47 protein-coding genes (1 of these 47 running past the window's edge) are annotated in these 56960 nt (G+C 69.3%); 23 read left to right on the top strand and 24 right to left on the bottom strand.

Annotated features, from left to right (window positions below; all coding sequences use genetic code 11):
- Together ACN469_RS16495 and ACN469_RS16500 are read right to left on the bottom strand one after the other, a co-directional pair.
- The coding region (locus ACN469_RS16495) for a ChbG/HpnK family deacetylase (protein WP_498768973.1) at positions 1-487 on the bottom strand (487 nt) is incomplete at its 3' end.
- Between the two features lie 9 nt (positions 488-496).
- Positions 497-1285, bottom strand: a complete 789-nt coding sequence (locus tag ACN469_RS16500) for a glycosyltransferase family 2 protein (protein ID WP_498768975.1) — start codon at positions 1283-1285, stop codon at positions 497-499.
- Between the two features lie 130 nt (positions 1286-1415).
- On the opposite strand from ACN469_RS16500, the gene ACN469_RS16505 reads away from it, so the two are divergent.
- The 3 genes from ACN469_RS16505 to ACN469_RS16515 all read left to right on the top strand — a co-directional run bounded on the left by ACN469_RS16505 (position 1416) and on the right by ACN469_RS16515 (position 5578).
- The gene (locus tag ACN469_RS16505) at positions 1416-2366 is read left to right on the top strand and encodes a diguanylate cyclase (RefSeq protein WP_498768977.1); all 951 of its coding nucleotides are present in this window, start codon (positions 1416-1418) and stop codon (positions 2364-2366) included.
- 168 nt (positions 2367-2534) lie between these two features.
- Positions 2535-4115 (top strand): ATP-binding protein, encoded by a 1581-nt coding sequence (locus ACN469_RS16510; RefSeq protein WP_498768979.1) that lies wholly within the window; start codon positions 2535-2537, stop codon positions 4113-4115.
- Positions 4112-5578, top strand: a complete 1467-nt coding sequence (locus tag ACN469_RS16515; RefSeq protein ID WP_498768981.1) for a sigma-54-dependent transcriptional regulator — start codon at positions 4112-4114, stop codon at positions 5576-5578. The genes ACN469_RS16510 and ACN469_RS16515 overlap by 4 nt, the downstream gene beginning before the upstream one ends.
- Position 5579: 1 nt before the next feature.
- Here the strand turns inward: ACN469_RS16515 and ACN469_RS16520 are convergent, their stop codons facing one another.
- Positions 5580-6911, bottom strand: coding sequence for a replication-associated recombination protein A (locus tag ACN469_RS16520; RefSeq protein ID WP_498768983.1), 1332 nt, complete (start codon positions 6909-6911; stop codon positions 5580-5582).
- 117 nt (positions 6912-7028) lie between these two features.
- On the opposite strand from ACN469_RS16520, the gene ACN469_RS16525 reads away from it, so the two are divergent.
- On the top strand, positions 7029-7874 hold the full coding sequence (locus tag ACN469_RS16525) for an NAD(+)/NADH kinase (protein WP_498768985.1): 846 nt from the start codon (positions 7029-7031) through the stop codon (positions 7872-7874).
- Between the two features lie 16 nt (positions 7875-7890).
- Positions 7891-8667, top strand: a complete 777-nt coding sequence (locus tag ACN469_RS16530; RefSeq protein ID WP_498768987.1) for a YdcF family protein — start codon at positions 7891-7893, stop codon at positions 8665-8667.
- Here the strand turns inward: ACN469_RS16530 and ACN469_RS16535 are convergent, their stop codons facing one another.
- Both ACN469_RS16535 and ACN469_RS16540 read right to left on the bottom strand, forming a co-directional pair.
- Positions 8668-9756, bottom strand: a complete 1089-nt coding sequence (locus tag ACN469_RS16535) for a 2-oxoglutarate and iron-dependent oxygenase domain-containing protein (RefSeq protein ID WP_498768988.1) — start codon at positions 9754-9756, stop codon at positions 8668-8670.
- Positions 9757-9953: 197 nt separating this feature from the next.
- Positions 9954-11573, bottom strand: coding sequence for a bifunctional metallophosphatase/5'-nucleotidase (locus ACN469_RS16540; protein WP_498768990.1), 1620 nt, complete (start codon positions 11571-11573; stop codon positions 9954-9956).
- A gap of 241 nt (positions 11574-11814) precedes the next feature.
- Here ACN469_RS16540 and ACN469_RS16545 point away from each other — a divergent pair, with 241 nt between their 5' ends.
- Positions 11815-13710: an alpha-amylase family glycosyl hydrolase gene (locus ACN469_RS16545; protein WP_498768992.1), complete on the top strand. Its 1896-nt coding sequence runs from the start codon at positions 11815-11817 to the stop codon at positions 13708-13710.
- Positions 13711-13765: 55 nt separating this feature from the next.
- On the opposite strand, the gene ACN469_RS16550 is transcribed toward ACN469_RS16545, so the two are convergent.
- From ACN469_RS16550 to ACN469_RS16580, 7 genes are all read right to left on the bottom strand, one after another.
- Complete coding sequence (locus ACN469_RS16550; protein WP_498768993.1) at positions 13766-14512, bottom strand: MBL fold metallo-hydrolase; 747 nt, start codon at positions 14510-14512, stop codon at positions 13766-13768.
- On the bottom strand, positions 14509-15006 hold the full coding sequence (gene coaD / locus ACN469_RS16555) for a pantetheine-phosphate adenylyltransferase (RefSeq protein WP_498768995.1): 498 nt from the start codon (positions 15004-15006) through the stop codon (positions 14509-14511). Before coaD ends, ACN469_RS16550 begins: the two co-directional genes overlap by 4 nt.
- A complete protein-coding gene (locus tag ACN469_RS16560) occupies positions 15003-16214 on the bottom strand; it encodes an MFS transporter (RefSeq protein ID WP_498768997.1) in 1212 nt (403 codons plus the stop codon). The genes coaD and ACN469_RS16560 overlap by 4 nt, the downstream gene beginning before the upstream one ends.
- Positions 16215-16320: 106 nt before the next feature.
- Positions 16321-16929 (bottom strand): TetR/AcrR family transcriptional regulator, encoded by a 609-nt coding sequence (locus tag ACN469_RS16565; protein WP_498768999.1) that lies wholly within the window; start codon positions 16927-16929, stop codon positions 16321-16323.
- Positions 16930-17015: 86 nt separating this feature from the next.
- A complete protein-coding gene (locus ACN469_RS16570; RefSeq protein WP_498769001.1) occupies positions 17016-17858 on the bottom strand; it encodes an alpha/beta fold hydrolase in 843 nt (280 codons plus the stop codon).
- A gap of 117 nt (positions 17859-17975) precedes the next feature.
- A complete protein-coding gene (locus tag ACN469_RS16575; protein ID WP_498769003.1) occupies positions 17976-18530 on the bottom strand; it encodes an adenine phosphoribosyltransferase in 555 nt (184 codons plus the stop codon).
- Positions 18527-19513, bottom strand: coding sequence for a 2-hydroxyacid dehydrogenase (locus ACN469_RS16580; RefSeq protein WP_498769005.1), 987 nt, complete (start codon positions 19511-19513; stop codon positions 18527-18529). Before ACN469_RS16580 ends, ACN469_RS16575 begins: the two co-directional genes overlap by 4 nt.
- Before the next feature lie 135 nt (positions 19514-19648).
- On the opposite strand from ACN469_RS16580, the gene ACN469_RS16585 reads away from it, so the two are divergent.
- The 4 genes from ACN469_RS16585 to ACN469_RS16600 all read left to right on the top strand — a co-directional run bounded on the left by ACN469_RS16585 (position 19649) and on the right by ACN469_RS16600 (position 26785).
- Positions 19649-22915, top strand: a complete 3267-nt coding sequence (locus ACN469_RS16585) for a DEAD/DEAH box helicase (protein ID WP_498769006.1) — start codon at positions 19649-19651, stop codon at positions 22913-22915.
- Positions 22916-23063: 148 nt separating this feature from the next.
- Entirely contained in the window at positions 23064-24803 is a 1740-nt protein-coding gene (gene recN, locus ACN469_RS16590) for a DNA repair protein RecN (RefSeq protein ID WP_498769008.1), read from the top strand.
- Positions 24804-24863: 60 nt separating this feature from the next.
- The gene (locus ACN469_RS16595) at positions 24864-25661 is read left to right on the top strand and encodes a Stp1/IreP family PP2C-type Ser/Thr phosphatase (RefSeq protein ID WP_498769010.1); all 798 of its coding nucleotides are present in this window, start codon (positions 24864-24866) and stop codon (positions 25659-25661) included.
- Between the two features lie 215 nt (positions 25662-25876).
- Complete coding sequence (locus ACN469_RS16600; RefSeq protein ID WP_498769012.1) at positions 25877-26785, top strand: M23 family metallopeptidase; 909 nt, start codon at positions 25877-25879, stop codon at positions 26783-26785.
- 102 nt (positions 26786-26887) lie between these two features.
- Here ACN469_RS16600 and ACN469_RS16605 read toward each other — a convergent pair whose 3' ends face one another.
- Positions 26888-27598: a nucleotidyl cyclase domain-containing protein gene (locus ACN469_RS16605; protein ID WP_498769014.1), complete on the bottom strand. Its 711-nt coding sequence runs from the start codon at positions 27596-27598 to the stop codon at positions 26888-26890.
- Positions 27599-27647: 49 nt separating this feature from the next.
- On the bottom strand, positions 27648-28670 hold the full coding sequence (gene rlmM, locus ACN469_RS16610) for a 23S rRNA (cytidine(2498)-2'-O)-methyltransferase RlmM (protein ID WP_498769016.1): 1023 nt from the start codon (positions 28668-28670) through the stop codon (positions 27648-27650).
- A gap of 355 nt (positions 28671-29025) precedes the next feature.
- Here rlmM and secA point away from each other — a divergent pair, with 355 nt between their 5' ends.
- From secA to ACN469_RS16640, 6 genes are all read left to right on the top strand, one after another.
- Positions 29026-31869, top strand: a complete 2844-nt coding sequence (secA, locus tag ACN469_RS16615) for a preprotein translocase subunit SecA (protein ID WP_498769018.1) — start codon at positions 29026-29028, stop codon at positions 31867-31869.
- Between the two features lie 436 nt (positions 31870-32305).
- Positions 32306-33244 carry a 30S ribosomal protein S2 gene (gene rpsB, locus ACN469_RS16620; RefSeq protein ID WP_498769178.1) on the top strand — a complete coding sequence of 313 codons (939 nt, stop codon included), beginning with the start codon at positions 32306-32308 and terminating at the stop codon, positions 33242-33244.
- A gap of 160 nt (positions 33245-33404) precedes the next feature.
- Entirely contained in the window at positions 33405-34058 is a 654-nt protein-coding gene (gene tsf, locus ACN469_RS16625) for a translation elongation factor Ts (protein WP_498769020.1), read from the top strand.
- A 210-nt stretch (positions 34059-34268) separates the two neighbouring features.
- Positions 34269-35021 carry a UMP kinase gene (gene pyrH / locus ACN469_RS16630; protein ID WP_498769022.1) on the top strand — a complete coding sequence of 251 codons (753 nt, stop codon included), beginning with the start codon at positions 34269-34271 and terminating at the stop codon, positions 35019-35021.
- Between the two features lie 43 nt (positions 35022-35064).
- Positions 35065-35622 (top strand): ribosome recycling factor, encoded by a 558-nt coding sequence (gene frr / locus ACN469_RS16635; RefSeq protein WP_498769024.1) that lies wholly within the window; start codon positions 35065-35067, stop codon positions 35620-35622.
- Entirely contained in the window at positions 35622-36614 is a 993-nt protein-coding gene (locus tag ACN469_RS16640) for a diguanylate cyclase (RefSeq protein ID WP_498769026.1), read from the top strand. Before frr ends, ACN469_RS16640 begins: the two co-directional genes overlap by 1 nt.
- On the opposite strand, the gene cyaY is transcribed toward ACN469_RS16640, so the two are convergent.
- Together cyaY and ACN469_RS16650 are read right to left on the bottom strand one after the other, a co-directional pair.
- Positions 36602-36934 carry an iron donor protein CyaY gene (gene cyaY, locus ACN469_RS16645; RefSeq protein WP_498769027.1) on the bottom strand — a complete coding sequence of 111 codons (333 nt, stop codon included), beginning with the start codon at positions 36932-36934 and terminating at the stop codon, positions 36602-36604. The genes ACN469_RS16640 and cyaY overlap by 13 nt on opposite strands.
- 13 nt (positions 36935-36947) lie before the next feature.
- Positions 36948-37445 carry a SixA phosphatase family protein gene (locus ACN469_RS16650; RefSeq protein ID WP_498769029.1) on the bottom strand — a complete coding sequence of 166 codons (498 nt, stop codon included), beginning with the start codon at positions 37443-37445 and terminating at the stop codon, positions 36948-36950.
- 193 nt (positions 37446-37638) lie between these two features.
- Between ACN469_RS16650 and ACN469_RS16655 the strand changes: the two genes are divergently transcribed.
- Positions 37639-38310, top strand: a complete 672-nt coding sequence (locus ACN469_RS16655) for a hypothetical protein (protein WP_498769031.1) — start codon at positions 37639-37641, stop codon at positions 38308-38310.
- A gap of 22 nt (positions 38311-38332) precedes the next feature.
- Here ACN469_RS16655 and ACN469_RS16660 read toward each other — a convergent pair whose 3' ends face one another.
- From ACN469_RS16660 to ACN469_RS16675, 4 genes are all read right to left on the bottom strand, one after another.
- Positions 38333-42112 (bottom strand): FAD-dependent oxidoreductase, encoded by a 3780-nt coding sequence (locus ACN469_RS16660; RefSeq protein ID WP_498769033.1) that lies wholly within the window; start codon positions 42110-42112, stop codon positions 38333-38335.
- Positions 42113-42490: 378 nt separating this feature from the next.
- Positions 42491-43333 carry a glycosyltransferase gene (locus tag ACN469_RS16665; RefSeq protein ID WP_498769035.1) on the bottom strand — a complete coding sequence of 281 codons (843 nt, stop codon included), beginning with the start codon at positions 43331-43333 and terminating at the stop codon, positions 42491-42493.
- A 150-nt stretch (positions 43334-43483) separates the two neighbouring features.
- The gene (locus tag ACN469_RS16670) at positions 43484-44209 is read right to left on the bottom strand and encodes a hypothetical protein (protein WP_498769037.1); all 726 of its coding nucleotides are present in this window, start codon (positions 44207-44209) and stop codon (positions 43484-43486) included.
- On the bottom strand, positions 44206-46440 hold the full coding sequence (locus ACN469_RS16675; protein ID WP_498769039.1) for a glycosyltransferase family 4 protein: 2235 nt from the start codon (positions 46438-46440) through the stop codon (positions 44206-44208). Before ACN469_RS16675 ends, ACN469_RS16670 begins: the two co-directional genes overlap by 4 nt.
- A gap of 29 nt (positions 46441-46469) precedes the next feature.
- Between ACN469_RS16675 and ACN469_RS16680 the strand changes: the two genes are divergently transcribed.
- From ACN469_RS16680 to ACN469_RS16690, 3 genes are read left to right on the top strand one after another with little or no spacing between them, the layout of a single operon-like run.
- The gene (locus ACN469_RS16680; protein WP_498769041.1) at positions 46470-47573 is read left to right on the top strand and encodes a glycosyltransferase family 4 protein; all 1104 of its coding nucleotides are present in this window, start codon (positions 46470-46472) and stop codon (positions 47571-47573) included.
- A 55-nt stretch (positions 47574-47628) separates the two neighbouring features.
- Positions 47629-48153 carry a hypothetical protein gene (locus ACN469_RS16685; protein ID WP_498769043.1) on the top strand — a complete coding sequence of 175 codons (525 nt, stop codon included), beginning with the start codon at positions 47629-47631 and terminating at the stop codon, positions 48151-48153.
- Positions 48154-48178: 25 nt separating this feature from the next.
- Positions 48179-48904 (top strand): hypothetical protein, encoded by a 726-nt coding sequence (locus tag ACN469_RS16690; RefSeq protein WP_498769045.1) that lies wholly within the window; start codon positions 48179-48181, stop codon positions 48902-48904.
- On the opposite strand, the gene ybiA is transcribed toward ACN469_RS16690, so the two are convergent.
- From ybiA to gmd, 3 genes are all read right to left on the bottom strand, one after another.
- Positions 48855-49415: a riboflavin biosynthesis intermediates N-glycosidase gene (ybiA, locus tag ACN469_RS16695; RefSeq protein ID WP_498769047.1), complete on the bottom strand. Its 561-nt coding sequence runs from the start codon at positions 49413-49415 to the stop codon at positions 48855-48857. The genes ACN469_RS16690 and ybiA overlap by 50 nt on opposite strands.
- A 134-nt stretch (positions 49416-49549) precedes the next feature.
- Positions 49550-50488 carry a GDP-mannose 4,6-dehydratase gene (locus ACN469_RS16700; protein WP_498769049.1) on the bottom strand — a complete coding sequence of 313 codons (939 nt, stop codon included), beginning with the start codon at positions 50486-50488 and terminating at the stop codon, positions 49550-49552.
- Entirely contained in the window at positions 50489-51463 is a 975-nt protein-coding gene (gene gmd / locus ACN469_RS16705) for a GDP-mannose 4,6-dehydratase (RefSeq protein WP_498769051.1), read from the bottom strand.
- Positions 51464-51606: 143 nt separating this feature from the next.
- On the opposite strand from gmd, the gene ACN469_RS16710 reads away from it, so the two are divergent.
- The 3 genes from ACN469_RS16710 (at position 51607) to ACN469_RS16720 (ending at position 55379) form a co-directional block, all read left to right on the top strand.
- Positions 51607-52929, top strand: coding sequence for a myxosortase-dependent phytase-like phosphatase (locus ACN469_RS16710; RefSeq protein ID WP_498769053.1), 1323 nt, complete (start codon positions 51607-51609; stop codon positions 52927-52929).
- Positions 52930-52974: 45 nt separating this feature from the next.
- Positions 52975-54768 (top strand): bifunctional metallophosphatase/5'-nucleotidase, encoded by a 1794-nt coding sequence (locus ACN469_RS16715; RefSeq protein ID WP_498769055.1) that lies wholly within the window; start codon positions 52975-52977, stop codon positions 54766-54768.
- A gap of 224 nt (positions 54769-54992) precedes the next feature.
- A complete protein-coding gene (locus tag ACN469_RS16720; RefSeq protein WP_498769057.1) occupies positions 54993-55379 on the top strand; it encodes a hypothetical protein in 387 nt (128 codons plus the stop codon).
- Between the two features lie 78 nt (positions 55380-55457).
- Here ACN469_RS16720 and ACN469_RS16725 read toward each other — a convergent pair whose 3' ends face one another.
- Positions 55458-56960: the 3' portion of an Hsp70 family protein gene (locus ACN469_RS16725; RefSeq protein ID WP_498769059.1), read on the bottom strand. The gene runs 1275 nt beyond the window's last position; 1503 of the gene's 2778 nt are visible here — the last part of the coding sequence; its start codon lies beyond the right edge, outside the window; it ends in the stop codon at positions 55458-55460.

Genomic DNA, 56960 nt, shown 5'->3' on the forward strand with positions numbered 1-56960 from the left:
CTGCATCCGGCCAGCGCACAGGCAGCTTCTCGCGAGCGGCCAGGGCCTCCACCAGGGGCCTGATGCCCGGAAGCACATGCAGATGCTGGTGCCCGTCCAGGTGGTCCACCGCCACGCCCAGCGCGCGCGCTCGCCGCAGCTGCGCGTCCAGCTCCAGCGCCACCTCCTCGCGCCGCACCTTCCCCATCAACCAGTCCCGCGCGAAGTCCGCCCAGCTCCCACGCAGCCTCCCGCCCGGCGCCACGGTGCTCACCGCCTGCACGGGCGCGGCCGGAGTCAGCCGCGTGGACAGCGCCAGATGCAGCCCCACCGCGAGCCCCTGCTCCCGCGCGCGGCCCGCCGCCTCCGCGGCCGTGGGTCCCATCGCCAGCAGCGTGGCGCTGGTGACGATGCCCTCGCGGTGCGCACGGAGGATGCCCGCGTCCAGCGACGGGTGCAGCCCCAGGTCGTCCGCATTCACCACGAGGCGCGTGGGGCGTGAAGTCACGGCGGGCTCTCAGCCCCGCGCCGAACGGCCGGACACCGTCCGCAGCGGCTGCACCGACGGCGGCAGGCGCACCGGCTGCGTCGGCGGCGCGGGCGTGCGCGTCTCCGGGTACAGCTTCACCAGCTCCTTCACCATCTTCACGATGACGGAAGGCGAGGCCAGCGTGGACACGCCACGGGTGCGCGGGAAGTAGTCCACGCCCATCTGGAACACGCGGAAGCCCTTGCGGATGGCCTTCACCACCAGCTCCGCGTCGATGAACGAGCCCTGGCTCTTGAGCTCCATCGACTCCAGCACCCGGCGGTGCATCACCTTGAAGCTGAAGTTGACGTCCTTGATCTGGATGTCGAACAGCGCCCGGATGAGCATGTTGTAGACGAACGAGTAGACGATGCGCTTGGGCCCCTCGCTCGTGCGGTCGAACCGGAAGGCGCAAATCATGTCCGCCTCCAGGTACTCCATCAGATGCAGCGAGCGCTCCAGCTCCCGCAAGTCCCACGGCAGGTCGATGTCCGAGTAGACGACGATGTCCTTCGTCGACGCCGCCAGCCCCGTGCGCATCGCCCCACCCAACTTCAGGTTCACCGGATGGTTGATGACTCGCAGCTGCGGAATCCGCTGCGTCATGGCCTCCGCCAACTCCTGCGTGCGGTCCGTCGACGCGTCATTGACGACGATGATTTCAAAGTCGTCCGTCAACTGGGTGAGCGCCTCCACCGCGCGCCCCACCGCCCGCTCCACGTAGTCCTCCTCGTTCCAGGCGGGAAGGAAGAGGCTGATGCTGGGGTACTTGGCCACGGAGGACCTCGGGGTACGGGGGGACTGCTTGGGCGGCTCGGTACCAAGCCCCGGGTCCTAAATCAATCATGGGGCTCCCACCCGAGATCACCTGTGTGGTACCGTGGAGTCACCATTTTCCGGGGATACTGTGACCATCAGGCCCTGCACCTTGTTGGTGGTGGACGAAGCGGAATCAACCCTGGCCCGGCTGGCGCGGGCGCTCGGACCGGAAGGCTTCTGCCTCCGGTTGGTCTCTCCCGGGCCGGAGGTGGGCCGGCTGGCGCGAGAGGCCGACCTGGTGGTGTGGGTCGCCCGCCCGCCTGGGGACCCGACAGCCCAGCACTGGCTCGACAAGCTGCTGGCCTTGGAAGGACCGCCAGCTCCCCCGGTGCTGGTCCTGGCAGAGAGGGAAAACCGGGCCGTTTGGGTGGGTGCGCTGGCCCAGGGAGCCGAGGTCGTCTTTGACCCATGGGATGCGGAAGAACTGCGGTCGCGGGTGGCCCGCAGCCTGAAGACCCAGGCCCGGTTGACCCTGCTATCCAACCAGGTGGGTGAGCTGCAGCGGTTGTCCTCGACGGACGGTCTGACGGGGGTCCACAACCACCGCCATTTCCAGGAACGGCTGCGTGAGGAGTTCCGCCGGGCGCAGCGCTATGACGACCCGCTGGCGCTCATCCTGTTGGACCTGGACCACTTCAAGCAGGTGAACGACCGGCACGGGCACACCACGGGGGACGGAGTGCTCCGCGAGGTGGCCGCCACCCTCCAGGGCAGCGTGCGCGAGACCGACCTGGTGGCTCGCTACGGAGGGGAGGAGTTCGCCGTCCTGCTGCCTCGCACCCACCTGACGGGGGCGCTCTCCGTGGCGGAGCGTGTGCGGCGGGATTTGGCGACCCTACGGGTAGGGCCGGATGGAGCACTTCAAGTCACGGCCTCCCTGGGCGTCTCCAGTTTTCCCCACCGGACCGTCCTCAGCCCCGAGCAGCTCCTGCTCACCGCCGACGAAGCCCTCTACCGGGCCAAGGATGAGGGGCGAGATCGCATCTGTCTTCACTCTCAAACACCCCTCTTGCCGCCCCCTCCCTCGCAGGGAGAGTGACCTGGGTCAAAGACCCTGGGTTGGTATTGACCCATGAATAGGGGATGAGTCTATGATGACCCCGGCCCTCGATTGTCGGGGAGTCGAATCATCTCGTGATTCCATGGGTTTGCAGTGCCCCACCGGCTGGCAAACGCATTGCAAATGTCATGGGACGGAAAGAATCCCATGGGCCCCCTCGCCGCACAGCTCCCGAAGGTCGAAGCCGCCCCGCGCGGCCGGCTGCTGCTCGTGGACGACGAGGAGAACATCCTCAAGTCCATCCGGCGGGTGCTGCGCCGGGGTGACTGGGATATCGAAACCGCGACGGACGCCGAGCAGGCGCTGAGGACGGTGGAGGAGTTCCGTCCCGAGGTCGTCATCTCCGACTTCCGCATGCCCGGCATGAACGGGGTGGAGTTCCTGACGCGGGTGAAGCAGCAGGAGCCGCGCGCCCAGCGCATCATGCTCACGGGGCAGGCGGACCAGCAGGCCATCGAAGAGGCCATCAACCGCTCCGAAATCTTCCGCTTCATCTCCAAGCCCTGGAACGACAGCCACCTGGTGCTGACGGTGAAGAGCGCGTTCGAGCAGTACGCGCTGCAGGCGGAGAACGAGCGGCTGTACCGGGTGACGACAGCGCAGAACGCGGAGCTGAAGCTGCTCAACGCGGACCTGGAAGAGCGCGTCGCGCAGCGCACGCGGATGCTCAGCCAGGCCAAGCGCGAGTGGGAGCTGTCGTTCGACTGCATGGAGACGCCGCTGTGTGTCGTCCGCGGTCGCGACTTCGCGGTGCGGCGGGCGAACCTGGCGTACGCGCACGTGGCCGGGCGCTCCATCGAACAGATTCCGTCGGACGTCGCCTGCTATCGCTACCTCTTCGGCCGCAACGAGCCGTGCACGGGTTGCCCGCTGCCGGCGGCGATGGAGAGTGGCAAGGGCGCGCGGGGTGAGGTGCAGCAGGGGGGCAGGACGTACGTGGTGGCCGCGTACCCCATGGCGGGGGATGAGCGGGTGGTGTGCACCTATCGCGACGTCACCGAGGAGCAGGCGATGACGCGCCGGCTCATCGAGACGGAGAAGATGGCGGCGGTGGGGCAGCTGGCGGGGGGCGTGGCGCATGAAATCAACAATCCGCTGGGCGGCATCCTGGCGTTCGCGCAGCTCATGTCGCGCGACGCGGGCCGCGACGACGCGGACCTGGAATCGCTGGGACTGATTGAAGAGAGCGCGCTGCGCTGCAAGCGCATCGTCGAGAGCCTGCTGAAGTTCAGCCGGCACAGCCGCGTGGAAGACCGGCGGCTGTTCGACGTGTCGCGCTGCGTGGAAGACGCGGCGGTGCTCTTCCGCGCGCAAATCAAGGCGACGCCTCGCGCGGTGCTGTCCCTGGGTTTGAAGGAAGGGCTCCCCAAGGTGTACGGGGACCCCGGCACGCTCGCGCAGGTGGTGCTCAACCTGCTCCAGAATGGCCTTCAGGCGCTGCCCAAGCGCGAAGGCAAGCTGACGCTGGAGACGGGCCGCGAGGGAGACCGCTGCTTCTTCGCGGTGTCCGACACCGGCTGCGGAATCGAGGAGCGGCACCTGCCGCGCATCTTCGAGCCCTCCTTCACCACCAAACCCCCCGGTGAGGGCACCGGGCTGGGTCTGTCCATCGCGTACCGCATCGTTCAGGACCACGGGGGCAGCTTCCACGTCGACACCCAGGTGGGCGCCGGCTCCCGTTTCACCGTCTTCCTGCCCATTCCCCTGCAGCTCGAGAGGTTGCCGTGAACCAAGTCAAGCGCGCCAAAGTCCTCGTCGTGGATGACGACTCCGTCGTCCTCAAGGCCGTGACGCAGATTCTCCAGCGCGAGGGCCACCCGGTGGTGGCCATTGATGACGCGGTGGAAGGTCTGACGGCGGCCAAGGACCCCTCCATCGACGTCGTCGTCCTCGACATCAAGATGCCGAACCTGTCCGGCATGGACCTGCTCCGCGGAATCAAGGCGGACCGTCCGGATGTGGAGGTCATCATGATGACGGCCTTCGCCACCGTGGAGACGGCGGTGGAGGCGGTGAAGGCGGGGGCGTACGACTACCTCACCAAGCCCTTCGAGAACATCGACGAGGTGAGCCTCACGGTGGCCAAGGCGGCCGAGCGCAAGGCGCTCAAGGACCGCACCCGCGCGCTGGAAGAGGCGCTCACCGTGCGCAGCCAGTTCGAGGACCTCATCGGCCAGTCGCCGCAGATGCGCTCGGTCTTCAAGCTGGTGGAGACCGTCAGCCACTCCACGGCCACGGTGCTCATCCAGGGTGAGAGCGGCACGGGCAAGGAGCTGGTGGCGCGCGCCATCCACTACCGCAGCTCGCGCAAGGACAAGCCCTTCGTCGCCGTCAACTGCTCGGCGCTCACGGAGACGCTGCTGGAGAGCGAGCTGTTCGGCCACATCAAGGGCAGCTTCACCGGCGCCACGGGCAACAAGAAGGGCCTGTTCGAAGCGGCCGACGGCGGCACCATCTTCCTGGACGAGATTGGCGATGTGCCTCCCGCCACCCAGGTGCGCCTGCTGCGCGTCCTCCAGGAGGGTGAGGTCAAGCGCGTGGGCGCCAACGAGCCCGTCAAGGTGGACGTGCGAGTCATCGCCGCCACGCACGTGGACCTGTCCCGCGCCAAGGAGCAGGGCAAGTTCCGCGAGGACCTCTTCTACCGCCTCAACGTCATCACCATCGACCTGCCGCCCCTTCGCGACAGGCCGCAGGACGTGCCGCTGCTCGCGCACCACTTCCTGAAGCTGTACGCATCCAAGGCGGACAAGAAGGTCGCGGGCATCTCTCCGCGCGCCATGGAGGCCCTCACCTGCAACCGGTGGACGGGCAACGTGCGCGAGCTGGAGAACGTCATCGAGCGCGCGGTGGTGCTCACCAGCAACGAGGTCATCGACGTGGAGGACCTGCCGCCCGGCTTCCAGTCGGCGCCGCAGGCCGACTCGGCGGTGGAGGTGTTCTCGCTGGCGCACCTGCCGTACGCCCAGGCCAAGCGCCTGGCGATGCGCGCCTTCGAGCGCCGCTACCTGTCCGCGCTCCTGGAGAAGAACAACCAGAACGTCTCCAGCGCCGCGCGCGCCGCGGGCGTGGACCGCTCCAACTTCCGTCGCCTCCTCAAGCAGTACGAGGTGGCCGGCCGCTCCATGAAGCCGCGCGCCCTCAAGGACGACGACGTCGACGGAGTCGAGCCATTGGAAGCCGCGTCCTAGTTCAACCCTCCTCGCCAGGCTCGCGGACCCGCTCCGCGAGCTGGCGTTGAATCGTCTCGTAGCGCTCGGCCAGCTCCGCCTCGTGCCCGTTCCGGGTCGGGGTGTAGAAGCGCCGGGCGCGCAGGGCCTCCGGCAGGTAGTCCTCCGGGACGTAGTTGCCCTCGAAGTTGTGGGGGTACTTGTAGCCGCCCCCGTACCCCAGCGACTTCATCAGCCTGGTGGGCGCGTTGCGCAGGTGCAGCGGCACCGGCAGCGCGCCTTCCTTCGTCACGGCCTCGCGCACGGCGGTGTACGCGGCGATGACCGCGTTCGACTTGGGCGCGAGGGCCAGGTACGTCACGGCCTGGGTGAGGGGCAGGGTGCCCTCCGGCAGCCCCACGAGCTGGAAGGCGCGCAGCGCGTCCACCGCCACGCTCAGCGCGCGCGGGTCCGCGTTGCCGATATCCTCTGAAGCGAAGATGACCATGCGCCGGAGGACGAAGATGGGGTCCTCGCCCGCCTCCAGCATGCGCACCATCCAGTACAGCGCGCCGTCCACGTCGCTGCCGCGCATGGATTTGATGAAGGCGCTGATGACGTTGTAGTGCTCCTCGCCGCCCTTGTCGTACAGCAGCGTCTTCTGCTGGAGCGCCTCCTCCGCGACCTGGCGGTCCACCTTCTCGCCGCCGTGGGCCGCGGCCACCTCCAGGCCGGTGAGGGCCTTGCGCGCGTCACCGCCGGCCGTGCTCGCGAGGAAGCTCAGCGCGTCGTCCTCCACCACCACCTTGCCGCCCAGGCCGCGCGCGTCGGCGACGGCCCGGCGCAACAGCGGCACCAGCTCCTCCTCCTCCAGCCCGCGCAGGGTGACGACGCGGCAGCGGGACAGGAGCGCGGCGTTGACTTCGAACGACGGGTTCTCCGTGGTGGCGCCGATGAGCGTCACGGTGCCCTTCTCCACGTGGGGCAGGAGGGCGTCCTGCTGTGACTTGTTGAAGCGGTGGATTTCGTCGATGAACAGGAAGGTGCGCTGGCGATGCAGGTTCCACCGCTCCTGGGCGCGGGCCACCGTCTCGCGGATGTCCTTCACGCCAGCGAGGACGGCGGACACCGAGTCGAAGGCGGCGCCGGTGGAGCGGGCCACCAGCCCCGCGAGCGTCGTCTTGCCCGTGCCCGGAGGCCCCCAGAGGATGAGGCTGGGGACCTGGTCGCTCTCGATGGCCCGGCGCAGGAAGCGGCCCTCGCCGGTGATGTGCTCCTGGCCGACGAACTCGTCGAGGGCCCGGGGACGCATCCGCTCCGCGAGCGGCGCCCGACGGGCCTGCTCCTTCTGGCCGGCATGTTCGAAGAGGTCCATGGGAGCCTCAAACCTAGCGCCTCGAAGGCCGCCTCGCCGGGGCGTCTGTCCGATGGGAAGGCCCTTGCGCAAATCAGGGGAGCGCCCGGGTGCCCGCCTGGATTAAAAAGCCCCCGCGTGCAGACCCTCGTCATCGTCGCGAAGAAGGACAACCCGGAGGCGGTGGCGCTGGCGGGCCGTATCCGCGAGACCTATCCGCACCTCACCGTGCTGGGGGACCGTTCCCTGGCCCATGTCCTGGGGTGGCCTCGGATAGAAGACCGGGAGCTGGCGGCCCGGGCGGACCTGACGGTGGTGCTGGGAGGTGACGGCACCCTCATCTACGCGGCGCGCCTGCTGGGCGGACGCGGCGTGCCCATCCTCGGCGTCAACCTGGGCAGCCTGGGCTTCATGACGGAGATTCCCGTGGAGGAGCTGTTCTCCACGCTGGAGGAGGTGCAGTCCGGCCGCTTCCAGGTGGACTCGCGCATGAAGCTGACGTGCCGGCTCATCCGCAACGGCAGCGTGCTCATCGAGGACGAAATCCTCAACGACGTGGTCATCAACAAGGGCGCGCTGGCGCGCATCGCCGACCACGAGACGTCCATCGATGGGGTGCCCATCACCACGTACAAGGCGGACGGCGTCATCCTCGCCACGCCCACGGGCTCCACGGCCTACTCGCTGTCGGCCGGCGGCCCCATCGTCCACCCGTCGGTGGACTGCACGGTGCTGTCGCCCATCTGCTCGCACGCGCTCACCCAGCGCTCCATCGTCGTGCCGGCGGACCGGGTCATCCGAATCACGCTGCGCAGCGAGACGGCGGACACGTACCTCACGCTGGACGGACAGACGGGCCACGGCCTGCAGGGCGGCGACTGCATCGAGGTGGTGCGCTCCGCCAACCGCGTCAACCTGGTGCGCAACCCCCGCGTGGCCTACTTCTCCATCCTTCGCCAGAAGCTCCACTGGGGCGAGCGCTGAAGGGCCTTCGCGTCCCGTGTTCCTGATTCTCTCGAAGGTGCTGGACCTCTTCCTGGCACCCCTGACGTGGGCGCTGCTGCTGCTCGTCGTCGGTGCCTTGGTTCTTCGCCGCAAGCCCCGGCTCTCCCGAGGGCTGACGGGCGCGGGCCTGCTGGTGCTCTACCTCTTCTCCACCGACGCGGTGTCCACGCTGCTGACGTACCTGGCGGAGTCGGGCGCGCGGGACACGTCCACGCCGGGCGTGACGTACGACGCCGTCATCGTGCTGGGCGGAGGGTTGGACCCATCCGCCACGGAGCGCTCGGGGCGCGTCGAGTTCAACGGCGCGTCGGAGCGCGTGCTGAAGGGCTTCGAGCTGGTGCGTGAGGGGCGCGCGAAGCACGTCTTCATCTCGGGCGGCTCGTTGGACCCGCGTCCCCAGGCGGTGGTGGAGGCGGACGTGCTGTCGCGCCTGCTTCAAGACTGGGGTGTGCCCGCGGAGCGCATCGTCACCGAGGGCCGGAGCCGGAACACGCGGGAGAACGCGCTGGAGTCCGAGCGCATCATCCGCGAGCGGGGCTGGAAGCGACTGCTCCTGGTGACGAGCGCGGCGCACATGCCTCGCGCCGCGGGCTGCTTCGCCGCGGTGGGGCTGCGGCCGGACACGTTGCCGGTGGACGCGCGGATGCCCGCCACGCGCCCGGGGCGACTGAGCTGGGTGCCCCGGGCGTCCTCCCTGTCGCAGAGCACGGACGTCCTGCGCGAGCTGGCGGGGCGCGTCGTGTATCGGCTCCGGGGCTGGACGACGCCGTGATCAGCTCGCGGCGCGGCGCAGGGGCACCTCCACCTCCTCCAGGGGCGCGGTGTGCTGGATGGCCTCCTGTCGCATCCAGGCCAGCGTCGTCAGCCGGTCCTCGTCGAGGATGCGCTGGGTGGTGACGCGGTCCGGGTAGCAGCGCATGAACATGTTGGTGAAGTGCGAGCCGTAGTGGATGTACTCGTCACGCTTGGGCGCTTGCAGCGGCCGGACGCACGCCTCGAAGTGGGGCTCGTGGAAGTAGGCCATCGCGAAGCGCTCGCGCGTGTTGAGGGCGACCTTGTGCGGCGTCGACAGGAGATACCCCCGCGTGAGGAACTGGAGGATGTCTCCGGGAAACACGGTCAGGACGTCGGGCACGGGCGTCACGAAGGTCCACGGCTCCTCGTGCTCGTACAGGCCCGCGGAGCTCTCACCCGGCAGCCAGTTGCGGTGGCGTTTCTCGCCCTCCACGGGGGGGCGGATGTAGAGGCCTCCCACGTCGTCCTGCGCGGCGATGACCAGCATCCCGTAGTCGGTGTGCGCGCCGATTCCCCGCGTCGCCATGGGGGAGCGGGCCGGGAAGCGCAGCACGCGCATGTGGTGCCACCCATCCCGCGTCAGCGCGGTGAGCGTGTCCACCTCCAGGCCCAGGCCCAGCGCCACCAGGCGCAGCAGCCGCTCTCCCGCGGAGCCCAGCTCGTCGGTGTGTTCCTTCATGTCGTGGCGGTACGTCTCGTCCGGCCAGGGCGCGGGGCCGTGGCAGGGCCAGCGCGCCTGCACGCGCGCGTCCGTGAGGGGCACGTCCTTGCAGACGGTGAAGACCTCCGAGTAGTCCGCCTCGCCCGCCGTCAGCTCCTCGCCGGAGGCGACGTAGCCGCTGTACGTCAAATCACTCACGCAGCGGGACTTGGCGTCGAGCGTCTGGCGGAAGAAGCGGCGGCTCGACTCGAAGGCGCGCCGGGCCTTCTCCGCCTGGGTGGGGCTCATCCCGAGCTGGAAGATGCCGTCGCGCCTCCAGGCTCGAATCATGGCGAGCCCGAGTGCGACGTCGGACTCGCTTCCACTCACGGATTGCGGCAACTGAAACGTCTCGAGCTCGGCCATGGGAACTCCCGCGTGGGGGTGGTGGGGAGCTCGCCCGGGCCGGGTTTGTCGCGTCACAGAAGAGGGGGTGCTCCGCCGGCGCGGCAGTGGAGCAATCCCTCGCGTTCATTGCCAGACACGGGGCAAAAGGCACCCAGGTTTCAAGGGGTCCGAGTGTCTGGAACTGAATGTGAGGGGCGGGTCAATTCCAGCCAGGGCTACTTCATGGGCGGTGCGGGTCGGCGCGCGTCAGGGGCCAGCGTGCTTCCGCCCAGTCGGATGATGCGGCCTTCGGGCTTCGCGCGCGGCGCGGGCTTGCCCGACTTGAACGTGTCGGCGAGCACGTCCAGCGGCGAGCGTCCGTCCTTCAGCGCGGGCGTGGTGGGCAGGCCCTTGAGCACGTCGTAGCCGTCCTTGCCGCTGGTGAGGAAGTTCAGCGTGGCGAGCCGGTACGTGGCCTCGGTGTCGAGCGGCTTGCCGTGGACCTTCACGTCCACCACGCGCGCTCCGGCGGGCTTGCGCGGGTCGAACGTGAAGCGCAGGCCGGACACCTGGAGGAAGCGGCCGGGCCGGGCGTCCTCGCGAGCCAGGCTGACGCCGTTCTCCAGGGCCGCGCGCAGCGTGGCGCCCTTCACCTCCGCCACCACCAGCTCGTCCGTGTACGGCATCAGCGAGTGCAAATCCCTGCGCGTCATCACCCCGGCGGGCAGCACGCTGTCCGCGCGCAGCGCTCCCCCGTTGACGATGGCCACGTCCGCGCCCGCGGCCTCACGGAAGGCATCCGCGACGAGCGAGCCCAGGTTCGTCTCCCGCGTGCGCACGTGCGCGGTGCGAGCATCCAGCGCCACCGGCGTGCGGCCCACGGGCTCCGCCAGTCGGGCGAACAGCGGGTTATAGGCCTTCATGGCCTCGTTGAACTCCGCGTCCTCCGGCACCTTCTTCGTGACGGGAATGCGCGTCCAGGACGTCTTGCGCACGGTGCCCGTCGCCGGGTCCACGTCCAGCGAGAGCCGGCCCAGCTCCAGCGCGTCCGAGGGCACCTTGAAGATGGGGGTGCCCGTGGTGCGGTCCGCCGCGCCCACGTGGTCATGCCCACCCAGAATCACGTCGACCTTCACGCACTTCGCCAGCTGCCGGTCCTGCTCCAGCGGCAGGTGCGTCAGGCCCACCACCACCTTGGCCCCGGCCTCGCGCAGCTTCGCCACCGCGTCCTTCGCCGCCGCGCAGATGTCACCGAACTGGGTGTCCGGCCCCGCCTTCGTCGAGGTCTTGGTCTCGGTCAGCACCACGCCGAACAGGCCGACGGGAATGCCGCCCACCTCGCGGACCTCGTAGGCCTTCACGCCCTCGAACAGCGCGCCCGTCTTCGAGTCCGTCACGTTGGCGCCCAGCCACGTGAAGCGCGACTGACGGATGCGCTCGCGCAGCGCCTCGTCGCCGAAGTCGAACTCGTGGTTGCCCAGCACCGCGACATCCAGGCCCAGCGCGTTCCACGCGTCCACCATGTGCCGGCCCTTGAGCTGCTGGCCGTCCACGTCCAGCAGCGACTCCACCGACGGCGACAGGGTGTCGCCTCCCATCAGCGTCAGCACGTGCGGGGCAGGCGTCTCCTTCAGCACCTGCTTGCGCAGCGTGGACACCCGCGCGAGCCCGCCCCGGTCGCCATGCTCCTGCGGCTGCACCTGGTACACGTCCGCCAGGTGGAGGAACGTCAGTCGCGTCGTACCCTTGGGCGCGGCGGGGACGGCGGCCCTCGAGTGGCTCGGAGTCAGTGCCAGGAACAGCGCGAGCGGCAGGAGCAGGACCCCACGTCGGGCCAGCGCTGTCGAGGTCATCATCGCGAGTCGTTCTCCAGGGGCGCCCGCACGGCGCCGGGGCTCGCGGGAGTAGCGCACTCACGCGGGGAAGGCGAGCACCCCCACCTTCACGGCCCGTCTTGAGGCGAGGTCAGCTCTGGAAAACGTGAATCGCTGCTGCGCCGTGTCATGACTGAAAGTTACAGGAATCACACGTAGGCGGTTTGCTCGCACTTCACTGCCGTTGCTAGGACCCGCCTTGACCCAAGAGGAGGTTGTCACCATGCGACACAACGTGTTGAGCGCGTTGCTGCTGGCCGGTTTGTTCGGCTGCGGCGAGGCGACGCTCGAGAAGCAACAGGGCTCCGTTCAGGAGACAGCGCAGGTCGTCCAGCAGCTCACGTCATCGACGCGGCCGGGCATGGGCGCCACCATCTATTCGGGTGGCACGACGTTCCGCACCTGGGCGCCGCTGGCCAGTCGCGTCTTCGTGGCGGGCGACTTCAGCGGCTGGGGCTGGGTGGAGCTGGGCAACGAGTTCAACGGCAACTTCTCCGCCGACGTCGCGGGCGCGGTGAAGGGGCAGAAGTACAAGTTCGTCACGCGCAACCAGTGGGGCACCGACGCCTGGCGCGCGGACCCGCGCTCGGCGTGGCAGGAGAACTCCACGGGCGCCAGCATCATCTATGACCACGGCGAGTACTTCTGGAACGCCCAGCAGTTCAGCACGCCGGGCTTCAACGACATGGTCATCTACGAGATGCACGTGGGGACCTTCAACGACTCGCCGGGCTTCGGGCCGGGCAACTGGACCAGCGCCATCGCCAAGCTCGACTACCTGCGAGACCTGGGCATCAACATGGTCAAGGTGATGCCGGCGTATGAGTTCGCCGGGGACTTCTCCTGGGGCTACAACGCGGCCTTCCCGTTCGCGCCGGAGAGCGCCTACGGCTCGCCCAACGACATGAAGCGCTTCGTGGACGAGGCGCATTACCGGGGCATCGGCGTCATCTTCGACGTGGTGCACAACCACTACGGCCCCAGTGATTTGCCCATGTGGTGCTTCAGCGGTGACTGCCTGGGCAACGGCGGCGAGTACTTCTTCACCGACAGCCGCAAGGTGACGCCGTGGGGCGACACGCGCCCGGACTACGGCCGTCCCGAGGTGCGTGCGTACATCCGCGACTCGATGATGAACCTGCTGGACAACTTCCGCGCGGACGGGCTGCGCTGGGATGCCACGAAGTACATGCGCACGATTGACGGCTCGGGTGACATCCCGTCGGCGTGGCAGGTGTTCCGCTCCATCAACCGCGAAATCAACGCGAACAAGCCCTGGAAGATCTCCATCGCCGAGGACTTCGGCGGCGGTGACTCCATCACCAACGACGCGACCTCCGACTTCGCGGGCGGCGCGGGCTTCGACGCGCAGTGGACGGCGGAGTTCGTGCACCCCGTGCGCACGGCGGTCATCGAGCAGAACGACGCCAACCGGAACATGTTCGCGGTGCGTGACGCGATTACCCAGCGCTTCAGCGGCCGCTCCCACGCGCGCGTCATCTACACGGAGAGCCACGACGAGGTGGCCAACGGCCATGCCCGCGTGCCGGAGGAGATCTGGCCGGGCAACGCGGGGAGCTGGGCGGCGAAGAAGCGCTCCACGCTGGCCGCGGGAATCACGTTCACCTCGCCGGGCATCCCGATGATGTTCCAGGGCCAGGAGTTCCTGGAGGATGGCTTCTTCGCGGACGGTGACCCGCTGGACTGGGGCAAGCTGACCCCCTACGGCGGCATCAAGACGCTGTACCGCGACCTCATCCGTCAGCGCCGCAACTGGAACAACAACACGCGCGGCCTGCGCGGTGGCAACGTCAACGTCCACCACGTCAACAACACCAACAAGCTGCTCGCGTATCACCGCTGGGACAGCGGCGGCGCGGGGGACGACGTCATCATCGTCGCCAACTTCAGCGGCACCTACTACTCCAGCTACAACATCGGCTTCCCGCGCACGGGCACGTGGCACCTGCGCTTCAACAGCGACTGGAACGGGTACTCGTCGGACTTCGGCAACACCACGTCGGCGACCACCACGGCCTATAGCGGCGCCAAGGACGGCATGAGCAACAACGCGTCCTTCGCCATCGGGCCCTACTCGCTGCTCATCTTCTCGCAGTAGCGCGAAGCCCCAGGACGTGGGCGCCCGTTGCCTCGCGGGGCGGGCGCCTGCGTCCTCAGACGGTGTAGCGACGGCCTTGCTGGAGCGGCTCGATGACGCTGGCCGCGGTGTCGAAGTCGTCGGGGTAGTGGATGAGGCGCATGCGGGCGCGCAGTCCTTCGGGCAGCGCGGCGAGCTTCTCGTAGGGCGTGTGCACGCCGTAGTTCGTCTCGTGGATGACCAGGTCCGCGCGCGACAGCCAGTCGATGAGGCCCTCGTCGTAGGCGGTGTCCGCGCTGTAGCCCAGGCACCGGCCTCCCGCGTGGATGCGCAGCGCGGTGGTGGGCACGTGGTGGTACGTCATCCGGGCCTCGATGAGGAAGGGCCCGTGCCGCACGGCCGACTCGGTGGAGAGCGGCGTGTGGTCGAAGTAGTCGTCGAAGTGCTTCGGGTTGGGAGGCTCGCCCTTCTTCTCGATGAGGCACTCCATGCCGGCGGCTAGGTGGCCCTCCCAGAGGCGCTCGGCCACGTCCGGATGGGTGAGCAGCTCCAGCTTCTTCTTGAGCACGAAGAAGGAGAAGTAGCCCAGGCCCTCCAGGCCGGAGGCGTGGTCCGCGTGCAGGTGCGTGAGGGCCACGGCGCTCACGCGGTCCACGTCGAGCGGGACGCCGGAGGACAGCGACGCCTCGCGCATCATCTTCCGGATGGGGTGGGGACAGTCGACGAGGAGGACCTGGTCCTCCGCCTCCACCGCGAGACAGGACGAGTAGTAGAGCGCGGAGAAGGCGTCACCGACGCCCAGGGGAGTGAAGGACAGGCTCATGGCTGGCTCCGGAGGGACGGGTCGAGTCGCTCGCGCAGCTTCGCCGCGACCGAGGGAGGACAGAAGGCCGAAACGTCCTCGCCCCGAGCTACGCGCTGCTTGAGTCCGCTGCTGCTCACCTCGGCGAGGTGGGCCTCGGCGGGCAGGAAGAGGGTGGAGATTTCAGGCGCGAGCGCGCGGTTGTTCTGGGCCAGCTCCGTCTCGAACTGCGCATCGGTGGCGCCGCGCACGCCGCGCAGGAGCACGCTGGCGCCGATGGCTCGCGCGTAGTCGACGATGAGGCCCTGGGTCCACGCCAACGTGACGTTGGGGTGCATGGCCACGGCCTCGCGCACCAGGGCCATGCGCTCGTCTTGGGTGAGCAGGGTGTTCTTGGCGGGGTTGATGGCGACGACGACGACGACGTGGCCGAAAAGTCGCGCCGCCTGCCGGACGACGGACAGGTGTCCCGCCGTGACGGGGTCGAAGCTGCCTGCATAGACGGCGATGGTCATGACGACACCTCGGGCGTCCCGGGCGTCAGCTCCCGCGACGGGTGGAAGGCGAGTGCCACGTAGAGCGTGCCCGCGAGGCAGAGCAGCGCGGACAGGGCGAAGTGCCCGGGGTAGCCCAGCGCCTGTGCGCTGAAGCCGCTGACGGCCGCCGCCGCGCCGGTGGCCAGCACCACGAGCGAGGCCTGCACGGTGTAGTCGGTGGCGGCGTGCTCGGGGCGGCACGCGTCCATCATCGCGGTGAAGAGGGTGGCGGTGGCCATGCCGCTGGCCACGTGCTCCACCGCGCACACGGCGGTCAGCCAGGGCATCGACGACGGGAAGCTGGCGACGAGCGCGTACAGCAGCACCGCAGTGGCCTGGATGACGCCGAAGAGGAGCAGCGCCCGGCGTCGTCCCAGGCGCGATACGAGGCTGCCGCCGATGAGCGCGCCGAGGAGGCCGGCCGTGAAGCCCACGCCGCCCAGCATCCACGCGATGTCCGTCAGCGTCAGGCCCCGGTCCACCAGGAAGGTGCGCAACATGCCCGTGGCCAGCGCCTCGCCTGCCTTGTAGGCGACGAGCAGGAGGAGCCACGTCGTGGCGCCGGGCCTGCGCCACCACCACGCGAGGCCCAGGCTCGCGCGGGGAGAAGGCTCGGTGGGCGGCTCGCGGTAGAGGGCCACGGGCACGGTGGCGACGAGCAACATCAGGCCGAGGGCCATGAGCGTGGGACGCCAGCCCGCCTTGTCGAACACGGCGAGCATGACCCCGCCGCCCAGAATCATGCCCACGCGATAGGCGGCGACCTGGATGCCGTTGCCCCAGCCGCGCTCGGAGGGCGAGAGCAGCGTCACCGCGAGCCCATCGGTCGCCACGTCCTGCGTCGCCGCGAGCAGGTTGACGCCGAGCACCGCCGCGAGCAGCAGGCGCGTGTCCACGGTGGACTCGGGCAGCGCGAGCGACAGGAGCAGGCCCGCGCTGAGGCACTGCAACGGGAGGATGTAGCCGCGCCGCAGTCCCCAACGCGAGGAGCCGTGCCGGTCCATGAAGGGCGCCCAGAGGAACTTCAAAGCCCACGGCAGCGCGAGCAGGTGCGCCAGTCCGATGGCCGGAAGCGACAGGCCCTGGTGGCGCAGCAGCACGGGGAGCGCCTGGGTGAAGAAGCCGAACGGCAGGCCCTGGGAGAGATAGAGGCTCGAGAGGAGGCCCAGCTTCGTGGAGGTCTTCATGCGCCCTCCCCATGCCGTGCCGTGCCCGTGAGCCGCTCGGCCCCAAGCTTCGTCGTGCTGTCCGAGTGGAGTGTGTTGCTCGTGCGGAGGTTGTCCGTGGAGGTCTTCATGCGCCCTCCTTCGCCGCCGAGGTGTCGAGGAGGCCCGCGGCCATGTGCTTCACCGTGCTCGCGGCGGAGCCCGCCGGCACCAGTCCCGGCGAGCTGGCCGAGAGGACGAAGTAGCCCTGCACCGCGGCGAAGAGTCCCGCCGCCAGCGCCCGCGCCTTGCGCTTGCCCACCAGCGCCGCCACCAGCGCCTCGAGCTGCTCCACGTCCGCGCGCACCACCTGCTCGTAGGCGGCGCGAACCTCCGGCTGACGAATCGCCTCCGCGCTGATGGTGACCCAGCCCGCCACCGCGCTCGTGTCCGCGTCCTCTCCCGTCGCGAGGAGCGCGTCCAGGAAGGCGTCGATGCGGCCGCGCGCGTTGTCGGCCGCGAGCCGCTCGAAGCGCTTCGCCACCCGCTCCCGCGCCCGCGCCGCGAGCTGTGCCACCAAGACGAGCAGGATCTCCTGCTTGTCGCTGAAGTGGTAGTGCACCAGCCCCGGGCTCAGCCCCGCCGCCTTCGCGATTTCGTTGACCGAGGCCCGCTCGTAGCCGCGCTCCGACATGACCCGCAGCAGGCCCGTGACGATTTGCTGTCGGCGCTCCTCGGTGTTGGACGGACGGGGCATGGTCGCCTTGTTTATTGGTTGTGTGACCAACTTATAAACAGGCACGGCTGTGGTGTCAATCGCTCCTGGGCCGGCGGGGGGGAGGGTCAGCCTGGGGGGCCGAGGTCCATGTGGCTCGTGCTGACGGCGGTCCTGCGTCCGGAGATGAGGGCCTGGATTCCGACGGCGACGAGCTCCGGCACCTCCAGCGTGGGCAGGTGGCTGACGGCGGGCAGCTTCATGACGTGGAACCACGGATGCGTGGCGGCGAAGGCCACCTGGGTCTCCAGGTAGTCATGTGCGTCCGGCTGCGAGTACAGGTGCAGGGTCGGCGTCGAGGGGCTCAGTCCAGCGAGCGCGTGCAGGGGCGAGCCCTCCCGCGAGTAGGCGGCGCTGATTTCGCGCGCGGCCCGGGCCCACATCTCCTCCGAGAACTCGAGCATGTCCTCGTGGATGGAGCGCAGGACGGCCTCGTTCTCCACGCCCCGGGTCCACTCTTGAAGCAGCTCGTCCCGCGTGCGTCCCCAGCGCTCCGACATCAGGCCTCGCAGCGTCGCGAGAAACGGCGGAGGCGGCTCGGTGACAATCCAGTCCAGCAGGGCGAGCTGGGGGACTCGCTCCGCGCCCAGCTCGCGCCGCAGCTCCAGCGCCCAGAAGCCCGCGTGGGAGATGGCTACCGGCACTACCTTCTTCGCGCCGCTGGCCTCCACCACGGCGAGCAGGTCCTCGAGCACGGTGCCGCTGTCGAAGTCGCCCTCGCCGTGTTCGGACTCTCCGTGGCCTCTCAGGTCCACGCTGAGCACCCGGTGGCGCTCGGCGCAGAGGGGAATCAGCGGGGTGAAGACGTCGCGGCGGGTGCACCAGCCAGGAATGAAGAGCAGCGTGAGCGCTCCCTGGCCGACGTCGTCATAGCGAATGCGGGCACCGCCAGCGGAGCGCACCTCGGACATGTCTCCCCCTGTGGAACGAGGCTTCTTTCTTCAGGTGGACATGGGCGCCGGGTGCGGCAGCAGGCGGGCGGGGAAGGGATGGAGGCCCGGGCCGCTCGGACTTGCCGGGACGCTTCGTCAGAACGTCAGCAGCGTCATCACCTGGTCGTGCCCCAGGCGACGGTGGCCGGCGAGGAACTCGAGGGTGATGAGGAAGCTGAAGCCGACCAGCTCTCCATTCAATCGCTTCACCAGCTTCGCGGTGGCCTCCGCCGTGCCACCGGTGGCGAGCACGTCATCCACCACCAGCACGCGCTCGCCCTGGAGGATGGCGTCCTCGTGCATCTCCATGCCGTCCGCGCCGTACTCCAGTGAGTAGCGCTCCACGATGGAGCGGTGGGGCAGCTTGCCGGGCTTGCGCGCGGGGACGAAGCCGGCGCCCAGCGCGAGGGCGATGGGGGCACCCAGGAGGAATCCGCGGGCCTCCACGCCGACGACCTTGGTGATGTGCTGGCCCTGGAATGGCGCGGCCATGGCGTTGATGACCCGGCCGAACAGGCGCGGGTCGGCGAGCACGGGGGTGATGTCCTTGAAGACGATGCCGGGCTTGGGGAAGTCGGGCACGTCGCGCAGGCGGGCGTTCAGGTCGGCGACGAGGGTGGTGTCGGGGATGCTCACGGCGGGCACGGTCATTCGAAGACCTCCGGGTTGACGCAATGGGGTGGCCGCCGTCCCTCCAGCGCGGCCAGCAGGTTGTCCACCGCCATGGAGGCCATGCGCCCCCGGGTGGCATGTGACGCGCTGGCGATGTGCGGCGCCAGCAGGACGTTGGGCAGGGTCATCAACGGGCTGTCCGGGGGCAGGGGCTCGGGCTCCGTCACATCCAGGGCCACCCCGCCCAGCTTTCCCTCGCGAAGGGCGTCGATGAGCGCGTCCGGGTCCACCACCCCGCCGCGCGCCGTGTTGACGAGCAGCGCCCCCGGCTTCATCGCCGCCAGCTCCGCGCGGCCCACCCAGTGTCTCGTCGCGGGAGTCAGCGGGACATGGAGGGTGAGGATGTCCGCTTCGGCCAGGAGCGTGGCCTTGTCCACCTGGCGGGCGCCGGTTTCAGCCTCCAGCGCGGGCTTCGGCTCGCGGCTGACGTACAGGATGCGCATCCCGAAGCCCCGGGCCCGCCGGGCCACCGCCGCGCCGATGGCCCCCGGGCCGACGATACCCAGGGTGGCGCCATACACGTCGGTGCCCAGGAGGAGGGTGGGGCTCCAGGTCCGCCACTTGCCCGCCCGGACGAAGGCGTCCGCCTCCGCCACGCGTCGGGCCAGCCCCAGAATCAGGGCGAAGGCGAAGTCCGCGGAGGTCTCCGTGAGGGCGCCCGGGGTGTTTCCGACCGCCACGCGCCGCTCGGTGCAGGCCGGAACGTCGATATTGTCGTAGCCGACGGCCACGTTGCTGACCGCTCGGAGCCCCGGTGCGCAGGCAAGCAGGCGGGCGTCCACCCGGTCCGTCAGCAGGGTGACGAGCCCCTCGGCGAGGGCTGCCTGGGTCATCAGTGCGTCACGGGAAGGTGGCAGTTCCTCCTCCCAGACGGACAGGTCCACGAGCCTGCTCAGTCGGCCGAGGGCCTCTCCAGGGAGCTGGCGGGTCACGAAGACACGGGGGCGGACGGTCCGGGCCATGGCGAGCGTTGATGGTCTCATAGCCTGATGTCGGTGGCTGCTTCCGCTGGCCGACTCATCCACATTTCCCGCGAGCGGGAGCCCTCTTGCTGTGCTAGTGGCAGGGGTTCCCCGGCGCTTAGGAGCCAGGGGCCTGTGCCAGCCGTGCAATCCACCGCCGACATCCGAGACGCCCTCCCTCCTCAGGACACCCAGTGGCTCAGGGCCCTGAAGGCTGAAGTTCAACCCACCATCTTCAAGCAGGGCCGGGAGGTGGCGGAGTCCCGCCGCGTCTTCGGGCTTCAACGTGAAGGGGATCACATCCGCGCGCAGGTCGCCGGCTCCACGGGCGAGCGCTATGAAGTCGTGCTCGCTCTGGCGGATGGTCGAGCCACGTCCACCTGCACGTGTCGGTCGTGGAACGTCGATGGTCCCCACTGCAAGCATGTGGTGGCCGCCGCGCTCATCTACGCCGCGCGTTTCAGGCCACCGCCCCGCCCCCAGCCGGTGGTGGCCACCCCTGTCGAATCCACCGCGCCCAACGGCAACAACGAGGTGGTGGACAACGAGGTCCCCGTGGAGCCGGAAGGCCCCCCGGTGGACGCCGTCAACCTGCCAGCGCTCGCGAAGGTGGAGAGCTGGCTGGGCCTGTCCTCGCAGCCGGATTACGAGTTCTTCTACCGGCTGACAGCGGCGAACACGAACTCTGGCAGTCGCCAGTGGGTCGTGGACGTGCGGCGTCAGGACGCGCAGACCAAGGGCCCCATCCACGTCAAGCGGACCCTCCAGACGGGGGGACGCATCTCCCCGGCCGACGAGCGCGTCTTCATGGCGTTGTCCCGTCACGAGCATCGCTACGACTCGCGCATCGTCCTGTCGGACGAGGAGCTGAGCGAGGCGATGGACCTGCTGCGCCAGCGGCGGGTCATCTACCGGGGCACGGCGCTCATCAACACGGAGGTGCCCATCCGTCCGCAGATTCGGCTGGAGTCCAGGCCGGATGGCGCCACGGCGCGCATCGAGCTGCTCTTCCCGGATGGGCTGAGCTACTCGCTCAAGGACGTCATCATCCTGTCGGGCCGTCGCACCTGGGTCATCCAGGCGCAGAACCTCCACCCCGTGGAGCCCGACTTCCCGCCCCGGCTGCTGCGCAAGTGGCTGCTGGAGCCCAGCATGTCCTTCCCATCGGGACAGCTGGACCGGGTGCTGACGTTCTTCGCCGCGCACCTGCCTCGCTTCCGCATGTCGTTGAAGGCGGACGACATCGAGGTGGACGAGGCGGTGGAGCCGCACTTCGTGCTGACGCTCGAGGGCACTCCGGAGCGCGTGAAGGTGCAGCTGGCCGCTCGCTACGGGCAGACGACGGCGCCGGTGTCTCCCACGGCCACGCACCTGGGCTATGCCAGTGGCGTGGGCGGGGACAGCCGCAAGCTGTACCGCCGTCGAGAGGACCTGGAGCGCGCCGCGGGCAAGCTGCTGCTGGACCTGGGGCTGCGCTTCGAGCCGCAGGCCCAGGTGTTCGACGCGACGGGCGACGTGGCGCTGGAGTTCTGGGCGCGCGGGCTGGCCTCGTTGCCGGCGGAGTGGGAGCGCTTCGGCGTGCAGGCGCCCAAGGTGCGGCTGCGTCCGAAGCTCAAGCCGCGCATCCGCGTGGGCATGAGCGGCGTGCAGTGGTTCGACCTGGACGCCGAGTTCGTCACCGACGACCAGGCGGTGGACCTGGGCGCGGTGCGCATGTGGCTGGACTCCGGCCGCAAGTTCGTGCCGCTGAAGGACGGTTCGTTCGCCGAAGCGGACCCCGCCGAAATCAAGCGCGTGGCGGACCTGCTCGAAGAGGCGGGTGCGCTGCCGGGCCGGTCCCGCACGCGGCTGCCGTTGCATCAGGCGGTGGCGTTGGACCTGCTCGCGGACCTGGGTGAGTTCACCGAGGTGGAGGCGAAGGCCCGGCAGGCGATGCTGGAGCTTCGCGAGACGGCGGGTGTTCCGAAGGTGGCGGTGCCCGACGGGCTCCATGCCACGCTCCGGCACTATCAGGAGGCGGGCCTGTCCTGGCTCTGGTTCCTGCGCCGCCATGGCCTGTCCGGCATCCTCGCGGACGACATGGGCTTGGGCAAGACGGTGCAGTCGCTCAGCCTCCTGCAGAAGATGGCCAACGAAGAGGGGCGCAAGCCGTCGCTCGTCGTCGCGCCCACCAGCGTGCTCGCCAACTGGGAGCGCGAGGCGGAGCGCTTCACGCCGGGCCTCAAGGCCATGGTGTGGCACGGCCAGGACCGCAAGGAGCGCGCGGAGGACTTGAAGGGGATGGACCTGGTCCTCACGTCCTATGCGCTGGTGCGTCGGGACCTGGACCAGCTGTCCCAGGTGGGCTTCCGCTTCGTGATTCTGGACGAGGCGCAGAACATCAAGAACGCGGACAGCGCCACGGCGCAGGCGTGCAAGTCGCTTCCGAGCGACACGCGCCTGGCGCTCACGGGTACGCCGCTGGAGAACCGGCTGTCGGAGCTGTGGAGCATCTTCGACTTCCTCATGCCGGGCTTCCTCGGCACCGCGGACAGCTTCAGCGACAGGTACGAGCAGCCCATCCAGGTGGCGAACGACGCCTCCGCGAGGGACAGGCTGCGCCGGCGCATCCAGCCCTTCATCCTGCGTCGCCTCAAGACGGAGGTGGCCAAGGACCTGCCGCCGAAGACGGAGAGCGTCGCCTGGTGCGAGATGGAGCCGGGGCAGGCCGCCCTCTATCGCGAGGTGATGGACGAGAGCCGCCGCAAGGTGAGCGAGAGCATCGAGAAGGTCGGCTTCAAGCGCAGCCGCGTCTCGATTCTGGCCGCGCTCATGCGGCTGCGGCAGGTGTGTTGTGATCCGCGCCTGCTCAAGATGCCCCCGGGCACGCTGTTGCCGCCCAGCGCCAAGGTCGAGCGCTTCCTGGAGCTGGTGGAGGACCTGGTGGCGGAAGGCCACCGGGCCCTGGTGTTCAGCCAGTTCACGGAGATGCTGGAGCTGCTCAAGGCGGAGGCGGACAAGAAGGGCCTGCGCTACCTCTACCTGGACGGTCGCACCAAGGACCGCATGGGCAAGGTGGACGAGTACAACCGCCCGGACGGCCCGCCCCTGTTCTTCATCTCCTTGAAGGCGGGTGGCACCGGCCTCAACCTCACCGCGGCCGACTACGTCATCCACTTCGACCCGTGGTGGAACCCGGCCGTGGAGGACCAGGCCACGGACCGCACGCACCGCATCGGTCAGACGCGCGCCGTCATCAGCTACAAGCTGATTACTCGCGGCACGGTGGAGGAGAAGATCCTCTCCCTGCAGCGTCGCAAGCGAGACCTGGCCGCCGGAGTGCTCGGTGGCGAGGGCGACGAGATGGCGAGGACGCTCACGGAGTCGGACATCCAGGAGCTCTTCACCGAGAACAACTCCTGAAGTCGGAGGGGATGGTTGGGGTTCCGACGGAACCCCGCCTCCCACCCGCCCCCCATCCGTGCGGCCGGCCGGAACGCCTGTGCAGTGTCAGAGGGACCTGCTAGGGTGTTCAGTGCCAGGGCCGTCGTACGGACATTGGAGGGCGCGCGTGCTGCTGGGTCTGCGGATTTCGAACGTGGCGGTGATCGAGGAGGTGGAGGTGGCGTTCGGCGCCGGCCTCACCGTCCTCACGGGTGAGACAGGTGCGGGCAAGTCCATCCTCGTGGATTCATTGGGCTTGCTGCTGGGAGGCAGGGCGGACGCGGATGTCATCCGCGCTGGCTGCGAGGAGGCGTCCGTGGAGGGCGTCTTCGCGCGCACGCCGGTGCTGGGCGCGCGCCTGGAGGAGCTGGGCCTTCCGGACCTGGGCGAGGAGGTGCTGGTGCGCCGCGTGTTGGGGCGCACCGGAAGGGGCAAGGTCTACGTCAACGGCGCCCTCGTCACGGTGGGGGTGCTGGCCAAGCTGACGCGAGGGGCGGTGGACCTGGCGGGGCAGCACGAGCACGTCAGCCTCTTCGACTCGGGCCTGCATCGGGTGCTGCTCGACAGGTACGGGGAGGTGGAGGAGGCGCTCGCGACCTACTTCGGGGAGTACTCCGCGCTGCGGGAGGTGGACGCGCGCATGGACGCCCTGGGTGGAGACGAGGCGAAGGTGCGGGATCGCGCGGAGTTCCTGCGCTTCCAGCTCGACGAAATCGCGCGCATCGACCCGGAGCCCGGCGAGGACGTGAAGCTGGACGCCGAGCGCAAGCGCCTGTCGAGCGCGGAGAAGCTCAGGCGCCTGGGCGCCGAGGCGGAGCTGCTCGTGGCCGGGGAAGAGGCCTCCGCGCTGGAGACGGTGGGCCGCGCCCTGGGGCTGGTGCACGACGCGGTGAAGTGCGACGCGACGCTTTCGCCGGTGGCCCAGTCGCTGAGCACGGCCCTGTCGGAGCTGGAGGAGGCGCACCGGCGGCTCAACCGGTACGTGGAGGGGCTGGAGTCGGACCCGACGCGGCTGGCGGACGTGGACGAGCGGCTGGATGGCCTCAAGCGGCTGTGCCGCAAGCACGGCGCCAACCTGGAGGGCGTGCTGAAGAAGCGCGGCGAAATCGAGGCCGAGCTGGGCACGCTGGAGAACCGCCAGGAGGTGCTGGAGGAGCTGGCCACGGAGCGGCGCAAGGTGGAGGAGCGGGCGCGCAAGGCGGCCAGGGCGCTGTCGAAGGCTCGCACGACGAGCGCGGTGGAGTTCTCCGCGCAGGTACGCGAGGGCCTGGGGCACCTGGCCATGGGCAAGGCGGCCTTCGAGGTGCGCGTGACGCCCGGGGACACGCTGCGTCCGGACGGCCTGGACGAGGTGGAGTTCTTCTTCAGCGCGAACCCCGGCGAGCCGGCGAGGCCCCTGGCGAAGGTGGCCTCGGGCGGCGAGGCGAGCCGGCTGCTCCTGGCCCTGAAGCGGGCCCTGGCGGGCAGCGACGCGTGTGGCTGCTACGTGCTGGATGAGGCCGACGCGGGCGTCAGCGGCGCGATTGCCGACGTGGTGGGGCGGATGATCAAGGAGGTGAGCGGTCACCGTCAGGTGCTCTGCATCACCCATCTGCCCCAGGTGGCGGCCTACGCGGACGCCCATCTGCTCATCCGCAAGGCAGTGAAGGCGGAGCGAACCGTCTCCCAGGTGACTGTTCTGGCGGCGGGCGCGGACCGCACGCGAGAGCTGGCCCGGATGATGTCCGGCATGGAGGTGACGCGGGAGGCGCTGGGGGCCGCTGAGGCTCTGGTGCGCTCGGCCCACCGTTCCCTGGGGGCGCCGAGGACCCGCAGGGAGTCCGGACCCGAGGGCGGACCCCGTGGCCGCCTCCGAAGATTGGCTTGACGCACTGCAAGGTCATCCGTGTCCTTGCCCCATCGGTGGGTCTCACATAGCATCATTGGTGTGTCCAACACCGCAGGGCTGACCGCGGCCTCCCGCCTCAAAGTCGTTTCCGCTGGCCTGACGGACGTCGGGCGGAAACGCAATCACAACGAGGACAGTTTCCTCATCGACGATGAGCTGCAGCTCTACGTCGTGGCGGATGGAATGGGCGGCCATGCCGGCGGCGGTACCGCGTCGCGCATCGCCGTCGAGACCATCGACAAGGAGCTCAGACGGGCTCGGGAGGGCAAGGACAACCCATTCTTGTCCGTGCCGAACCTCCAGGACTCACCGATACCAGAGGCCCTGCGCACGGCCGTGGAGAAGGCGTGTCTCGCCATCTACACGGCGGCGCAGGAAGACCCACGGCTGTCGGGCATGGGCACCACGGTGATTTCGCTCGTGGTGCGCGAGGAGCACGCCTTCTTCGCCCACGTGGGCGACAGCCGCGCGTACCTCATCCGAGGCGACCTCATCCAGCAGATCTCCGAGGACCACTCGCTGGTCAACGAGCAGATCAAGGCCGGGATGATTACGCCGGAGGAGGCCAAGCACTCCCGATACAAGAACATCATCACCCGCTCGGTGGGCTTCGAAGAGGAAGTCCAGGTGGACGTGATGGGGCTCGTCTCGGAGCCCGGCGACGTGTTCCTGCTGTGCTCGGACGGCCTCGCCAACATGCTCGAGGACCGCGAAATCCACGAGGTGGTGGCCCAGGCCCAGCGCTTCGAGGACGTGCCCAAGCGCCTCGTCGACTTCGCCAACGAGCGCGGCGGCGACGACAACATCACCGTCATCGTGGTGCGGGTCGCCCCCTGAGGTACCCGGCCCCGGGGCCGACAAACACCGCGTCAGGTCACTGTTGACCTTGACACTCTTGGAAACTGAATGGTAGCTGCCCAAACGTTTCCAATCCGGGCAGACGTCGCCCGGAGACGAAGTCGGCGGGGTGTGGCGGTGGGGGGAGGTGTTGGGCGACACGGAGCGACTTAGCTTCTGGCGCCGGATGTCCCACGCAAGCAGGGAGCTGTCCCGTGGCGAAAAAGTCCTTCACGTTGATGGTGATCCCGGACCATGACGCGCCGGTGAAGCGGTACACCATCCAACGCTCGTTCCTGATGCAGGTGGGGATGGGGTTGATGCTGGTGGTGGGACTGAGCGCGGGTGCGAGCATCCACTACTTCCAGGTGGCGGCGGACGCCTCCGAGAACCGCATCCTCCGCGAGGAGAACCTGACGCTGCGCTCGCAGCTCAAGTCGGTGCGGGAGCGAATCGAGCACATCGGCTCCACGTTGGATCGGGTGGAGCGTTTCGACCAGAAGCTCCGGGCGATGACGTTGCTGTCGGATCCGCAGCGCAACCTGGCGATGGGCCCCACGGAGCCTGAGCGGGTGCCCGCGACGGACACCCAGTTCACCCAGCTGACCACGACGGAGACGCCCAAGCTGCTGATGGGCCGCCTGGACAAGCTGAGCGCGGAGGCCACCCGTCAGGAGCAGAGCCTCCAGGAACTGCAGGCGTACTTCCAGGACCAGAAGTCGCTGCTGGCCTCCACGCCGTCTGTCTGGCCCGCCCGGGGTTGGGTGACGAGCGACTTCGGTCAGCGCGTGGACCCGTACACCGCCGACCGCGTCATGCACGCGGGTCTCGACATCGCCGCGCCCCACGGGAAGGAAGTCTTCTCTCCGTCGGACGGCACGGTGGTGTTCGCGGGCCTGGAGGGTGGCTACGGCAACGTCATCGTCGTGGACCACGGCTACGGCATCAAGACGCGCTACGGCCACCTGGCGAAGATGCTGGTGAAGGCTGGAGACCGGGTGAAGCGCGGCGCGCTCATCGCCGCGGTGGGCAACACCGGCCGCTCCACCGGACCGCACCTGCACTACGAGGTCCGCGTCAACGGCATCCCCCAGAACCCGCGCAAGTTCATCCTCGAGGAGTAGTCCTCGGGGTGAGGAGTGCCTCCCGAGCCCGGCTCGGGAGGGTGGTTGTCCCAGGGATGTCGGGCCTGCTGGCTCGCCCCTGGGAGGTTTGGCTTCCCTTCTTCAGCGAGAGAGCGTGGCGGGCCCCGGGATGGAGGCGTCCAGCCGGAGCCGTCGCTGCTGGAGTCCGTCCGCGCGTCCGCTGCGCTGCATGACGTGAGCGCGCTCCAGCTCCGCCCAGAGCAGGGGCCCCAGCACCTGCCAGTGCGAGGGCGAGTCCACCGTCACCTCCAGCAGGCTCACCGTCCATCTCAGTGCCTCCGTGTCGGGCGTGCCCTCGGGGAGCACCCGACGCACGTCGCGGGAGAGGCGCTCGTGGGTGGGGCCCGCCAGGTCCGCGCTCACGGTGAGCTGTGAGGTGGGCACCAGCAGCGCGGCGAAGGCGTCCGGGTGCAGGCGAATCACCTTGGCGCCCGGGTACTGCGCGGCGAGCGACTCCACGGTGGCGCGCAGAATCGCGTCGCCGATGGCGAAGCCGAAGCGGGCGTTGAGGGAGATCATCTCCTTCACGTCCGCGATGACGGCGCCCACGCGCCAGCCGTCGTGGTGCGCGTGCGTGGACAAGTCGTACTCCTCCTTCAGGAGGCTGCCCTGGGTGAGGGCGGGGACCTGGAGCGCGCCCGTCTTCGGGTCCGGGTGGCCTCGGCGGGCCTGCTCGGCCTGGAGGAGCACCTCGACGGCGGCCTGCACGGGCGCCTGGGGGCTGCGGGTCAGCACCCAGGGGTGGAGGGCGATGAGGGCGGTGGCGGTGGCGTCGTCGAGCGGGTAGGGCATCTGACTCGCATCTCTAGCGCGTCGCGCGGCCCCGCGCAGGGGCTTCCCGTCAGCGCAGTCGGTGGGCCGTCACCGTCACTTCATCCCGGTCATGGTAGAGCTGCCGGACGGTGAGGCCCTCCCAGCCGCCCTCCTCCACGAGCGTGTGTCGCACGCGCAAGAGGACGGGGTTCTTGTCCTTCATGGGCAGCTTGATGTTGGCGACGAGGTGGCTCGCCCAGCCCCGGCGCCCCCACTTGGCCAGCAGCTGGGCCACCTCCAGCGGACGCCACGCCATGTCGCAGAAGAGCCAGTCGGCGCTCTCCTCGGGGGCGTAGGAGAAGGCGCTCTCCTGGATGTGCTTCACCCGGCCATTCGCGGCCAGCTCGGGCATCAGCTTCGCCGGGTCCACCGCCACCACCTTGGCGCCCCGGGCCACCAGTCGCTGCGTCCACCCTCCGGGCGCGGCGCCCAGGTCCACGCAGACGTCGCCCCGGCCCGGCTCGAAGGCCAGTCCGTCCAGCGCTTCCTCCAGCTTCATCGCGGCGCGAGAAGGGGACTCGACCTCCCGGCGCATCCGCCGCCGCCCACCGGGGGCCAGCGACAGCGCCTCCCGCGCGGAGACGGCGCCCACGGCCGTCACGCCGTCGGGGGCCACGCACAGCGTCACCAGCCGTGCGCCGGACTCCCGGGCGCGCTCCGCGTCCTCGAGCAGCCGCTCCGCTGGCAGTCGCGCGCGCACCGCCGCCTCCAGGGCCTCCGCGGAGGCAGCCAGCGTGTTGCCCCGGGGACTGTCGGGAGTGAAGGACTGGAGGACCCAGGGGCCCGCTCCAGGCAGGGCGAGGATGGCTCGGGCCGCCGCGTCGGCGTGGGCCTCGGGGGTGCCAGGAGGGAGCGAGGCGACGACCCGCCAGGCGGCGCGCGCGAAGGCGGGGACCAGCCCGGGCTGCGAGTCGCTCTCCACCAGGGCTTCGCCGAGCAGGCGAGGGGCCATGCCCGCCCAGGCCAGCTCCTCGAAGAGGTGGGGCTCGAAGCCGGCCCGGCAGGTCCACAGCCAGCGCCCCGCCTGGGGTGGCTGCGTCTGTGCGGGCATGGGGGGAATGCGCGCCCTCGGTGGGGCGGGGGGCGGGGGCGGCGCGGTGCGTGCAGGGGCCTTCCCGCCCTGGGCGGGGGAGGGCTTGCGGTGGGGAGGCGGCGCCGGGCGGCCAGGGCGAGGAGCGGACTTCGAGGGGGTGCCCCGGGCAGGCCGGCGGCGGGGATTTCGCGGAGGGGACATTGCGTGGGCTCCGTTCCGCTTTACTCTGAACCGATGCGCGCTGGGCAACCGGCCGAGAGGAAGTTTCAAGAGGCGCGCGTGGTTTCCCACCAAGCCTCCCTTACATCTCCAGGGATTTCCCTTCACTCGCCGCCGTCCTTCGAGGATTCTCCGGCCGCGAGAGAGTCAACGAATGATCGAATGGACGCTGAAGAAGCTCATCGGGACCAAGAATGAGCGCGAGCTCAAGAAGGCCCGCGAGAAGGTCATCCGCATCAACGAGCTGGAGAGCCGGATGCGGGCCCTCAAGGACGAGGACTTTCCTGCCGAGACGGCTCGGCTGAAGCAGGAGATTCAGAACGGGAGGCCGCTCGACAGCATGCTCTTCGAGGCCTTCGCGCTCATCCGTGAAGGCGCGCGCCGCGAAATCGGCCAGCGTCACTATGACGTCCAGCTCATCGGCGGCATGTTCCTGCACGAGGGGTGCATCGCGGAGATGCGCACCGGTGAAGGCAAGACGCTGACGGCCACCCTGCCTTGCTACCTCAACGCCCTGTCCGGGCGCGGGGTGCACGTGGTGACGGTGAACGACTACCTCGCCCGCCGCGACGCGGAGTGGATGGGGCGCGTCTACAAGTTCATGGGCATGACGACGGGCTGCGTGCTCCACGAGCTGTCGGACAAGCAGCGCCAGGAAGCGTACCGCTCGGACATCACCTACGGGCAGAACAACGAGTTCGGCTTCGACTACCTGCGCGACAACATGAAGTTCCGCTTGCAGGACTACGTCCAGCGCGAGCTGAACTACGCGATTGTCGACGAGGTGGACTCCATCCTCATCGACGAGGCCCGCACCCCGCTCATCATCTCCGGTCCCACCGAGGACAGCACGGACAAGTACTACCGGGTGGACCAGGTCATCCCCGGCCTCGTCCCGGACCAGGACTTCACCCTGGACGAGAAGCACCGCTCGGTGTCCCTGACGGACGACGGAATCGAAAAGCTGCAGAAGCGGCTGAGCGTGTCGAACCTCTACGACCCGGGCGAAATCGAGACGCTCCACCACGTCGAGCAGGGCCTGCGCGCGCACACGCTCTACAAGCGCGACAAGGACTACGTGGTGAAGGACGGCGAGGTCGTCATCGTCGACGAGTTCACCGGTCGCCAGATGCCGGGCCGCCGCTGGTCCGACGGCCTCCACCAGGCGATTGAAGCCAAGGAGGGCGTGAAGATCGAGAACGAGAACCAGACGCTGGCGACCATCTCGTTCCAGAACTACTTCCGCATGTACACCAAGCTGTCCGGCATGACGGGCACCGCGGACACGGAGGCGGAGGAGTTCGCGAAGATCTACAACCTGGACGTCCGCGTCATCCCGACCAACCGCACCAACGTCCGCAAGGACCAGCAGGACGTGGTCTACAAGACGGAGCGCGAGAAGTTCGAGGCCGTCGCCGCGCAGATTGAAGAGCTGCACAAGAACGGGCAGCCGGTGCTGGTGGGCACGGTGTCCATCGCCAAGAGCGAGGTGGTCGCCAACTTCCTGAAGAAGCGTGGCGTCCCCCACAACGTCCTCAACGCCAAGCAGCACCAGCGCGAGGCGGACATCGTCGCGCAGGCGGGCCGCAAGGGCGCCGTCACCATCTCCACCAACATGGCCGGCCGTGGAACGGACATCCTCCTGGGCGGCAACGCGGAGGTGCTCGCCAAGGCCTCCGTGGGCCCCGCGCCGGAGGCCCCCGCGCCCCTGCCTCCCCCGGCGGATGGCGCCGCGCCGCAGGTGGACCCGATGGTGGCCTACCAGCAGGAGCTGGCCGACTGGGAGCAGCGCCTGGTCGCCGCGCAGGCCAAGCTGGAGACGGAGACGAAGCAGGAGCGCGAGGAGGTGATGAAGGCCGGCGGCCTGTTCATCATCGGCACCGAGCGCCACGAGTCGCGCCGCGTGGACAACCAGCTGCGCGGCCGCGCCGGTCGCCAGGGTGACCCGGGCGCCAGCCGGTTCTTCCTCTCGCTCGAGGATGACCTGATGCGCATCTTCGGCTCGGAGCGCATCCAGGGCCTCATGGAGCGGCTGGGCATGGAGGAGGGCGAGGTCATCGAGCACATCTGGCTGTCCCGCGCGATTGAAGGGGCCCAGAAGCGTGTCGAGGGACACAACTTCGACATCCGCAAGAACCTGCTCGAGTACGACGACGTGATGAACCAGCAGCGGCGCACCATCTACAAGCTGCGTCGTCAGGTGCTGGCCGCGGGCGCGGGCGTGCCCCTGGTGGAGTTCACCGAGGACGCGAAGACGCGCGTGAAGAGCCGCTCCGAGCGGATGGTGAGCTGGGCGGACTTCAAGGAGATGGTCCTGGACGCGCTGGAGGACGTCATCGTCTCCACCGTGGACACGTACGCGCCCACCAAGGGCTCGGACGGGTGGGACCTGGACGCCCTGTCGAAGAACGTGAAGGAGACGTTCGACCTGGAGATGGGCTTCGAGGGCGTCGGCAACCGCGACGAGCTCCAGGACCACATCTACAAGGCGGCGGAGAAGGTCTTCCGCACCCGGGACGAGGAGTTCGGCGAGAACTTCCTGCGCTTCCTCCAGTACAACTACCTGGCGACCATCGACCGGCTCTGGAAGGAGCACCTGCTGGGCATGGACCACCTGCGCCAGGGCATCGGCCTGCGTGGCTACGGCCAGAAGGACCCGAAGCAGGAGTACAAGCGCGAGGGCTACCAGGGCTTCATCCAGACCCTGTCCGCCATCAAGGCGCAGTTCGTCTCGCAGCTCATGCGCGTGCAGCCCCGCTCCGCCACCAGCGCGGAGGAAGAGGCCGTCCGCATCCAGCGCCAGCTGGCCCAGCAGCAGCGCAAGGCGGTGGAAGGCCGTGGCACGGCGGAGGGCAAGCTGGACGAGGCCTCCGTGGCCGAGGCGGCCCGTACGCCGGCCGCCCAGCAGGGCCCCCGCGTGGGCCGCAATGACCCCTGCCCCTGCGGCAGCGGGCGCAAATACAAGAAGTGCCACGGCGCGGCGGAAGCCAGCGTCTAGTCGGCCCTTCTCGGGGACGTCAGGAGTAGGGCGCCGGCGCGGCGTCGTCCGGGGTTGTCGGACGGCGGGCCGCGCCGGTCCTCTTTCCCGCGCTCGGGTCAGCCCCCGGGGCCCTGGAATGGGGGCCAGGAGGGCAGGGGAGCGAGCACGAGCCTTCTTCCCACCACGGGCGGTGAGGCGAAGCTTGCGCCGTCGGGAAGGGTTCTGTTAAGGACCCCCCGCCTCGTAGTCTGGGGCCGGGGGTGTTGACCCCGAGTCGTACCCACTTCACACACGCCCGTGCCGGTCGCCGGTGCTCCCGTGAGTGGAGGACTCCTCCGAAAAGAGGGGACCTCACTTCGGAAGTCACGGCCGGAGCAACACCCGGGTGTGGCGGAATAACCGGAGAAACACCATGTCGATCGACACGCAGGAAACGCAGACGCAGCAGCAGGCCATGGCCGCCGCCGGCGGCATCACGATGCGGCAGCTCCTGGAGGCCGGCGTTCACTTCGGCCACCAGACGAAGCGCTGGAACCCGAAGATGAAGCCCTACATCTTCGGTGCCCGTAACGGCATCTACATCATCGACCTGCAGAAGACGGTCTCCATGGCCCGTTCGGCGTTCCGCTTCGTGGCGGACGTGACGGCCCGTGGCGGCACGGTGCTGTTCGTCGGCACCAAGAAGCAGGCGCAGGACGTCATCCGCGAGGAGGCCGCTCGCGCCGGTCAGTACTTCGTCACCAGCCGTTGGCTGGGTGGCACGCTGACCAACTTCAAGACCATCAAGCAGGGCATCGACCGGCTGAAGACGCTGGAGAAGATGGCCGAGGATGGGACGTTCGACCGCCTGCCCAAGAAGGAAGTCGCCTCCCTGGAGCGCGAGCGCGAGAAGCTCGAGAAGAACCTGGGCGGCGTGAAGGAGATGTCGAAGCTGCCCCGCTGCGTCTTCATCATCGACCCGAAGAAGGAGCACATCGCCATCCACGAGTCGACCCGCCTGGGTATCCCCGTGATTGGCCTGGTCGACACGAACTGCGATCCGGACGGCATCGACTTCGTGATTCCCGGCAACGACGACGCCATCCGCTCCATCAAGCTCTTCACCTCGAAGATCGCCGAGGCCTGCATCGAGGGCGCCGCCCGTTACCGCGCCTCGGGCGCGGCGGAGCGCGACGAGCAGGAGGAGCGTGAGGGCCGTGATGACCGCCGTGATCGTGACGACCGCCGTGGCCCGCGCCGTGACAACCGGGATCGCCGTGGTGGCGACCGCGGTGGTGACCGTGGCGGCGAGCGCCGTGGCCCGCTCGTGGAGATGAAGGGCGCGCCGGTCGTGGCCGAGCAGCCCGCGGCCGAGCCTGTCGCCGCCGAGGGTGGCGAGGCGGCGAAGGAGTAGTCGCCTCCCGCTGTACCTCAGGTTTCGTGGCGGCCGGGTGGCGCATCAGAATGCCTGCGACCCGGCCGTCACTGTTTTCTGGCTGTAGCGGTATCCCCTTGAACCCCGATGCTCCGCCCGGCGCCTGGCGCCCTCGTGACGGTGGAGACAGGAGCCGAACATGGCCGAAATCACGGCCCAGATGGTGAAGGAACTGCGCGAGCGGACCAACGCGCCCATGATGGATTGCAAGAAGGCGCTCACCGAGACCGGTGGCGACTTCGTCAAGGCCGAGGAGTGGCTGCGCAAGAAGGGCATCTCCAAGGCGGCGGGCAAGGAAGGTCGCGTCGCGGCCGAGGGCCTCGTCGGCACGTACGTCCACGGCGGCCGTATCGGCGTGCTGGTGGAGGTCAACTGCGAGACGGACTTCGTCGCTCGCAACCCCGACTTCCAGGAGCTGGTGAAGGAAGTGGCGATGCAGATCGCCGCGGCCAGCCCCAAGTTCGTCCGCCGCGAGGAAGTCCCGACGGACAACATGGACAAGGAGCGCGAGATTCAGCGCGACCTGCTCAAGCAGCAGGGCAAGCCCGAGGCGATGCTGGACAAGATCCTCGTCGGGAAGATGGAGAAGTTCTACGAGCAGGTCTGCCTCGTGGACCAGCTCTGGGTGAAGGACGACAAGAAGAAGTTCGGTGACATGATCACCGAGCGCGCCGCGAAGATTGGCGAGAAGGTCTCCGTGCGCCGCTTCGTCCGGTTCGAGGTGGGTGAGGGCATCGAGAAGAAGAAGGACGACCTCGCCGCCGAAGTCGCCAAGACGCTGGGCCAGGGCTGAGCCACCTCGTGGCCCTCCCCGGGCCATGAAGGGCTTGCTGTCGGGCCTCGAGGGCCGCGCGCTCCGTACCCCCTAGGGGGGCGGGGGACGCGGCCCTCGCCTTTGCGGGCCCTCGAGGCCCCTCCGGGCGATTGGCATTGGACGATGTGAGCAGGGGTGTCCGACTCGGGCGTTGATATGGCGGCAGGCGGGGGATAGAAGCGGACGCGCATGTCCTCCGACACGACCCAACCGCTCCGCTTCAAGCGCATCCTCCTCAAGCTCTCGGGTGAGGCCCTGATGGGAGAAGGGAAGTACGGCATCCACCCACCCACGCTCAGTGGCATCGCCGACGAGGTCATCAAGCTCGCGGCGGCCGGCGTGGAGGTGGCCCTCGTCCTTGGCGGAGGCAACATCTTCCGCGGCGTGGCGGGCGCGACGGAGGGAATGGACCGGGCCAGCGCCGACTACATGGGCATGCTGGCCACGTGCATCAACTCCATGGCCATGCAGGACGCGCTGGAGAAGAAGGGCCTGCACACGCGCGTGCTGTCCGCCATCAAGATGGAGCAGATCGCCGAGCCCTACATCCGCCGGCGCGCGGTGCGCCACCTGGAGAAGGGGCGGGTGGTGATTTTCGCCGCGGGCACGGGCAATCCGTACTTCACGACGGACACAGCCGCGTCGCTGCGCGCCATGGAAATCAACGCCCAGGTCATCCTCAAGGCGACGAAGGTGGACGGCATCTACAACGCGGATCCGAAGAAGGACCCGACGGCGCGCCGCTACCGCACGCTGACGTACATGGACGTGTTGAAGCAGAACCTCAACGTGATGGACTCCACGGCCATCTCGCTGTGCATGGACAACAAGCTGCCCATCATCGTCTTCGACCTCACCGTGCCGGGAAACATCCAGCGCGCGGTGCTGGGGGGCGGAGAGATTGGTACCGTCGTGGGCGGTAACGAGACGGTCTGGGCCTGACCTCTCGCATTCATCCCGACTCGTGTTCAAGGAGAGCTCGCATATGAGCGGAGACATCGTCGTCGAATTGAAGGGCCGTATCGACAAGACGCTCGAGGACCTCAAGAGGGAGCTGACGAAGGTGCGCACCGGGCGCGCCAACATCAACATCCTCGACAACATCCGCGTGGACTACTACGGCACGCCGACCCCGCTGTCCGGCGTGGCCAGCGTCAGCTCCCCGGAGCCCCGGCTCATCATCATCAAGCCGTGGGAGAAGACCGTCCTGAAGGAAATCGAGAAGGCCCTGCGCGAGGCCAACCTCGGCGTCCAACCCATGAATGACGGGGAGCTGATTCGCCTGCCCTTCCCGCCGCTCACCGAGGAGCGCCGCAAGGACATCGCCAAGCAGGTGAAGACGAAGGGCGAGGACCACAAGGTCTCCATTCGCAACATCCGCCGTGACGCCAACGAGGCGCTCAAGGTGCAGTTGAAGGACAAGAAGATCACCGAGGACGACCACAAGCGCATCTCCGAGAAGGTCCAGAAGGAGACTGACGGCGGCGTGACCCAGGTGGATGAGATCATCAAGAAGAAGGAGAAGGAGGTCATGGAGGTCTGATGGCCTTCGTGCTCCTCGCCGAACCCGCCGCTCCGGTGGCGGGTGTCTTGCGCCGGTTCCTCGAGGGAGCCGGCCACGAAGTGAGTTGGGTGGCCAGCGCGGACGAGGCGCAGCGCGTCTCGCGAGAGCGGCCACCCTCGGTGGTCCTGGCCTCCGGGCTGGGGCCGCTGGATGGAGAGGCGCTGTGCCGGAGCCTGCGTGCCCAGGGGCTCCAAGTCCCGGTGCTGCTGGTGTACCCGCCGGACGAGGAACAGGCCGACGAGCGTGCCACCCAGGCCGGCGCGGACGGCAGCCTGGTGGGGCCCCTCAAGCGCGCCACCGTCCTGACGTGTGTCTCGCTCCTGGTGCAACGCGAGGAGGCCCGGCGCGTCGCCGTGGCGCCTTCCGTGCCCGTGCCGCCCCCAGCTCCGGTGGTGGAGCCCGAGGCCCGACGCGTCACCCGGCCGGAGCCGTCTTCGTCCACGGGCGGCACGTCGGCGGATTTCGAGTTCCTCAAGCGGCTGATGCTGATGGAGGTGAAGCGCAGCCGGCGCTACCGCTATCCCATCGCCCTGCTGATGGTGGAGGTGGACCGCTTCACGGAGCGCGCCGCGGCGCTGTCACCCATGGCGAGACGGGGCGCGCTGGCGGAGACGCTGGGCCTGCTGGTGGAGGGCGTGCGCGACATCGACGTGGCGGTGCCCTTCGCGGACAGCCGCTTCGTCGTCTTCCTGCCGCACACGCCTCGCTCGGGTGCGCGGGTGGTGGCGGAGCGCCTGCGGGAGAAGCTGAAGGCCGTCCAGGGCCTGCCCCCTGGCACCGCCTCCGTGGGCGTGGCCGTGTCCGAGCCGCCCGCCGGCAACAAGAGCGCGCCGCCGGGCGCCCCGGGGCAGCAGGTCAGCTTCGGCGGGCTCTTGAAGGACGCGGGAGACGCGCTACGGCGCGCGCAGGCGGCCGGAGGTGACTGGGTGGAAGTGGCCCACGATGCCGCCAGCCGGACTCAGGACGGGTAGACGAAGTCCACGTCGCTGATGTCGTGCACGACGTCGGCGACGAAGCGGAACAGCTCCAGGCCCCGCCCCTTGTCGTCGTTCCAGGTGCCACGGGCTTCGTCGTAGCTGAAGTGGATGCCCTGGCCTCGTCCCGCCACCCAGATCTGCTTCACGGCGCGCTGGGTGTTGACGATGCACTTCTCCCGGGAGCGGGCGGTGAGGGTGAGCATGTCACCCGTGCTCTCCGCCTCCAGGAGGTCTGGGTCAATGGCGTCCGCGGCGGCAATCATCCGCTTGAACACCGTGGCCACGAGCTGATTGTAACGGGCTTCGTCCATCATGGCCGCGCGGGCCTCACTGGATGACGTCGAGCACCGGCTGGCCGGGGGCCGCGTAGAACAGGAACTTGAAGTGCGGCGGCGTCTCGCTCTCGACGCGCTCCAAGGCGATGACGGTGCCCGGGTTGACCGACTTGGGGAAGGACTGCATCCCCGTCAAGTGAGCCGCCAGGGCGCCCATGGACGGCTGGTGGCCGACCAGGACGAGGTTCTCGTCCGCGTGCTCGGCCAGCACCGAATCCACCGTGCCCACCGGCATGTCCGGCAGCAGGCAGCGATGCGCCCGGAGCAGCCCCTCGTGCTTCGTCGCGAAGGACAGAATCTGCGACGTCTGTACCGTGCGAACCAGCGGGCTGGTCAGGATGAGTCCAATGGGGCCCATGCGCTCGGCCAGCGATGCGAAGTGCGCGGCGGTGTTCAGCCGAGCCTTCGCTGTGAGCGCGCGCGCCTCGTCACCGAGACCCTCGGGGATCTCAGCGTCCGCATCGGCGTGCCTAACCAGGAAAATCCTCAAAGTCCCTCCAACGGTACGACAGGACCGCGGTTCGTACATGACCGCGGGCGGGTTGGTCAAAGGTAATGCGGCGATTGTTCAGTGGCCGCAACAACCCCAGCATGGCAGACAGGAGTTGGTCGCCCTCCTCCGCATGCGTCCGCGCAGCATACAGCGGGGACTGACGTGCCGTGTCTCTCAGGAAGGTGTGTGGATGCGCAAGTCGCTCTGGGTCCTGGTCGGGCTGTTGGCCTTCTCGGGCTGTAAGAAGGATGGGGCCACGGGTAGCGATGCACCCGGGGTGGCGGATGGTGGTGGTGCCGCCGGCCTGGAGACCGAGGAGGCGACCGGCGCGGGGCCCTATGTGGTGACGCCCGAGAAGCTGACGGCCTACGTGGACTACCAGCGGCGGATGCTGGAGGTGTACGGCTCGCAGGTGAAGGGGCTCCAGGGGCTGGGCGCGCTGGTGGACGCGGGCACGCCGGAGGCGATGGCGGAGGTGCGCGCGGGCCTCAAGGTGGTGGAGGCGAAGGCCAAGGCGGAGTCGGAGGCGCGCGCGCGGGCGGGGCTGAGCGTGCGCGACGTCAACGGGCTGGCCGAAGTGGTGACGGCCGTCATCAGCCAGCGGCAGCTCGGGCGCACGCTCCAGTACGAGGAGGAGCTTCGGAAGCTGGAGGAACTGCAGGAGAAGCTTCCGCCCGAGCAGCGCCAGGAGCTGGCGGCGCAGGTGGCCTCCATGCGCCAGCAGGTGGAGTCGTTCCAGAAGCTGACGGACGTGCGGCGCGACTACGGCGACGCCAACGTGGACGTGGTCCTCACGCGCGAGGACGAGCTGATGAAGAACTACCAGGAGATGCTGCGAGTCTTCACCGGCACGCGCCGGTGAAGACCCGGGAAGGCGGTGCGCCTCAGACGCGCTTGAGGTGCGGAGCCTTCTTGAGCAGCTGCGCCAGGTAGAGGTCGGCGACCTTCTCCATCACCGTGTTGCCGCGCAGGCGCTGGTTCAGGTTGACGAAGTCCACCTGGTCCAGCCGCTGGTCCTGGTTGTAGCAGGAGAACACCCACGTCTCCTTGCCGGTGCGCGGGTCCACGTGCCGCTGGAGGCACTGGGCGCAGATCTCCTTCATCATGCACTGCATCGGCGAGTTGATGGAGCCGATGGCCTCGTGCTCGGGCTTCAGGTACGGCTGGAGCACCTTGTGCCGGGCCTCGGCCACCGCGCGCATCATCCGGTCCGAGCCGATGGCGATGATGCGGTCGACCTCCGACAGCGGGATGAGGCCGGGCGTGGCGAGCTTGCCCTCGGCGTAGGCCACCATGGCCTGCACCACGTTGCCTCGGAAGGCGGAGTCCTGCGGACGGCGCGGCTCAATCAAGTCACCGCTGTCCACGGACCACACAATCTGGTCCGTGCCGGCCTCGATTTCGTCGTGCTTGAAGGAGTCCGACTTGAGGCGGTAGGCGGCGAAGTAGACGACGCGGCAACCCGCGGCCTTGAGCGAGCGCGCGATGGAGAAGAGCACCGCGTTGCCCAGGCCACCACCCACGAGCACCACCGTCTCGTTGTGGCCAATCTCCGTGGGAGCGCCGGTGGGGCCCATCAGCACCACGGACTCGCCCGGGGTGAGCGCGGCGCACAGGCGCGACGAGGAGCCCATCTCCAGGACGATGGTGCCCATCAGCCCCTTCTCCTTGTCCACCCACGCGCCGGTGAGGGCCAGGCCCTCCATGGTCAGGCGCATGCCGTCGACGACGGGCGCGTTCCGCTCGAAGTTCTGGAGCCGGTAGAACTGGCCGGGCTGGAAGTGGCTGGCCGCGAAGGGCGCCTTCACCACCACCTCCACGATTGTCGGAGTCAGGCGCGTGACGGACACCACGGTGGCGTTGAACGCCGCGTCCAGCTTCGCGAAGTGCGCGGCGCGCATTTCCTCGCGACGGGCCTGGGCGACCTCGTCGTCGAAGTCGAGCGTCGCCACTTCCTTCGCGTACAGGCGCGCCACCTCCGAGTAGCCATCCTTCGCGCTGGCCATGGCCTTCACCACGTTGCCCGCGTACGTCGGGTGGTTGTCTCCGTAGAAGGAGATGAAGCGCCCGTCCTTCGCGTACGACGTGAAGAAGCCCACCTTGGAGTCCAGGTCCTCGCTGGCCTCCACGGCCTCCAGCGTGAAGCCCTGCTCACCGTCCACCAGGGAGTAGCCCTGGAAGTAGTCGCCGCCCTCGTCGAGCTTGAAGGTGCCCGGGTACTCGCGCTCGTACGTGACGTTGGGCGAGGTGCCGGCGGCCACGCACACGGTGCGCGCGGGCAGCTCGAAGAACTGGCCGCTGCCCTTGAGCTTGCCGTCCACCGTCACCATGCGCTCGAAGCGCAGCGCTCGCACCGCGCCCGTCTCGTCCTGCAGCGCCTCCACCGGGCTCATGCGCTCGATGAAGCGGATGCCTTCCTCCAGCGCCTTGGACACCTCCTCGTGGTTGAGGCGGTAGGCGGGGGACTCGGTGAGGCCGCGGCGGTAGGCCAGGCTGACGCCGCCCCACGCTCGCACCAGCTTGATGAAGTCCGGGGTGCGGCCTTCCACCTTCGCCTGCTCGCGCTCGGCGCGCACCGCGCGGCCGTGCTCCAGGAAGGTCTGGTAGGTTCCGCGCTCCTCGGCGTCCAGCCTCGCGAGGATGGCCTCGTCGCCCAGCTCCGCGGAAAGCTTCTCGTGGCGGGCGAGCGCCTTCTCCACCTGCACCGGGTAGTACGCCATCAGCTCCGTGGCGGTGTCGACGCCAGTGAGGCCGCCGCCGATGACGATGGCGGGCAGCTGCACCTGGAGGTTCGCCAGCGAGTCCTTCTTGAAGGCGCCCGTGAGCTGGAGCGACATGAGGAAGTCGCTCGCCTTGCGGATGCCCCGGATGAGGTTGTTCTTCATCCCGATGATGGTGGGACGCCCGGCGCCCGCGGCGATGGCGATGTGGTCGAAGCCCAGCTCCCACGCGTCCTCGATGGTGAGCGTGCCACCGAAGCGCACGCCGCCGTGGATGCGGAAGCCCTCGCGGCGCGCCAGCGTCAGGTGGATGAGCGTGAGGAAGTTCTTGTCCCAGCGCACGGTGATTCCGTACTCGGACACGCCGCCGAAGCCCTCCAGCACGCGCTCATCCAGCTCGCGCGTGAGCCCACGCCAGTCGCGGATGGGCTTGAGGGCGTGGCCATTGCGGCCGGCAAGCTCGTCGGAGAACGGCTCGATCTTGAGGCCGTCCATGCCGGTGACGCCGAAGCCCTCGTTGAGCAGGTAGTGCGACAGCGTGTAGCCGGCGGGGCCCAGGCCCACCACCAGCACGTTGCGCCCCACGTAGGGCAGCGCGTACGGACGGCGGATGTTGAGCGGGTTCCAGCGCGTGAGCAGCCCGTAGATTTCAAAGCCCCAGGGCAGCTCCAGCACGTCCGTCAGCGAGGCCGTCTCCGCCAGCGGGATGTTCACCGGCTCCTGCTTCTGGAAGATGCACGCCTTCATGCAGTCATTGCAGATGCGGTGGCCGGTGCCGGGGCACATCGGGTTGTCGAGCGTGATGACCGCCAGCGCCGCGAGCGAGTCGCCCTCGCGCTTGAGCAGGTGCGCCTCGGAGATGCGCTCGTCGAGCGGACAGCCCGTGAGGGGGATGCCCAGCGGGTTCTTCTTGTAGCTGTGGCCCTCGGCGACCTTGTCCTTCGCGGGGAAGCCCTTGGAGCAGGAGTCCTTCTGGCGCTCGTGGCAGAGCACGCAGTAGTCCACCTCGTTCATCACGTCGCGCGAGGTGCCTCGGCGGTCGGTGAGCTTGAAGCCGTCGCGGTGGCGGAGGTGGTGATGCAGGCCCTCGGTGGCCTCGGGCAGCTCGGCGTCCGGACGCTGGAGCTGCACCAACTGGTCGAACACCAGCGGCTTGGGCACGCGGTGGGTGGGCCAGGTGTGGAACTGGTCCTTGGTCTCCGGGTGCAGCGCGCGCGCGTACGTCCAGCGGTCCGCCAGGGACAGCAGCGCGCGGACGGCCAGGAGCTCCGCGGCGTCATCACCCTGGGTGACGAGGCTGGAGCCGAAGGCCTCGCGACCTTCCTGCGTGGCCGTCAGCGAGGCGCGCAGCGCGGACCAACGGGCGCGCAGGGCCTCCGCCTTCGCCTGCTCCTCCGCGGGCAGGTTGCCGGAGAACAGGCGCTCCAGCTCCATGAGGCTGAGGACGGACTCGGCGAGGCCGCGCTCGAAGTCGCCCAGGGAGAGCGCCTCCGGGAAGCCGAGCTGGAGCAGCAGCCGCATGCGGCCATCCAGCGAAGGGAACTCGGCCAGCGCCGGACGGTCCGGAGCGCCCTTCTTGAAAACGCGGCGGGTGATGAACTCGCGCTTGAAGTCGAAGAGGGGCAGCTCCCCCTTCAGGTGGCCCCTCTGCCGCTCCAGCTCCTGGTCGACGCGGAAGAGCCGGGAGACGAAGCGCGACGTGTGCCGGGCCACGCGCACCAGCAGGTCCGACTCGGCGGGGCCGGTGAGGCTGGTGCCTCCGGACTTGCGGTAGGCGTCGAAGGTCTTGAAGAGCTCGGGCTCGTCCTCGGCGAGCCGCGCGTCGAAGCTCTGGGCCAGCCGACGCAGTCCGCGCGGACGGTAGAGGTCTTCGAAAGTGAAGCCCGGCAGACCCAGTTGAAGGGAGGGGCCAGGGTCAGAGGGCAGGTCGGTCAGGGCGCGCATATCACTGAAGGTGTAGGAGGAACCCGGAGCAACGGCTCGCGTGCGGGGCCTATTTCGCGGTGAGCCGCCCGGAAAGCAAGCGGCCTCGCGACGCCGCGTGAATCCAGGCGATGGGAGGGAGTGACTCTGCTGGAGTTGTAACGCGGAGGCCCGACGCCAGCCTCCCTGTCAGCCTCGGTCCTTGGGGCGGGAACTCCCGCCTGGGGTACGACGGCACACCGCGGCATGTGTTGAGGTGCCCGCACAGGGGCGTGGCTGTGTGCTGACTGCCCTGAATTTCCACGGGGGCCGTGTTTCGAGGGCCGTGGGCGCCCTGTTGGCCGCTTTCCAGGCAGGGGAGGGGGCTGGCTGGCGCGCCGGTCCACGGCGATGCCGCTGTCACCGGGTGTCGATTCCCGACGGGGTGGCCGGCCGTGAGGTGGGCCGCGTCGCGGCCTGCTCGTTGGCGGGCAGGGAGATGCGCTCCAGGCGGCGACGGAGCTTGAAGAGCCCCCAGAACATGCGGGCCGCGTCCAGGCCGGGGACGACCTTGGAGCCTCCGAAGTCCTCCCAGTCGATGGGGACCTCGAGGCAGCGGGCGCCCTGTCGCTTGAGCAGCGCGAGCAACTCCACGTCGAGCAGCCAGCGCTCCTCGCGCAGCACGTCCAGCAGCGGGCGCAGCACGGAGGCTCGGACGAGCTTCACGCCACATTGCGTGTCATAGAAGCGCAGGCCGAAGTGGAAGTCGGTCAGGGTGGCGAAGATGCGGCCCTGCAGATGACGGTGGAGATTTCGCACCACGCGGCGGCCCGCCATGAGGATGCGCGAGCCGGCCAGCACGTCGACGCCCTGGGCTTCAGGGGCGTCGGTCAGTCGAACCAGCCGGAACAGCTCCTCCGCGTTGATGGCGCCGTCCGCGTCCAGGAACGCGAGCCAGGTGGCCCCAGGAGAGGCGTGACGCCAGCCGAGGCGGATGGCCGAGCCCTTGCCGCCATTGCGAGGCGCCGCGACGTACGTGAAGCGATGGGGAGCGCTCGCGGCCGAGAGGTGGGCCTGGGCTTCATCGACGCTGGCGCGCTGAAGGGTGGCGTGCTCGGGGGCGCTGCCATCGTCCGCGATGATGAACTCCACCCGGGGCGTCGGCTGGAGCAGGGCGACGCGGGCGAGGGACTCCACGAAGCGAGGTAGGCGCTGTCCCTCGTTGTAAGCGGGGATGACGACGCTGATGGAGGGAGCTTCCACTCGCCGGGTTTGAGCACGGAGGGGGAGGGGCGTCAATGCGAGCGCACCACCCGCTCCGCGCCTCTGGGCGAGAGGGGAAGGTGGTGCGCTTCCCCGATGCACGCCTCCGAGCGGCGAGGCCTGGTGGCACGTGGGGCGAGGGTGCCAGCTCTACTGACGCTTCGGCCGGCGCTGCTTGGAAGCGTTGGGCTTGCGGGTGCGCTTCCCGGAAGGAGGTGAGGGTTCCTTCTTCGCCGTGGCCCCAGCGGAAGCGCTGGGAGGCTGCGCCTGCCGGGTCCCTGTGTCGGTCTTGTGGGTCCGGGGCTTGGGGAGGACCGCCACTGCCTCGGTCGACGGCGAGGACTCGCTCCGTGTCGCGGGGCGTGTCGCGTGCATGGGCTCCTTCGCTGGCTGCGAAGCAGGCGCGCGTGCGGGGCGTGGCGCCGACGGAGTCTCAGATGCTCGTGGCTGAACCGCGCTCGACGCCTCCGCCGTCACGTGCGTGGCCTGTCGGGCGCGCAGTTGCTCCACCTCGCGGCGCAGGCGGACGACCTCGGCGGAGAGCTGCGCGTACGAATCGCGCACGTGTCCGTTGAAGACGCGCTGCCGACCCAGGGTCTCGTTGATGAACACCTGGCACGACTTGCGGAAGGCCCACTTGGCCACCACCACGAGCTGCCCCACGCCTCCCCGGTGCGTCTGCAGCGGCAGCGCGCGCGTGGCGTCGGCGTTCTCCTCCAGCGCGTGCAGGTTGAACGTCAGCGGCTCCACCCGAGGCTCGACGCCCTCCGCGGGCACCTCCACCGCTTCGGAAGTGGGCAGCCCCCGCGTTCGCAGGCGCTCCTCGATGCGGGCCAGCAGCTCCCGCGCCGGAATGTCGCGTCCCAGCAGCTTCATCGGTGCTTCTCCTCGAGGATGCGTTGCAGCTCGTCCCGGTAGGCGGCCACCACCTGCGGCCACCCTTGTTTCTTCACGTACGCCAGGCCCTTGGCGCCCAGCGTCTTCCGCGCCTCGCCCACTTCGCGCAGCCCCTGGATGAACGAGTCCAGGTCCGTATACGCGCGCCCCGCGCCACTGCGCGCCACCTGGCCCAGCAGCACGTCCGAGCGCCCGTTCACCAGCACTGGCGTGCCCTGCGCGAAGGCCTCCAGCGTGAGCAGCGACAGGCTCTCGTAGCGAGAGGGCACCACCACCGCCAGGGCACCGGCCAGCGCGTCGTGCTTGTCCTGCTCGGGGATGCGTCCCAGGTAGCGCACGCCATCGCCTTCCAGCGGCATGTGCGCGTCACCCGCGAGCACCAGGTCAGGTGCATCCGCGTACCGCTGCTTCAAGGCCTGATGGAACTGGAGCAGCTCCGGCACGCCCTTGCCCGGCTCCTGCCGTCCCACGTAGAGCAGGTAGTCGCGGTGCACGCCGTGCTTCTGGCGGAAGCGAGCCCCGTCCGCGGCCGGGCGCTCCACGCCCACGCCCACCACGCGCGTCCTCGCATGGCCCGGGAAGTACTTCTCGATGATGGTCAGCTCCTCCGGCGTCAGGCAGAGCAGCGCGCGGGGAAGCTCGAAGACGTCGCGGTATGCATCGAAGCGGATGGGCGCCTCGTCATGCGTCGTCGGCACCAGCAGCGAGCGGTCCGCCACCAGCGGCATGCCCCACACCGTGGGCGCATAGAGGTACGTGAAGAACAGGTAGCCGTCATACGTGTTCCGCGTGTCGGCCAGGTGGCGCAGCAGTCCTGGAGCCAGCGGGCCCTGCTCGGCCACCCACTGCTCCTCGCGCAGCCGCTCGTTGCTCTTGTCGAAGAGCTTTCGCGACAGCCCGTTGAAGCCTCGGATGTTGCGCACCCGCGTCACGGGGAAGCGCAGCACGTCCACGCCTCGAACCTGGTCCTCTCCCTCCGGGAAGTCATTCTCCCAGGACAGGTGGTTCTTCGCGCACGTGGTCAGCACCGTGATGTCCCAGTGCGGCGTGAGGCGCTCTGCCACCTGCGCGGCCAGCATCTCCGCGCCTCCCGTCACCTCGCCATAGCGCTGCACCACCACCGCGACGCGAGGCCGCTTCGGTGGCGCGCGACGGGGACGCGGCGCGGGCAGGAACGGCTTCAGGGCTTCGGACAACGCGCGCTGCACGGACGCGGAGGAGAAGTGCTCCAGCCGGCGTCGCTGACCGGCGATGATGGGCTCGCGAAGCGACAGGTCCTCGCTCAGGTCCACCGCCAGCTCCGCGAGGAAGGCGAAGCGCTTCTGGTCGAACGCGATGCCCGCGCCACCCAGCGTCTCCGGCACCGCCGCGGCGCCATACGCCAGCACGGGCACGTCCGCCGCCATGGCCTCGATGAGCGGAACCCCGAAGCCTTCGTGCTCGCTCATCGACACGAACACGGAGGCGGAGCGGTACGCGGCCACCAGCTCCGCGTGGCTCAGCCGGCCCAGGAAGCTCACGCCGCTCAAGTCCCGCGCCTCGCGCTTGAGCGAACGGAAGTAGCGGCTGCCCGGCTCGTACCCGCCCACCATCAACAGGCGCGCCTGGGGACGCAGCCGCAGCACCTCGCGGTGCAGGGAGAGGAGGTCCTCGAAGCGCTTGTGCGGCATCACCCGGCTGACGCCGAGCAGCACGGGGCCCGGGCCCGACAGCTTGCGCGACAGCTTCGCGTCCGCGCGGTCGGGGCCGAAGCGCTCCGGCTCGATGAGCAGCGGCACCGTGTGGACGTTGCGGTAGCCCGCGACGCGCAGCTCGGCGGAGTTGTAGTCCGACACGCCGATGGCCACGTCCACGAAGGGCGCCATCGCGGCGAGCTGCGCGCGTCCGGCCACCAGCGCGTTCTCCAACGACAGTCCCGAGTAGAAGCGCGCGGGGCTGATGTTGTGGAACACGAGGCCGCGGCGACACTGCAGGTGCATCAGCCGGCTGCTCAGCGGCGAGGCGATGCCGTGGTGATAGAGCACCAGGTCGCCCGGCTCCGGCTTCAACGTCGACGCGGGACTGGCCAATCCCTCCAGGCCCGCGCCCACCTCGTCGGCATACAGGCCGCCCCACACACCCAGCCGGCGCAGGAGGAGCTGCAGGTGCAACGCGGCCTGCCCGGTGGCGTCTCCGGGCACGAAGCTCGCTATCAACTGGTGAATCGCCATGCGCGCCCTGCCTATCACAGGGGCGTGGTATGAGGCGCTCCGTGTCCACCGGCCCCATCGCTTTCGACGCGACGCTCTGGGATGAGCCCACCACCGGAATCGGCCTCTACACTCGCTGTCTCGCGGGCGCGCTGGAAGCCAAGGGTGTGCGGTTGGAGAAGCTGGGCGCGCGGGGCTCAGGCGACCATCCGAGGGGTGACAGTGGCCGCACCGCCTGGACGCTCGCCCGGCTTCCCCGGGTGCTGGAGCGCTCGAAGCCCGCGCTCTACCACGCCCTCGGAAACTTCAATCTCCCCCTGACGCGGATCTCCGGCACGGCCTACGTGCTCACGGTGCTGGACCTGATTCCGCTCATCATGCCGGACACCGTCTCGGCGAAGTTCCGCTGGCAGTTCCGGCTGTGGTTGTCGCGCAGCCTGCTGCTGGCCGACCGCGTGGTGTGCATCAGCGAGCGCACGCGGCAGGACCTGCTGGAGCGCTTCCCGGAAGTGGAGTCGCGCGCCGTGGTGGTGCCCATCGGCGTGGACCATGTCCACGCGCCCGTGCTCGACGCGACGAGCGTGGACTTCCTGCGCTCGCTGGCGCTGCCCAAGGACTTCGTCCTCTACGCGGGCTCGCTCGACGTGCGGAAGAATGTGGACCTGGTGCTGGACGCGATGGAGCGACTGAAGGCCCAGGGGCGGCCGGCGTCGCTCGTGCTCGCGGGACAGAGCTGGTTCGGCTCGGGACGCGTGGAGTCGCGCATCTCGCGGCTGCGCGCGGAGGGGCTCGACATCCGCCCGCTGGGTTACCAGGCGGAGCCGGTGTTCTACGAGCTGATGCGGCGCGCGTCCCTGTTCGTCTTCCCCTCGCGCTACGAGGGCTTCGGCCTGCCTCCGCTGGAGGCGATGCGCCTGGGAACGCCGGCCATCGTCTCGACGGCGGGCTCGCTCCCGGAGGTCTGCGGCAGCGCGGCCCTCGCGGTGAGTCCGGACGACGCGGAGGGGCTCGCGGAGGCCATCCATCGGCTGCTGCGCTCACCAGGGGAGCGCGGCGCCCTGGCCGAGAAGGGCAAGGCCCGGGCCGCGGAGTTCACCTGGGAACGGACGGCGGAAGGAACGCTGGCGGTGTATGAGGCCGCGCTCCGACGCTGAGCGCGGGAGCGAAGTCAGCGGTCCCTCGCGGTCGAATCGAGAGTGGAGGATGACGATGCGAAAGCTCATGTGGAGTGGCCTCGTGCTGAGCGGTCTCCTGGTCGGGTGCGCGAGCGCTCCCGCGAAGCAGGACGCCACGGAGCCTCAGGTGGAGCAGGACGTGGCGGTGTCGCCCGACGCGGAGGCCCCGTTGCCCGGTGAAGCGGTGAAGCCAGCAGAGGCGCTGCCCCTCCAGGTGAAGGCGAATCCCCAGCCCCAGGACGCCATCAACATCGAGGGGGCGAAGGTCGCCGGCAACATCCTGACGCTCAACGTCTCGCATGGCGGTGGCTGCGCCGAGCACACGTACACGCTGGCCTGGGACGGCACCTTCCAGAAGACCGCCAGCGCGGCGCCGGTGGCGAATCTGGTGATGATTCACAACGCGAATGGAGACCGCTGCAAGGCGATGAAGTTCGCCGAGCTCCGGTACGACCTGAGCCCCATCTCCCAGACATGGGCCGCGCAGGCCAGCAAGGGCTCCGGCACGGTGGAGCTGGCCCTGCCTGGACTGTCCGCGCCCGTGAGCTACTCGTTCTGAACCTCGTGGCGGAACTGGACGCGACATGAAGCTCTCGGAGGCCCTGGCCGTACTGGAGCAGCGCTTCAGCGGCCTGGAGGAAGGCGCCCCTCGGCTCGTCGAGGCGGAGGATGACCGCTTCGCCTTGCGGCCGAGCGCCGTGTGGCTCGAGTACCGCTGGTACGTGCGCGCGGGCGGAATGGCGGAGGTGTTCCTCAAGTCGGAGCGCGTCCGTCCGGAGGCTCGCTTCCAGGCCGAGGCCACGGTGCTGCGGGTGCACCTGCTCGGCGCTTCCTCGGAGCTGTCGGAGCGCTCGGCGAAGTTGCTCGTGGGAGGCCGTCCCGCGCCGGAGCGGCTCATGGGCCTGTTCGGTGACGATGGCGTGCGCCGTGAGGTGGTCGCCTTCGGGCGCACGAGCGTCACCGTGGAGCACTGGGACACGCCGGGCCCGCGTCCCGTGCTGGCCGAGGCGCGCTTCCAGGCGCTCGCGGAGCGACTGGCCGACCCGGCCTCGACGCCGGAGGAGCGCCACGAGGCGGTGCAGCGCCTCGCCGATGAGCGCAGCCCTCGCGTGGTCGAGGTGCTGCTGGAGCTGCTCTCGCGTCAGTCCTCGCTGATGGCGCTGCGCGTGTTGTCCGAGTGGGGTGAGGAGCGCTCCAGGGTGCCACTCCTGCGCGCCCTGGACGCGGTGCGCCCCGACAACCCCGCGGACCTGTGGACGCTCATTGCCCTGGTGCGGCGTCTGGATGCTTGGACGCAGGTGAAGCGCTGAGGGAGGCCACGGTGAGGCCCTCCGCGATGAGGTCCTCACGCAGGCGCGTCAGCACCTTGCCCAACAGGTTCAGCCCCCTCCACTTGGACGGGTCCTGGATGTTGGGGTTGTCCATGCTCAGCCCCACACCCCAGATGCGGTCCATGGGACTGGCCTCCACCAGCTCCGTGCCAGAGGTGGCCAGCAACGCCTCCAGCAGCGACGCGTTCTGGGTGAACTTCGCGCGATTGCCCTCGTAGACGATGCGCTCGCGCTCACGCTCCCAGGTGGCGCCATCGAAGTCGCGCACCTTGCGACCCAGCGCCTTCTGCGCCTTGGGCGCCGACGTCTTCAAGATGCTGGCGAGCACCTCCGCGTCACCGAAGACGCGCGCCTTGCCCGCCATCATGTACTGCTCCGTGCAGCCGTAGTGCACCCCGTCCACGACAAAGGCGGAGCGGTGCCACTGCGAGAAGGGGGACTCTTCCTTCCAGAAAAAGGTGAACCTGCCCTGCCGCTGAGTGCCAGCCATCGCGAGCCTCCAGGTTGGTTGGTGTCGATTGTACACCAACGCCTGACGCGCGAGGTCCTGACAAGCACCGTCCAGTCGGGCGACCGCTGGACGGGAGGCGCCTCGGGTGAGGCACCTCCCGTGCGGAGCGCGAATCAGCCCTGGGCGCGGAGGGCGCCCGGAACCTTGGGGCCGAGCACGTCGCGCAGCGCGTCTGTCACCGTCAGCTTCGGCGTCCAGCCCAGCGCGTGCAGCTTGTCCGGAGCGCCGATGAGGCTGGGGATGTCGGAGGGGCGCAGGCGCGCGGGGTCCAGCTCGATGCGCGCATTCACGCCCGCGAGCGTCAGCATCTCCTCCAGCAGGCTGCGGATGGTCCGTCCCTCGCCGCTGCAGATGTTGTACGCCTGCCCGGGCTCGCCCTTCACGAGCAGCAGCCGGTACGCCTCCACCACGTCACGCACGTGGGAGAAGTCGCGCACCGCGTCCAGGTTGCCGGTGCGCAGCACCGGGTCCACCGTGCCCAGACCAATCGCCCGAATCTGCGAGGCGAAGGAGGGCACGACGAACGTGGGGTCCTGTCCCGCGCCCAGGTGGTTGAAGGGCCGCGCCATCATGACTTCCAGCCCGTAGCTGCGGTGGAACTGCACACCCGCCAGCTCCGCCGCGGACTTGGAGGCCGCGTAGGGGCTCAGGGGCACCTCGCGAGTGTCCTCCGTGGCGCGCGTGCCCTCGGGCACCGGGCCGTACACCTCGCCCGAGCCCACGAGGACGACGCGCGTCTTCGGCGCGTTCTCCCGCAGCGCCGTCAACAGATGCACCACCCCCATGGTGTTCACCGCGAACACGCGCGAGGGGTTGTGGTGGCTCTTGGCCACCGAGCTGAAGCCCGCGAGGTGGATGACGCCGTCCGGCTTCGCCTCGGCCACGGCGGCCTTCACCGCGGCCTCGTTTGCCACGTCGAAGTGAAGGGCGCTGCTGCTGACGCCCTCTCCGCGTGGCCCGTGCGCTTCAACCACCTCGTCACCGGCGGCGCGCAGAAGCGCGCACAGATGCCTGCCGACGAACCCATCCGCTCCCGTGACGAGAACCCGCATCTACCGCTGCCCCGCCTTCACGCGCTCCAGGTCAGCGTCCACCATCATCTCCACCAGCTGCTTGAAGCGCACCTTCGGCTCCCAGCCCAGCTTGGCCTTCGCCTTGGCCGGGTCGCCGATGAGCAGGTCCACCTCGGCCGGGCGCACGAACGCCGGGTCGGTGAAGACGTACTTCTGGTAGTCCAGGCCCACGCGGCCGAAGGCGATCTCCACCAGCTCACGCACCGTGTGCGTCTCGTTGGTGGCCACCACGTAGTCCTCGGCCTGGTCCTGCTGGAGCATCAGCCACATGGCCTCCACGTAGTCGCCCGCGAAGCCCCAGTCGCGCTTGGCGTCCAGGTTGCCCATGGGCAGCTTCTCCTGGAGGCCCAGCTTGATGCGCGCGACGTTGTACGTGACTTTGCGCGTGACGAACTCCAGGCCACGGCGCGGCGACTCGTGGTTGAAGAGGATGCCGCTCACCGCGAACAGGCCGAAGGACTCACGGTAGTTCACGGTGATGTGGTGGCCGTACGCCTTGGCCACGCCGTACGGGCTGCGCGGATAGAAGGGCGTGTCCTCGGTCTGGGGGACCTCCAGCACCTTGCCGAACATCTCGCTGGACGACGCCTGGTAGAAACGCACCTGGGGCCGCGTGTGGCGGACGGCCTCCAGCATCTTCGTCACGCCCAGCGCGGTGAACTCACCGGTGAGCACCGGCTGGTTCCAGCTGGTGGGGACGAAGGACTGGGCCGCGAGGTTGTAGACCTCGTCCGGCTTGACGAGATTGAGCAACGCCGCAATCGAGAACTGGTCCAGCAAGTCGCCCTGGTGGAGCTGAACCTTGCCGTGCAGGTGCTGGATGCGCTCGAACTTCTCTTCCGACGAGCGGCGCACCATTCCGTGCACCTCGTAGCCCTTCGACAGAAGAAGCTCCGCGAGATAGCTGCCGTCCTGCCCCGTGATGCCGGTAATGAGTGCGCGCTTGGTCGCCATGGCCTTTTCCGCTGTTGTCTGGAAGACGCACTTTGTACCTGACGCGGTTGCCCGGAGCCAACCGTTCCCGATGGCTTCGTACTTGAAAGGGACACCCCTCGTGCGAAGTTACGGAGGACCCACTTGCCTGGAGAGCCCTGGTCATGCGTCACCCTCTCGTCTTCGCCCTGGCGGCTCTCGTCGCTGGCTCCGTTGCCTCGGCTCAACCCACCCAGCCCTTGCAGGTGCCCGCACAGCGGGAGACGACGCCTGGGCCCCCGGCGACTGGTGGGCTCATCCAGGACGTCGCCGTCTGGGTAGGGACACCCGACGGCGGGGGGGCGGATGCGGGCCTCGGCCTGTTGCTCACGGCCTATGACAATCAGAACTCCGGCCTCTCCACGTTCGGGTTGGATGGTCAACAGCTGGAGCAGGAGCAGGATGGGCCCACGGTGAGCGTCGCGGTCCGCGATGGCTTCCGGTTGGGGCAGGCGACGCGTTCCCTGGCGGTGACGGCGAACACCGTCGTGGGGTTGTCGGCCTACGTCGTGGATGGTTTCCAGGCGACGAATCGGGTGCAGCGGATTGGCGTGGGACCGTTCGTCGCCAACAGCACGGTCTTCAACACCGTGACGCTCTATCGCAGCCCCAGCACCGGTCGCTTCTTCGTGTTCGCGGGGACCGCGAGCGGCTCCCTCCAGCAGTTCGAGCTGTCCGGAGAGGATGGCGGGTTGTCCTCCACGCTCGTGCGTCCGGCCATCGACGTGGGGGGCCCCATCACCGGGCTGGTGGCCGACGAGGAGCTGGGCTTCGTCTACGTCGTGCAGTCCGGCGAGGCCATCTGGCGCTACAACGCCGAGCCCAACGGCGGCACCACCCGCGTGTCGGTGGCGTCCCTGACGGGGACGGACCGGAACCTGTCCGGCACCGTCAACCGCCTGGCGCTGTATCGCGGGGCCAACGCGGAGGGTTACCTGCTGGCGGCGGACACGGGCGCTGGCACGTTCGCCGTGTTGGACCGCCGCACGTATGCCTTCCTGGGTTCGTTCTTCGTGGTGGCGGGGGATGGAGGCGTCGGCGCGGCGGAGTCTCCGCGTGCGCTGGCGGTGTCGGCGCTGCCGGTGGGCCCCCAGTTCCCCGACGGACTCTTCGTCGCGCAGGACTCCAACAATGGCGGCACGGACAACCTGAAGCTCTTGCGCTGGGATGTGGTGGCCGCGGCCTTCACTCCGCCGCTGCGCGTCGACACCCGGCCGGCGACGGGTGACGGTGGCACGGACGCGGGCTCGGACGGCGGCGCCGATGGTGGTTCGGATGGAGGGGGTGGTATCGGTGGCGGCGGTGGTCGGCCCTCACCCGGTGGTGGCGGTATCGACCTCGACTCCGACACGTCGGGCTGCAACTGCGCCACGGCCTCCGTGCCCGGCAGTGTGCTCCTCGGCCTGCTGGCCCTGGGGTTGTCGGTGCGCCGACGCCGCGAGCGCTGAAGCGCGTTGCCATGGGGCGCGGGGCACGATGAAGTGCGGCCGCTCATGCGTTCCCCGCGTCCCTTCCTCCTCGCGCTCGTGACTTGTGCCGCCGCCTGTGCCGGCACCCAGCCCTCCGCGCCTGTCGCCACGCCTCCCGACTCGCCGGTGCGAATCACGCTGGTGGGCCTCAACGACTTCCACGGACAGGTGGAGCCGCACCGCACGCGGCTCGCGGATGGACGCGTGGTGGAGGAGGGCGGCGCCGCCACGCTCGCCGCGTACGTCGCGCGGCTTCGCGAGGACAACCCCGGAGGCGTGTTGCTGCTGGATGGCGGCGACCTCTTCCAGGGCACGCTGGCGTCGAACCTCACCGAGGGCGCCATCGTCGTCGACGTGTACAACCACCTGGGCTTCACGGCGGCGGCCATCGGCAACCACGAGTTCGACTACGGGCCCGTGGGTCCGGCGCCCATGGCCTCGGGCTCCGGTGAGGACCCGCTCGGCGCCCTCAAGGCGCGCGTGAAGCAGGCGCGCTTCCCCCTGCTGTCCGCCAACCTCCGCGACGCGGCGACGGGCAAGTCTCCCGCGTGGCTGGGCAATGACGGCACCCACATCGTCGTGGTGAAGGGCCTTCGCGTCGGAGTGCTGGGCCTCACCACCGAGTCGACTCCCAGCGTCACCAATCCGGCCAACGTCGGCTCGCTGCGCTTCGCGCCCCTGGCGTCCTCGGCGCTGGAGGCCTCGCGTTCCCTGCGAGAGCGCGGCGCGGACGTCGTGGTCGCGGTGGCGCATGCGGGCGGCGGTTGCGTGGACCTGCGCAATCCCCGCGACACGTCGAGCTGCGACAAGGGCGACGCGGAGATTGTCGACATGCTGGCCGCGCTGCCCCAGGGCACGCTGGACGCGGTGGTGGCGGGGCACACGCACCAGACGATGGGCCACTTCTTCCACGGAGTGCCCATCATCGAGACGACGGGACAGGCCCGCTCGTTGGGCGTGGTGGAGCTCTTCGTCGACCCGGTGCGTCGCCGCGTGGACCCGTCGCTCACGCGCATCCAGGCCGCCATTCCGCTGTGCACCCAGGTGGACGCGGTCCATGGGGACTGTGATGGCCGCCGCCTGCGCGAGCGCGCCGAGGTGAAGCTGGCGCCGTCGGTCTTCCTGGGCACCGCCATGCAGCCGGACGCGGAAGTGACGCGGCTGCTCGCGCCCACGCTGGCGAAGGTCGACGAGGACCAGCGCCGCGCCTCGGGCGTCTCCTGCGCGTCGCCCCTGGCGCGCGGCTTCACGGAGGAGGGCGCGCTGGGCAACCTCATCGCGGATGCGCTGCGCGAGGCGGCCGGCGCGGACGCCGCGGTGATGAACCCCGGTGGCATCCGGGCCGACCTGCCAGGTGGGACGCTGTCCTTCGGCCACGTCTACCAGGCGCTCCCTTTCGACAACACGGTGGCGGTGCTCACGCTCACCGGCGCGGAGCTGCGGCACCTGCTGGAGCTGGCCCATGGGGTGGAGCGCGGCGCCGTGTTCGCCGTGTCCGGCCTCGAGTTGACGCTGGCCCGCTGCCCGGGGCCCGGCCGGCTCCAGGGCGTCACGCTGGAGGGCGGAAAGCCGATCCTCCCGGAGCGGCGCTACCGCGTCGCGGTGCCGGACTTCCTCGCCCGGGGCGGTGACGGCGTGGACGGCGTGACGCGGCCCTTGCCCCCCGAGCGCGCTGAGCTGTCCCCGTTCCGGGGAATGGACCTGCGCGAGGCGCTGATCGCCTACGGCCGCTCCCACGGGGGCGTCCTGCCCACGCCCGCGTTGGGGCGCGTGCGCTACAGCGGTGTCGCACAGGTGTGTCCCACGGCGTCTCGCTGAGGGAGCCTGGGCTGAAAATTCGGCCGCGAGCTGATCCGCTGGAGGTGAAGGGTGCCGCCAACCCTTGGAAAGATCAGCGGAAACGCTCCAGGGCCGATTTTTCGGCCTGGGATCAGTTTTCAACGGGAGGAAGAGTCCTTACTCTAGGGCTCGCGAGTGCCCGTGCCGAGGTGGCCCCATCATCAGGGACTGCGTGCGAGGGCCCTCGAGAGCGAGGGACCGACATGCTCTACAAAGTGACCCCGATGATGCCGCCGCCGCCGGACAAGGCGAAGCCGCGTGAGCCGGGGCAGGCTCAGCCACGCAAGCGGCGCAAGTCCGCCGTCTACGACGGGGAAGGCCACGAGGTGCTCATCTCGTTGATGTGCATCAAGTGTCGCACCCTGAAGCCGCTGGCCCAGTTCGGTCTGCGCAAGATGGCGGACGGCGCCATCCGCAACCAGCCCTGGTGCCGGACGTGCCGCTCGGGCGCGGGGACCAAGAAGCCCAAGGCTGGCAAGGGTGAGACCGCCGCGCCCGCCGAGGCCGCTCCGGTGCTCCAGGTCGTCGAGCGCTCCGCTCCGAAGGCCACCGCCGAAGTCGCCGCGCCCGCCTCGCCCACGCGGGGCTGAGCGCTTTTCGCGAGCCGAAGACACTCCCCGGGTCGACCATTTTCTGGCCGACCCGAAGGGACGTTTTCGAGCCCGACGTCACGACAGTCGCAAGCCCGCCGGCAGCGTGTCGCCGAGCGCGCGGGCTTCGTCCGCCGCCTCCAGCGCTACCACCTCGCGCACCATTCGCACCCACGTCTCCGCCGCCTGGGCCGCGACGAGCGCCTGTGCGGCGCGCTCTCGTAGCGCCGGGTCCAAATCTCGCGTGCGGTCACCCGTGAGTCGCGCGAGCTGCGCGGCGGCGAAGGGCGCGCCGTCGATCTTCCGCAAGTCCAGCTCCAGCAGCAGCGTGAGCCACGCCTCCGCGGTCTCCACGTCCACCACCTTGTGGCCGCTGCCGTAGAGGGGCACGCGCGCGCCCAGCCGTCCCAGGGCCCAGGCCCACGGGCCGCCGGACTTCGCCTCGGCCTTCAGTCGCTCGGCGATCCATCGCCCCACCTCCGCCTTGTCGGAGGGCGCCAGGTGCTCCAGTGAGGCCGCCGTGCGCACCATCTCCTCCAACCCTTCTGGTTGGATTCCCTTGAGCTTGCCGGGAGGAGGCGTACCAGGGGGCACCTTCCTCGCGAGGTGCGGCTGCAGGTAGGCGTAGAGCTTCTGCTGCTGCGCCTCGGTGAGCCCTCCGGCGACGCGGCGCCACATCACCCAGAACTCCGTCCACACCGCCTTGTCCGAGTGGTGCTGCACCAGCGCGTCGAAGAGGCTGAAGGTCTGCTCCGCGCGCCAGCCGTCCAGCGGGTAGCCGAAGCCCGGGCGCAGGGTGAAGCCCGCGAGGCTGTAGAAGACGCGCTCGTGGTCCTCGCTGCGACGGCGCTTGCTGGCGCCCGCGTACAGCGTGCTCCACATCTCGCGCAGCACCGGTACGCGCCACGTGTCGCGAGGCCCCAGCGCCTTCTCCAGCGTCCGGGAGAGCTGCTTCACGTCCTTGGGCCCCAAGGGCAGCGGCTTGTTGCCGTAGACGCGCTCGATGTTGTCCTTCGCCTCGGCGAAGCGCGCGGGCATGGACTCGGTGACGGTCAGCTCGTGGGAGCCTCCCGTGCCGCGCAGCTCGAACTCCAGGCGCCACCGCTCGTCCGCGACGTCGGAGACGCAGTACAGCTCCAGCGTGCCAATCTCCGTCAGCGCCGCCTGGAGATGCACTGGCACGTCCGCCACCTTTCCCGACGCGCCCTTGAGCAGCGTGTGGATGGGCGGCAGGGGCTTCAAGTCTTCCGCCAGGGGCACCAGGTCCCCGGGCTTGTCGATGCGGTCGCTCGTCGTCGAGTAGATCTGGAACTGCACGGGTCGACCGAGCGTAAGGGTGAAGGGGCGCTCACCCAGGTCGACCTTCTGGCCCTCCTCGAAGCCTCGGGGGATGAGGCAGAGGGCGGGCTGCTCCGTGCTGTCCGCCGCGCGCTGCAGGCCCACGTAGTACGCGCGCGCCGCGCCACCGCCGATGCGCAGGCCATGCCCGCGCCGCACCAGTCCGTAGTACGCCGCGCCGCGAGCCACGGCCAGCTCCAGCGACACATGGCGCAAGAGGGAGATTTTCGGCGCGTCCGGCCA

The organism is Corallococcus terminator, assembly GCF_049194865.1.
Lineage (GTDB): Bacteria > Myxococcota > Myxococcia > Myxococcales > Myxococcaceae > Myxococcus > Myxococcus terminator_A.

What these genes read in the sequence shown, in the direction of transcription:
- ACN469_RS16510 (WP_498768979.1), top strand. Translation starts at nt 2,535, where the DNA reads ATGGGCCCCCTCGCCGCACAGCTCCCGAAGGTCGAAGCCGCCCCGCGC.
- ACN469_RS16520 (WP_498768983.1), bottom strand. Translation starts at nt 6,911, where the DNA reads ATGGACCTCTTCGAACATGCCGGCCAGAAGGAGCAGGCCCGTCGGGCG.
- ACN469_RS16535 (WP_498768988.1), bottom strand. Translation starts at nt 9,756, where the DNA reads ATGGCCGAGCTCGAGACGTTTCAGTTGCCGCAATCCGTGAGTGGAAGC.
- ACN469_RS16540 (WP_498768990.1), bottom strand. Translation starts at nt 11,573, where the DNA reads ATGATGACCTCGACAGCGCTGGCCCGACGTGGGGTCCTGCTCCTGCCG.
- ACN469_RS16545 (WP_498768992.1), top strand. Translation starts at nt 11,815, where the DNA reads ATGCGACACAACGTGTTGAGCGCGTTGCTGCTGGCCGGTTTGTTCGGC.
- ACN469_RS16550 (WP_498768993.1), bottom strand. Translation starts at nt 14,512, where the DNA reads ATGAGCCTGTCCTTCACTCCCCTGGGCGTCGGTGACGCCTTCTCCGCG.
- coaD (WP_498768995.1), bottom strand. Translation starts at nt 15,006, where the DNA reads ATGACCATCGCCGTCTATGCAGGCAGCTTCGACCCCGTCACGGCGGGA.
- ACN469_RS16560 (WP_498768997.1), bottom strand. Translation starts at nt 16,214, where the DNA reads ATGAAGACCTCCACGAAGCTGGGCCTCCTCTCGAGCCTCTATCTCTCC.
- ACN469_RS16565 (WP_498768999.1), bottom strand. Translation starts at nt 16,929, where the DNA reads ATGCCCCGTCCGTCCAACACCGAGGAGCGCCGACAGCAAATCGTCACG.
- ACN469_RS16570 (WP_498769001.1), bottom strand. Translation starts at nt 17,858, where the DNA reads ATGTCCGAGGTGCGCTCCGCTGGCGGTGCCCGCATTCGCTATGACGAC.
- ACN469_RS16575 (WP_498769003.1), bottom strand. Translation starts at nt 18,530, where the DNA reads ATGACCGTGCCCGCCGTGAGCATCCCCGACACCACCCTCGTCGCCGAC.
- ACN469_RS16580 (WP_498769005.1), bottom strand. Translation starts at nt 19,513, where the DNA reads ATGGCCCGGACCGTCCGCCCCCGTGTCTTCGTGACCCGCCAGCTCCCT.
- ACN469_RS16605 (WP_498769014.1), bottom strand. Translation starts at nt 27,598, where the DNA reads ATGCCCTACCCGCTCGACGACGCCACCGCCACCGCCCTCATCGCCCTC.
- rlmM (WP_498769016.1), bottom strand. Translation starts at nt 28,670, where the DNA reads ATGCCCGCACAGACGCAGCCACCCCAGGCGGGGCGCTGGCTGTGGACC.
- secA (WP_498769018.1), top strand. Translation starts at nt 29,026, where the DNA reads ATGATCGAATGGACGCTGAAGAAGCTCATCGGGACCAAGAATGAGCGC.
- rpsB (WP_498769178.1), top strand. Translation starts at nt 32,306, where the DNA reads ATGGCCGCCGCCGGCGGCATCACGATGCGGCAGCTCCTGGAGGCCGGC.
- tsf (WP_498769020.1), top strand. Translation starts at nt 33,405, where the DNA reads ATGGCCGAAATCACGGCCCAGATGGTGAAGGAACTGCGCGAGCGGACC.
- pyrH (WP_498769022.1), top strand. Translation starts at nt 34,269, where the DNA reads ATGTCCTCCGACACGACCCAACCGCTCCGCTTCAAGCGCATCCTCCTC.
- frr (WP_498769024.1), top strand. Translation starts at nt 35,065, where the DNA reads ATGAGCGGAGACATCGTCGTCGAATTGAAGGGCCGTATCGACAAGACG.
- ACN469_RS16640 (WP_498769026.1), top strand. Translation starts at nt 35,622, where the DNA reads ATGGCCTTCGTGCTCCTCGCCGAACCCGCCGCTCCGGTGGCGGGTGTC.
- cyaY (WP_498769027.1), bottom strand. Translation starts at nt 36,934, where the DNA reads ATGATGGACGAAGCCCGTTACAATCAGCTCGTGGCCACGGTGTTCAAG.
- ACN469_RS16655 (WP_498769031.1), top strand. Translation starts at nt 37,639, where the DNA reads ATGCGCAAGTCGCTCTGGGTCCTGGTCGGGCTGTTGGCCTTCTCGGGC.
- ACN469_RS16660 (WP_498769033.1), bottom strand. Translation starts at nt 42,112, where the DNA reads ATGCGCGCCCTGACCGACCTGCCCTCTGACCCTGGCCCCTCCCTTCAA.
- ACN469_RS16670 (WP_498769037.1), bottom strand. Translation starts at nt 44,209, where the DNA reads ATGAAGCTGCTGGGACGCGACATTCCGGCGCGGGAGCTGCTGGCCCGC.
- ACN469_RS16675 (WP_498769039.1), bottom strand. Translation starts at nt 46,440, where the DNA reads ATGGCGATTCACCAGTTGATAGCGAGCTTCGTGCCCGGAGACGCCACC.
- ACN469_RS16680 (WP_498769041.1), top strand. Translation starts at nt 46,470, where the DNA reads ATGAGGCGCTCCGTGTCCACCGGCCCCATCGCTTTCGACGCGACGCTC.
- ACN469_RS16685 (WP_498769043.1), top strand. Translation starts at nt 47,629, where the DNA reads ATGCGAAAGCTCATGTGGAGTGGCCTCGTGCTGAGCGGTCTCCTGGTC.
- ACN469_RS16690 (WP_498769045.1), top strand. Translation starts at nt 48,179, where the DNA reads ATGAAGCTCTCGGAGGCCCTGGCCGTACTGGAGCAGCGCTTCAGCGGC.
- ybiA (WP_498769047.1), bottom strand. Translation starts at nt 49,415, where the DNA reads ATGGCTGGCACTCAGCGGCAGGGCAGGTTCACCTTTTTCTGGAAGGAA.
- ACN469_RS16700 (WP_498769049.1), bottom strand. Translation starts at nt 50,488, where the DNA reads ATGCGGGTTCTCGTCACGGGAGCGGATGGGTTCGTCGGCAGGCATCTG.
- gmd (WP_498769051.1), bottom strand. Translation starts at nt 51,463, where the DNA reads ATGGCGACCAAGCGCGCACTCATTACCGGCATCACGGGGCAGGACGGC.
- ACN469_RS16710 (WP_498769053.1), top strand. Translation starts at nt 51,607, where the DNA reads ATGCGTCACCCTCTCGTCTTCGCCCTGGCGGCTCTCGTCGCTGGCTCC.
- ACN469_RS16715 (WP_498769055.1), top strand. Translation starts at nt 52,975, where the DNA reads ATGCGTTCCCCGCGTCCCTTCCTCCTCGCGCTCGTGACTTGTGCCGCC.
- ACN469_RS16720 (WP_498769057.1), top strand. Translation starts at nt 54,993, where the DNA reads ATGCTCTACAAAGTGACCCCGATGATGCCGCCGCCGCCGGACAAGGCG.